Raw genomic sequence first — 57,671 nt, 5'->3', positions numbered from 1 at the left:
CCACAACCGGTGCATGCCCCCCGACATCGCGTCGTTCATCAGGTCGTAGCGCGAGGCGACGCTGGCGAAGACATCGCCGACGCGCTTGGTCTTTTCCGCGGGAGCCACATCTTCGTAACCGAAGGATACCGTGTCGTTCATGAGACTGCCCTAGCGGTGCCTTGTGGCCGGAGCAAACCGAACCTAGCTTTCTTTGTAACCAGCGACGTTCCTGGCTCCAGACGTCACCCCGGCGCAGGCTGTGGTCTCTCGCGGCAAGGGCATCGCTGATCGCTGTCAGACCCCAGCCTGCGCTGGGGTGACGCCGGAGGTGACCGAAAGGATCTGAATGCCCGAACTTCCCGAGGTTGAGACGACCGTGCGCGGTCTGGCGCCGGTGCTGACCGGGAAACGACTGGCGCGGGTCGTCGCGAATCGTGCCGATCTTCGCCGGGCGATGCCGGTCGATCTCGGGCAGCGGCTGACCGGGGCGACGGTGACCGGCCTGTCGCGTCGCGCCAAATACGGGCTGATCGCGACCGATCGCGACGACACCTTCATCTTTCACCTCGGCATGTCGGGGCGGTGGCGGGTCGATCCGGCCGAACCGCTGGCGCACGATCATCTGGTACTGGCGACCGATGCCGGGCGGCAGGTGGTGCTGAACGATCCGCGCCGCTTCGGGTCGGTCGATCTGATCCCGACCGCCGAGGTTGCGGCATGGCCGCCATTTGCCGCACTAGGACCCGAGCCGCTGGGACCGGACTTCACCGCCGAGCATCTGGAGCGGCGGTTCGCGGGGCGGATCGCGCCGATCAAGATCCTGTTGCTCGATCAGCGAATCGTCGCGGGACTCGGCAATATCTATGTGTGCGAGGCATTGAACGTCGCGGGCATTTCACCGACCCGGCCGGCGGGGCAGATCGCGCGCGAACGGCTGGCACTGCTGGTCGATGCAACCCGCGCGGTGCTGTTGTCGGCGATCGAGGCGGGGGGATCGACGTTGCGCGACTACGCCCGTCCCGATGGCGAACTGGGCTATTTCTCGAAACAATTCAGGGTCTATGGCCGCGAAGGCGAGCCGTGCCCGTGCGGCGGTGTCGTCGAACGGCGCGTCGATGGCGGGCGCTCCACCTTCTGGTGCCGATCCTGCCAGCGATAGTTGACCTGCCGCCCCCGACCAGTTAAGGGGCGCACCTTCTCCGGTCGGATTGTTCGATCGGCACCAATCATTTGCGAGAGTCGAGGACGGCATGGCGAATACGCCACAGGCGAAGAAGCGTATCCGGCGCAATGCGCGTCGTGCGGAAATCAATGGTGCGCGCGTTGGCCGCATCCGTACCTTCGTGAAGAAGGTCGAAGCAGCGATCGTCGCGGGTGACCGCGAAGCGGCGACCACCGCGCTGGCGAGCGTCCAGCCGGAGTTGGCCCGTGGCGTCGCCAAGGGCGTGCTGCACAAGAACACCGCGAGCCGCAAGTTCTCGCGCCTGACGAAGGCGGTCGGCGCGATCGCCTGATCGCTTCGTCCCTGTCGGACAGGATCAACCCCGTCGACCCTATGGTCGGCGGGGTTTCTTGCGTCGCCTGTCCGCGCTGTCACGGGTCGGTCCGAAGCGCCCGTCCCGCGCTGGAATGGTTCCTGCGAACCGCACCGAATCAACGTCCGGGAAAACGGCGGAAATCCGTGGATTCGAGGATTCGGGTCGGGCGGAAATGCGCTAAGATATTGACTAAAAACGCTAAAAAATAAATCCAACGGGTTTCCGCCGCTGGTGCGCTGTCAACCGCCTTTATTTCCGTTTCGTGACTTGATCGATCGGCGTCGCGGTTCCTAAACAGCACTTCCCGACGCCGATAGCGGTGGTCGGGGCCCGCACGAATCTCCGTGTACGATCGTCGCTCCGGCGCGGTCAGGGGGGCTTTTAACCGATGGATGAACCGTAGCGGAGAAGCCGATTCTCCGGGCGGGAGGGGTGTATCTGCGTGACGAAGCCGGTGGATCATGGTCAGGTTGAGGTTGCCGCGGCATGGGCCTGCGTGCGCCAGAACCTGCGTGCGTCCGCCGGACAGCGGCTGTTCGACCGGTGGCTGAAGCCAATGGAACTGGTTGCCCCCGATGGTGACGGCGTCGTCCGCCTGACGCTGCCGTCGGCGTTCATGACCGACTGGGTCCGCAATCATTATGCCGAACGGCTGACGCACGAATTCCGGGCGCAGTTGCCCGAAGTGCGCGACGTGGTGGTCGAAACGGCGAGCGCGCTGCAATCGCGAATCGTGCCGCCGGCCGTCCTGCCCGACTCGGCACCGGCCCCCGTCGCGCCGCCGGTCGCCTTCGCGGCCGCCGTGCCGCAGCGGGTGCCGGGCGAGCGGCCGGTGTTCGATCCGCGTTATCGTTTCGACCGGTTCGTGGTTTCGGCGTCGAATCGAGTCGCGTTCAATGCCGCGAAGGCGGTGGCCGAGCCGGGTGCGCCGCGCTTCAGCCCGCTGTTCCTGCACAGCGGTACCGGTCTCGGCAAAACCCATCTGATGCATGCGATCGGTCATGCGTTCCTCGACGCCGATCCGGCGGCGAGCGCGACCTATCTGCCGGCCGAGCGGTTCATGTTCGAATTCGTCGCGGCGATGCGCGCACGCGATACCCATGGGTTCAAGGCGCGGTTGCGCGGCGTCGACCTGCTGATGATCGACGACCTGCAATTCGTCGCGGGCAAGGATGCTACGCAGGAGGAATGCCTGCACACGATCAACGCGTTCATGGACGCGGGCAAGCGGGTGGTGATCGCGTGCGACCGTTCGCCGGGGCTGCTGGAGGGTATCGATCCCCGGCTGCTGTCGCGGCTGGGCGGGGGGCTGGTCGCCGATATCAAGCTGCCGGAAACCGAGCTGCGCCATGCGATCCTCGCGGCGAAGCTGGCCGAGGTGCCCGGCATCGTCGTGCCCGAGGATGTGCTCGAATTGCTGGCCGGACGCATTCGCGGCAGCGTGCGCGAGCTGGAAGGGGCGCTGAACCGGTTGATCGCCTATGCCTCGCTGACCGGCGATACGATCGACATGGCGTTCGCGCATGCGACGCTGGGCGAAATGCTCGCCGGCCCCGCCAGGCGGGTCACGATCGATGACATCCAGCGGGCGGTGTCGGCGCATTTCGAGGTGAAGCAACTCGACCTGATCTCCGCACGGCGGGCGCAGGCGATCGCGCGGCCGCGGCAGGTGGCGATGTATCTCGCCAAGCGGCTGACGACTCGCTCGCTCCCCGAAATCGGACGCAAGTTCGGCAATCGCGACCATTCGACGGTGATCCACGCCGTGCGCCGGATCGAGGAATTGCGCGGGCTCGACCGCGAGATCGACAGCGCGGTCAGAACGCTGCTGCGCTCGCTCGAGGGCTGAGCGCGGGTCTTACCCACCCCGTTCGGTTCGAGCAGCTTCGAGCCTGTCGAGAAGCGTCCGTCGAGAACGTGGTTCGATAGACGTACAGAAGTAATAGAAGAATTGGTTCGCGCAGAGGCGCGGAGGCGCAGAGGGGTTGCGTCCCGGCATGGCCGTCGTCCGCGCCAGCGGCCTTCACCCATGCGGTAGCCGCAAGCGCAAGCGTCTCCCGATTGCGGAGGGGGTGCTGCGAACACAACCCCTCCGCGCCTTCGCGCCTCCGCGCGAAATCCTTCTTCTTACGTGATGACGTCCGGCTCGTTGCGGCCGGTATGCTGCCTGATCGAGGCGACCGTCTCGGCTGCCGCGACCAGCGGGGCGAGCGCATCGCCGGTTTCCTGCGCCAGATCGCCCTCGGCCGGTTCGTAGCGTTCGATATAGACGCGCAGCGTCGCGCCCTGGGTACCGGTGCCCGACAGGCGGAACACGATGCGCGATCCGTCGGCGAACAGGATGCGGATGCCTTGGTTGCGGCTGACCGATCCGTCGGTGCTGTCGTGATAGGCGAAGTCGTCGGCCTCCGACACGGTCAGGTCTCCGATCGCGGTGCCCGGCAGCGTGGCGAGACGGTCGCGCAGCGACGCCATCAGCGCATCGGCCCCCGCCTGCTCCACGCCCTCATAGTCGTGCCGCGCATAGTAATTGCGGCCATAACGCGACCAATGGTCCGCCATGATCTCCGCAACCGGCTGACGGCGGGCGGCGAGGATGTTGAGCCAGAGCAGCACCGCCCATAGCCCGTCCTTCTCGCGGACATGGTCCGAGCCGGTGCCGGCGCTTTCCTCGCCGCAGATGGTGACGAGACCGGCGTCGAGCAGATTGCCGAAGAATTTCCAGCCGGTCGGGGTTTCGTACAGCGGCACGTTCAGCGCCTGCGCGACGCGGTCGGCGGCGGCGGAGGTCGGCATCGAGCGGGCGATGCCGGCGATGCCGTCCTTGTACCCCGGGGCAAGATGGGCGTTGGCGGCGAGCACCGCGAGCGAGTCGGACGGGGTCACGAAGATGCCGCGGCCGATGATGAGGTTCCGGTCGCCATCGCCGTCCGACGCCGCGCCGAATTCTGGTGCGTCGGCGGCCATCATCCGGTCGTACAGTTCATGGGCATGGACCAGATTGGGGTCGGGGTGATGCCCGCCGAAATCGGGCAGGGGGGTGCCGTTGACGACGGTCCCGGCAGCGGCACCCAGGCGGCGTTCGAGAATCTCGGTCGCATAGGGACCGGTCACGGCGCTCATCGCGTCGAACGACAGGCGGAAGCCGCCGGCGATCAGGTCGCGGATCGCGGCGAAATCGAACAGCGTCTCCATCAGGTCGGCATAGGCGGCGACCGAGTCGACCACCTCGACGGTCATGCCGTCGACATCCTGTTCGCCCAGCGAATCGAGGTCGATGCCGATCGCGTCGCTGATGGCATAGCGATCGATATCAAGCGTCCGGGCGTAGAGCGCGTCGGTGAAGCTTTCGGGGGCGGGGCCGCCGTTCGACACGTTGTATTTGATGCCGAAATCTTCGTCCGGGCCGCCGGGATTGTGGCTGGCCGACAGGACGAGCCCGCCGATCGCGCCGCGCTGGCGGATGACGTTCGAGGCGGCGGGGGTCGACAGAATGCCGCCCTGTCCGACGATCGCGCGGGCGAAGCCGTTGGCGGCGGCCATGCGGATCGCGGTCTGGATGACCTCGCGGTTCAGATAGCGGCCGTCGCCGCCGATCACCAGCGTCGCGCCGTCCTTGCCCTCGACCACGTCGAACACCGACTGGATGAAGTTTTCGGCGTAGTGCGGCTGCTGGAACACCCGCACCTTCTTGCGCAGGCCCGACGTGCCGGGCTTCTGGTCGGTAAAGGGCTTGGTTTCGACAGTAATGCTGGTCACGAACGGCTTCCCCTGTAGTGGGCCTTGCCGAACGCATAAGGTGACGAAGGTGCCACGGACAACATATATTTGGCCGCAGCACGCCGATTAAATAAAACAAATATTCAGATCTGAAGTCCCAATGCCTGTTGGGCTGCCAACAGGGTCGGGCGGGCCAGCGCATCGGCCTTTGCCGCGCCCTTGGCCAATGTCGCGCCGACGGCGGCGCGGTCGTCGAGCAGCGCCACCAGTCGGTCGCGGATCGGGCCGAGCTTGGCGACCGCCAGATCGGCGAGGGCGGGCTTGAATGCGCCGAAGCCCTGACCGCCGAAGTTGGCGAGCACGTCCTGCGACGTCTCCCCCGACAGCGCGGCATAGATGGTGACGAGGTTGCGCGCCTCTGGCCGTTCGGCAAGGCCGGCGATCTCGGACGGCAGGGGTTCGGGATCGGTCTTGGCCTTGCGGAACTTGGTCGCGATCTGATCGTCCGAATCGATCAGGTTGATGCGGCTCAGGTCCGACGGATCGGACTTCGACATTTTGGCCGTGCCGTCGCGCAACGACATGATCCGCGGCGTATCCTCCGGGATCATCGGTTCGGGCAGCGGGAACAGATCGACGCCGAAATCGAGGTTGAATTTGGTGGCGATGTCGCGCGCAAGCTCCAGATGCTGCTTCTGGTCCTCGCCCACGGGCACATGCGTCGCCTGGTACGCGAGGATATCGGCGGCCTGCAGCACCGGATAGGTGAACAGGCCGACACTGGCACCTTCGCGGTTCTTGCCGGCCTTGTCCTTCCACTGGGTCATGCGGTTGAGCCAGCCGACGCGGGCGGTGCCGCCCAATATCCATGCCAGCTCGCTATGCGCGGGGACGCGCGCCTGATTGAACAGGATCGAGCGGTCGGGATCGATGCCGGCGGCGAGCAGCGTCGCCGCCATCTCGATCGTGTTCGACGCCATTTCCTTCGGGTCCTGCGTCACGGTCAGCGCGTGCAGATCGGCAAGGAAGAACAGGCAGACATCGTCCGGACCCATCCGGTCCTGCAACCGCACCCAGTTGCGGATCGCGCCCAGATAATTGCCGAGATGGAGGTTGCCGGTGGTCTGGATGCCGGAGACGACACGCATGGTTTTATCCTATCAGGCGGCGCGCCGACGCAGCAGCGCGCGGAGATCGGCCAGCCGGAACGCTCCGGTGGCAAGGCAGGCAAGGCCGTAGACGATGGCCCCGGCCCCGACGAGCGCGACCATGCCGATGATGCGGGTCAGCACTTCGCCGGTGGTCCAGGGTGCGACGACGCGGTCGGCAAAGAACAGTGCCGCGCCCATCAGCAGCGCGGCGATGGCGAAGCGCGGCAGTCGGTGGGTAAGTTGCCGGTCGAAGGCGAAATGCCCGCGCCGCCGGAGCGTCACGTAGAGCATCGCGAAGTTGACCCATGCGGCGACGGCGGTGGCGAGCGGCGGGCCGATATGGGCGATGGTCGGGATGAAGGCGAGGTTGAGGACGATGTTGATGACGATCGATATCATCGCGAACCGCACCGGCGTCCGCGTATCCTCGCGCGCATAAAAGCCCGGCGTCATCACCTTGATCAGGACATAGGCGGGCAGGCCAAGCGAGAAGGCGGCGAGCGACTGGGCGCTGCGCAGCGTATCCTCGGGCCCGAAGGCGCCATGCTGGAACAGCGCCCGGATGATCGGTTCGGCGACGGTCAGGAAGGCGATGGTCGCGGGCAGCGTCAGCAACAGTGCCAGTTCGATACCGCGATTCTGGGTATCCATCGCCGCCGCGTCTTCCTTGCGCGCCAGTTGTCGCGAAATGGTGGGCAGCAGGATCGTGCCGAGACCGATGCCGATCAAGCCCAGCGGCAACTGGTTCAGGCGGTCGGCATAATAGATGTAGGAAATTGATCCCTGATCGAGCAGCCGCCCCGACAGCGCGGTCGAGATCAGCAGGTTGATCTGCATTGCGCCCGCGCCGATCGCGGCGGGGACGATCAGCCGCAGCATCTCGCGTACTTCGGGGGTCAGGCGCGGGCGCTGCGGGCGAAGCGACACGCCCGCCTGACGACAGGCGAACATCACCCAGCCAAGCTGCAACGCGCCGCCGACGGTGACCGCCCAAGCCTGTACCCGCGCCGTCGCGTACGGGTCGGGGCCGTGGAAGAACAGCAGCCCGGCGACCATCGCGACGTTCAGCAGGATGGGTGCTGCGGCATTGACCCAGAATTTATCGAGCGAATTGAGGATCGCGCCGAGCAGCGACACGATCGAGATCAGCAGCAGATAGGGAATGGTGATCCGCGACAGCGTAACCGCATAGGCGAATTGTTCGGTAGTCGGGTTCTTGAACCCGCCCGACAGCAGCCAGGTGAGCGGCCATGCGGCGATCAGCATCACGACCGTCGCGGCGATCAGCACCGGCAGCAGCACCGACAGCACCGCCTGCGCAAAGCCGAGCGCGGCGGGCAGCCCCTGACCCTCCGCCGCCGCGTCGCCTTCGGCCACCTTCTTGTTGAAGAGCGGCACGAAGGCGGCGTTGAACGCGCCCTCGGCGAACAGCGCGCGGAACATGTTGGGCAGGCGGAAGGCGACGAGGAACGCGTCCGACGCGAACCCTGCGCCGACGAACGTCGCCTGGAGCGAGTCGCGGCCGAGTGCCAGCACGCGGCTGGCCAGCGTCAGGCCGCCGACCGACCCCAGCGATTTCGCCAGTTTCATGCGGTTAGCGCCGATCGATGTGCGGGCGGTACCCCGGCGCAGGCGGGGGTACGGGGACGGATCGACACGTATCGAACGCTTTGGCCACTGATCTGAACCCCAGTATCCGCGTCATCCCGGACTTGATCCGGGGTCCCGCTTTCCGGGCGGGTAGAGAAGAAGCGGGACCCCGGATCAAGTCCGGGGTGACGCTCGACGAAGCGAATTGCCCCATGTCGATCAGCCCTGTGATCCCGCGCCCACCCCGAGAAATCAGGCGTGGCCGGCGACTTCGCCGAGCGCGCCCTGCTGTTCGGCCTGCGACAGATACAGTTGCGCGAAGTCGATCGGTTCGAGCAGCAGCGGCGGGAAGCCGCCGTCGCGCACCGCATCGGCCAGCACGCGGCGAGCGAAGGGGAACAGGATGCGCGGGGCTTCGCCGAGCAGGAAGGGTTGCAGATGTTCGGCCGGAATGTTGCGGAGGCCGAACAGGCCGGCGAACGACAGGTCGACCAGATACATGACCTGATCCTCGACCTCGGCCCGCGCTTCGATCTTCAGCACGACTTCGTGGACGTCGTCGCCGACCTGGTTGGCACCGATGTTGAACTGCACGTCCAGCTTGGGCTGACCGGCGATCTGATACACGCCCGGCGCGTTCGGGTTCTCGAACGACAGGTCCTTGACGTACTGGGTGATCACGTTGACCGCCGGCTGGCTGTCGTCCCCGTTGGCAAAGGCGTCGATGCCGCCTGCGGCGTTCTGTTCGTCCATGTCGATCCCTGTCGGCTCGGGCGGATAGCTTTGGCGCTTCCCGCGTTAAGATGGCGCGGACTAGCAGCGGCCAGACCACGATTCAACGGGTCGACCACCCGGGTGAACATATGGCCGTCACGCCGTTTGTATCCGCGCTCGTTCGGTCCTATGTCCGGACGATGGAAGGAAGTGAAGGCATGGTGGTTTTTGTCGTCCTGCTCGCAATGGTCGCGGCGTTTCTGGCGATGCGGCTCTATGCCGTGCTGGGGAAGCGTACCGGCCATGAACCGTTGCCGCGCACCGCGGACGAGCGGATCGCGACGCCGCCGGTCGCGCGCCCGATCGAGGTGACGCCCGAAGCGCGCGTGCTCGGCCAGCGTCATGTCGACAGCGGGGCCGAGGGCGGTCTGCGCGCGCTGATCGCCGCCGACCCGTCGTTCGACGTCGCACAATTCGTCGAAGGGGCGAAGTCGGCCTATCGCATGATCCTCGAAGCCTTCTGGAAGGGCGACGAGGCAACGCTGGAGTGGCTGACCGAGCGTGATGTGCGCGACGCGTTCGCGCAGGCGATCGCCGATCGCAACGCGGCGGGCCATGTCCTCGACAACCGGCTGGTATCGATCGAACGCGCGGTCGTGACGGAGGCGTCGGTCGAAGGTGGCGTGGCGCGCGTATCGGTGCTCTTCGATGCCGATATCGCCGCGATCACCCGCGATGCCGACGGCAATATCGTCGCGGGCTCGATGTCCGACGCGGTCGAGACGCATGACGTCTGGACGTTCCTGCGGGTGCTCAAGAGCAACGACCCGAACTGGAAGCTTGCCGATACCGACGAAGCCTGACGTCGATGCGCAAGGGGGGATTGGCGGCGCTTGCCGCGCTGCTGCTGGCTGGCTGTTCGAATGCGATCGTGCCGCGGGGCGTGGAGACGACGACGTCGGCGCGTCCTGCCACCCGCGCTCAGGCACCGGTGCAGCGCCCGGTTGCGGTTCGTCAGCCGACCGGTGCGGTCCCGCTGCCGCCGATTACCGGCGGCGCTGCGGTCGATGGCGCTGTCACCGCGCTTGCGGCGGGGGTCGTCGCCGGACCGCCGGTCGCGACGCTGCCACTGACCGAAGAGTCCGCCGCGCGCGCGCTGGCGGCGTTTCGCATCTCCTGTCCCTCGCTGGTGCGGCGGACCGATCCGACCGGGCTGACGCAGGGGGCCGACTGGCAGGGCGCGTGTGATGCGGCACGGTCGACCGGGACGGGGCAGGCGCGGGCATTCTTCGGGCAATGGTTCGAAACCGCGCAGGTCGGCGACGGCAAGGCGTTCGCCACCGGCTATTACGAACCGGAAATCCACGGATCGCGAACGCGGCAATCGGGGTATGAAACACCGGTCTATGGTGTGCCGGGCGATCTGATCGAGGCCGATCTCGGCCTGTTTTCGACCGATCTGAAGGGCAAGCGGGTTCGCGGTCGGGTCGATGGCGCGAAGCTGATACCCTATTATGATCGAACGGCGATCGAGGAAGGCGCGCTGGCCGGACGCGGCCTCGAAATCGCGTGGGCGGCCGATCCGGTCGAGATGTTCTTTTTGCAGGTACAGGGTTCGGGGCGGCTGCGGCTGCCCGATGGCGGAGTCATGCGCATCGGCTATGCCGGGCAGAATGGCCGCGACTATACCGGCATCGGCAAGTTGATGCGTGATCGCGGGCTGATCGGACCGGGGCAGGCGTCGATGCAGGGGCTGATGGCGTGGCTGCGCGCCAATCCCGAACAGGGGCGCGCGGTGATGCGCGAGAACAAGAGCTTCGTGTTCTTTCGCGAACTGACCGGGCCGGGGCCGCTGGGCGCGATGGGCCTACCGGTGACCGGCAATGCCAGCGTGGCGACCGATGTCCGCTTCGTGCCGCTGGGCGCGCCGGTGTTCCTGTCGATGGATCGCACCGATGCCTCCGGCCTGTGGGTGGCGCAGGATACCGGCGGCGCGATCAAGGGCACCAATCGTTTCGATACGTTCTGGGGTGCGGGCGACGAAGCGCGGGCGATCGCGGGCGGCATGAGCGCGCGCGGCACGGCGTTCCTGCTGCTGCCGATCGGAACCGTTGCACGGATCGCGAGTGGCCGGCCGACGCCTTGATCCGGGTGAGGCGGCGCTGTGGGCGCGGGTCGTCGCGGCGGTAAAGCCGCTGCACGGCGCGCGACCCGTCGCTCCTCTCGCGGTGCTGGAACAACATGGTGCGCCCAAGCCCAAGCCCGCGCGGCCGATCGCGTCACCCGCCGTCAAGCCCGCACGCCCGGCACGGACGCCCGGCGATACGCTCGACGCGAGCTGGGACCACAAGCTGGCGCGCGGACTGGTCAGTCCCGATGCGACGATCGATCTGCACGGCCATACGCTGGCATCGGCCCATGCGCGGCTCGATCAGGAACTGGGACGGGCGATCGTTCGCGGCGACCGGGTGCTGCTGGTCGTGACCGGTCGCCCGCCGCGTGCCGAATCGGAACGGCCGCATGCCCGCGGGGCGATTCGGGCGGCGATCGGCGACTGGATCGCGGCCGGCCGGCACGTCGACCGCATCGCATCAATTCGCGGCGCGCATCCAAGGCATGGCGGAGGGGGCGCGCTCTACCTTATTTTGCGGCGCAACCGAACGGGCTGAAAATCGCTGCGACGGGGGCGTTTCGGCCGGGTAGTCTACGGTCGATTCCCGCCTAAAAACCGCAGAAGTCAAGGGATCGTAACGCATGCGTATCGACGGCGATATCGTTTGCGGGAACTAGTTGTTTTTCAATAAGTTGATCCCGGTTTGATACATATTTGCCACGCTTGTGCTGTCCCGCAACAAGACATATGTAAAAGGCCGTCTCCGACCGGGAACGAAATGGTTACTCGACAGTAAATGCGGTGCTCGTCGAAGTGACGTTGCTGACCCGGGTGAAGACATTCGACAAACCTGTTTCCTGCCTTTGCGCGGAAAAGGGGGGACCGAATGGTGCAGGGAGTCGATCGTCGGCCACCGCGCACCTCCGGGGCAACAAGGAGGATTATTTTATGGCATTTGGTGATAACAGTGTTCTGATCACGACCGCGACCCAGCAGGATGTGGTCGCGAACGGCAACAGCGACACGTATCAGGCCGGCGACGGTGCAAACGCATTCGTCATCGCCAATGGCAATGTCGGCAACGACCTGTTCATCGGTTGGGGCGCAAACGACTCGATCATCAACAACCGTCAGATCTTTGACGGCAATGGCGATGGCTTCATCCAGTTCGGTTCGAACGGCGTCCTCGACATCGATCGCGTCAGCCGTCGCAATGCCGGTCAGGACCAGCTGCAGCTCGCCGGCGAAAACGCTCTCGTCACCGAACTGCGCTATCTCGGCAACAAGAACGGCGGATACGTTTATGCCGAATCGGCAACGCTGAAGAACTTGTGGGAGCCCTTCGGCCGCACCAACGTGATCGAAGGCACGGTCGGCGACAACTCGTTCAACATGGCAGGCGGCGCCAAGGTGCTGTTCCATGACAACGCGCTGGGCCTGAACCTCGGTGGCGACACGATCAGCAACTTCGGCAGCGACGATCTGCTCGTCAGCACGTCGATGATCTTCGACAGCGACATGAACGACACCGTGACGTTCGGCAAGAACGGCGTGCTCGACATTTCGGGTTCGAACGGTCCGGCGGCAACCGATCCGGCGGGTGGCCCGGGCGGCCAGCTGAACTTCACCGACCAGACGTCGGTCAAGTACCTGGGTTCGAACGAAATCGGCGGCGTGACGTACTATTACTACGGCACCACCGACTCGACCTTTGATCCGACCCCGGGCGCGTAAGCGTACCTTCGGTAACGGACGGAAAGCCCGGCACGAAAGTGTCGGGCTTTTCATCGTTCCAGACCGATGACGGTTGCTGCCGCGACGGCGGCACCGTCGCCCCGGTCGCGCTGATAGGCGCGGATATCGGGGGAAAGCACATAGGCGATGAGCGCGAACGCAACGGCCGCCGATGCGCCGTCGCGGACCCGCACCGGCGGGCACGGCGACCGCGATACCGCAGCGCGATCCGCCGTCCGGCGAATGGTCTGTCGCCGGTCGGTCCCCGACGGCATCGGCCGGATGGTCTGCCGTCGATCGACCATCCGACGCCGTTCCGGATCGGATAGCGTACGATAGGCGCTGATGATCGCCGCCGCGCGATCGGCGGCATCGGTATCGCGCGACCGGTCGGGATGCCACTGCGCGATCATCCGTCGAAACGCGCGCTTGATCTGGTCGGGATCCGCGCCACGATCGATATCGAGTACCGTATAGGGATCGGCAGTATCGGTCATCGGCCCGCCTCGATTGACTATTCGTCCGAGGCATTGCTACGAGCGCGGTTGCGGGGCGGTTGAGCAACAGGCTTAGCGCCGGGTTCACCATAGTGCGCACATACCAACCCGACGGAGCAGGAATGATCGAGGCGGAAACCAGCAGGATCGGCCCGGTCGATATCGCCGTCGTGACCTTTGACGAAGCGGTGGCGGCGGTCGACGACCGTATCGACGCAGCCGATGGTGGCAGCGTCACCTTCTGCAACGCGCACAGCGTCAACCTGGCCCGGACCGACCGGCGACTGGTCGACGCCTATTCCGACAGTCTGGTGCTGAACGACGGGATCGGCGTCGATATGGCGCGCAAGCTGCTATATGGCGCGCCGTTCCCGGCGAACGTCAATGGCAGCGACTTCATTCCGATCTTCTTCGAACGAAGCCGCCACGACCTGCGCTTGTTCCTGCTCGGCAGCCGGCCGGGCGTCGCCGCGCAGGCGGGCGCGATCATCGCGGAACGGTATCCGCGCCACCGTGTCATGGGTGTGCGCGACGGCTATTTCGAACCGGACGAAGAGGCTGCGCTGGTCGACGAGATTGCGCGATCGGGTGCGAATCTGCTGATCATCGGCATGGGCCAGCCGCGACAGGAGATTTTCGCGGCGGAACATGCGGCGAAGATCGGGATGGCATCGATGAGCGTCGGCGCGTTTCTCGATTTCACCTCCGGCGCGATCCCGCGCGCGCCGGGCTGGCTGCGTGCGGCGCGGCTGGAGTGGGTCTATCGCCTCGCGCTGGAGCCGCGGCGCATGTTCGACCGGTATGTCCTCGGCAATCCGCGATTCCTGCTTGGTATCCTAAAGGATCGCAGGCGTAACGACTAAAATGTGATGAACGGCGCGTTATCCGGATCACGCAACCGATTATCGACAGGCTTGGCAGCATAAAGCCCGGGAAGGTCGCACAACTGCGACGGCTGCGGGGTCTGAAATGCTTGGTATCAACCTGTCCGGTGCGGAGTTCGGCAAGGGCGACCGCTATGGCTATGACTATGTCTACCCATCGCTGAAGGATCTGACCTTTTACGCGCAAAAGGGTATCGAACTCGTTCGTCTTCCGGTGAAGTGGGAACGACTGCAAGACAAGCTGGGCGGGCCGCTCGACGAGCAGGAAATGGCGCGGCTGACCAAGTTCCTCGACAATGCCCAGAGCCTGGGCATGAAGGTGGTCATCGACGTCCATAATTACGGCCGCTTTGCCGGCAAGGCGATCGGCACCGCCGATGTTCCGGTCGAGAAGTTCGCCGATTTCTGGTCGAAGCTGGCCGATGCCATCGGCGACAAGCCGGCGGTGTACGGCTATGACCTGATGAACGAGCCGCACAACATGCCGAACAAGACGGTATGGCCGGCGGCGGCGCAGGCGGCGGTCGATGCGATCCGTGCGCTGGGCGACAAGACCACGATCTTCGTCGAGGGCGAAAGCTGGGCCAATGCGACCAACTGGGGGTCGAACAACCCCAATCTGGACATCAAGGACCCGGCCGACAACATCGTCTACGAGGCGCACCTCTACCTCGATAAGAACCAGTCGGGCACCTATGCCGGCAGCTACGATGCGGAAGGGGCCACCGCCGATGTCGGCGTGAAGCGGTTGCAGGCGTTCGTCGCGTGGCTGGAGGAAAAGGGCGCACGCGGCTTCATCGGCGAATTCGGCGTCCCTTCGGACGATCCGCGCTGGCAGGTCGCGCTCGACAACATGCTCGACGCGATGAACGATTACGGCTTGTCGGGCACCTATTGGGGCGCCGGCAAGTGGTTCAACGGTTATAATGTCGGCCTGCTCGACAAGAACGGCAACGGGAAGGCGTCGCTCGACACGTTGCTGTCGAACCTGGCCGATGGTCGCGATGTCGGGCTGGCGCAATTGTGGGCACCCGATCCCGTTTCGACCGGAACGGTCGTCAACACCACAACGTCTGCGGGGCGGATCGGCACCGCCGGCACCTATGACAAGGTCGATTTCTCGACCGCGACGGGGGGGGTCACCGTCAAGCTCGATGGCCTGAAATATGTGTCGATCGAGGAAGTGGTCGGCAGCAATTTCAAGGATGTTCTGGTCGGCGACAGCGCCGCCAACACGCTGATCGGGGGCAAGGGCAACGACGTGCTCGACGGCGGGGCGGGGGCCGATATCCTGACCGGCGGCCTTGGCGACGACGTCTATTATGTCGATAACGCCCGCGACGTGCTGACCGAGCGGGTCGGCGAGGGCCATGACGTGGTCCACGCCACCGTCGACTGGGTCCTGGGCAATTCGTTCGAGGATCTGAAGCTCGACGGTACCGCGATCAGCGGGACCGGCAACAAGCTGGACAACGTCATCATCGGCAACGCGGTGGCGAATGTCCTGAACGGCGGCTGGGGCGATGATGTGCTCGACGGTCTGGGTGGTGCGGACCGACTGATCGGCGGTACCGGCAACGACACCTATTATGTCGACAATGTCGGCGACGAGACGGTCGAGGCGTACAAGGCCGGCAACGACACCGTCATCGCGACGATCGACTGGACGCTGACCGCCAATGTCGAGAACCTGACGCTGTCGGGTGGCGCGCGGCGCGGAACGGGCAACAGCAGCGACAACAAGCTGATCGCCAACGACGCCGGCAATTCCCTGTACGGATTGAAGGGCGACGACATCCTGACGGGCGGTGCCGGCAAGGATTGGCTGGAAGGCGGCGAAGGCGAGGACAGGCTGTCCGGCGGGGCCGGCGACGACATTCTGATCGGCGGCACCAATCGCGACTGGCTGACCGGTGGGGCCGGGCGCGACACCTTCCGCTACCTTGCCGGCAACGAATCCAAGGGTAGCACGATGGACCGCATCCTCGACTTCACGCGCGGCGACGACGTCATCGACCTGTCGGCGCTCGACGCCAACACCAAGATGAGCGGCAATCAGGCGATGACCTTTATCGGCACCGCCGAATTCGGTCGCAAGGCCGGGCAACTCCGCTACGAAGTGATCGACGATTACACCCAGGTCGAAGTCGACCTGAACGGTGATGGCAAGGCTGATTTCGGCATCCGGCTCGAAGAATTCCACTACAAGCTGGCGGCCAGCGACTTCATCCTCTGATCGACGGTTTCCGTCGGAACCCGCGATACCGTTCGTCCCTTATGGGGCGGGCGGTATCGCCACGTTCGGTATCGGGGAGCACCGCCCACTTGCCGCCATCGGAACCACGCCGTAGATCGACCATCCCGTCCGTATCGTTCATCGGCTGGTAAAGACGAACTGCTACCGCGGGAATCACGGGCGCAGTGTCTTGTAATTGAGGGCAGACTTTGTGCCGGGCCTGTCCTACGCTACCGGCGAGGACGGTCGCGGCAGGACGATAGAAGGAAAGCGAATGACCGACCTGCCCCGCGTGTCGGTGGTGAGTGCCTTCTACAATCGTGGCAGCCGGGTGAGGGAATCGGTCGGCACCATCCTGGCGCAGACCTATCCGAACCTCGAAGCGGTGATCGTCGACGACGGATCGACCGACGATACGCTGGCGCAGCTGAAGACGTTCGACGATCCCCGACTCAAGATCATCACGCGCGACAATCGCGGGTTCGTTGCGTCGATCAACGAAGCCATTCGCGCCAGCAGCGGTGCGATCGTCGCGATCCATGGTTCGGGCGATCTGTCCTTTCCCGACCGCGTCGCGCGGCAGGCGCAGGTGCTGATCGACGATCCGACGATGGGCGTGGTCGGATGCTGGGTCGAGGATGACGAGACGGTAGGCGACGGTACGCTGGTCTTCCGCCCGCCCGCCGGGCTGCCGTTTCATGCGGCGTTGCTGGGCCGCAACCTGTTCACTCATGGCGAGACGATGTTCCGCCGGGCGCTGTACGATCGGGTCGGCGGCTACCGCGAGTTCTTCCGCTATGCGCAGGATCGCGACCTGTGGCTGCGCATGTCACGCCATACCGGCTATGCGATCGTTCCCGACATCCTGTACCGGCGGTTCAAGCCGGCGGGCGGGGTCAGCGCCGATCCACAGAAGCTGGTGCTGCAGGCCTATCTGTCCGACTTTGCCGTGCAGTGCGCGCTGGCGGTCGACCGGGGGGAGGACGACCCGATCGACCGGCATGGCTATCTTGCCCCGTTCCTGCGCCAACGACCCGAAGTACTGGCGCGCAAGCTCGCCTGGTATGGGGCACGCCTGATGGTGAAGGGCGATTTCGCGCGGGGCTGGCCGGTGATCGAACAGGCGCGCCGCGAAGCGGGCAGCTGGCAGGTGAGGATGATCCACGCATTGGCCGCGCTGCACACGTCGCCGGTGATCTGGGACCGAATCGGGCGGCCGATCCTCGCGCAGCGGCTGGCCTATTTTCGCCAGTCCGACGACTGACCGGGCAGGACGGCCGCAACGGGCCGTCCTGCCGCAGGTTCAGCGGATCAGGATGCTGCCGAGGACCGGCACGTCGGCCGCTTCGAGGCGCGGCAGCAGCGTGTCGAGCGCGGCGAACGGCGTCTGGGTACGCTCGACCACCAGCAGCAGCCCGTCGGCCCCGCGCGCGATCGCGGCGATCATTTCGGGTGGCTGATGACCGGCGTCGATGATCGCGAAGCGATGGCCGAGGCGGATGGCGCGAATTTGTTCGACCAGCGACACGCGCTCGACCGTTTCGGGCAGCGCGGCGATCGCCGGACCGGCGGCGATCAGCGACAGGTTGGGCACCGGCGTCTCGGTCACCGTCGCTTCGCGATCCTCGGCACCCGACAGGAGCGAGGTGACGCCCTCGACCGGATCGACCGCGAACAGGCTGTGGTGGGTGGGCGCGGCGAAGTTCGCATCGACCAGCAGCCCCGGCTGGCCAAGCTGTGCGACGAGCGTCGCCAGATTGGCGGCGACGCCCGGCGCATCGTCGGTGCCGACTGCCGCGACGACGATCACGCGCAGGTCGCCCCGTTCGAGATCCTCGATCGCGAACAGGCTGGACCGCAGCGCGCGCAGCTTCACCGTCAGGGGATTGTCAGGGTCATAGGCGGCGACGACCGCACGGCTGACGCCGGTGGCGTCGGGATCGATCAATGTGCCCGCTTCGGCGCGCGTCGCCAGCGTCCGCTGGACCTGTTCGGGCGCCACGACGCCGAGGTCGACGACCGCTTCGGTGAAGCTGGCCCCGGTCCGGGCGCGATACGCCTCGATCCGGTCCAGTTCCTCGCGACCCAGCCGGTTGGCGTCGATCAGCGCGGTTTCGATGTCGCTATAGCGATCCGCCGCGGGCCGCGACGTGCTGGAACGCAACCTCATGCCGATGCTTCCTTTCCGGCAAAACCAACATGGACCGAACCCCGGCTGAGATCGGCGAGCACCGGCACGCCGGTCGCCCGTTCGAACCCGTCGATGGTGCGCACGCGGGGCCGGCGCCATTCGAGGAACAGCGCGAGGAGGATCCCGGCGAACACGCCGCCGACGATGCCGAGCAGCAGACGCAGGGCGACGTCCGGACTGGACGGCAGCGTCGGCGCGGTCGCGCGGTCGAGCACGCTGACGTTGGTCTGCGGAATTTCGCTCTGCAGGCGGACTTCGTTCAACCGTGCGGTGACCGCGTCATAGGCGGCGCGCGACGAGTCGACGTCGCGTTGCAGCACCGCCATTTCGTCCTGCGCGCTGGCCAGCCGCAGCACCCGTTCGCGCTGTGCCGCGACCAGACCACGCAGATTGGCCTCGCGTGCCGCTGCGGCGGCGCTGTCGGTGCGGACCGCGTCGACGACCGTGCCGACCGCCTGACCACGCCGGGCGCGCAGTTCGGCGACCTGCGCCTGTGCGGCGACGACCAACGGATGGTTCGGGCCGAGCGACTGACGCAATTGCGACAATTCCGCTGACTTGGTCGCGATCTGGCCGTCCAGCCCCTGCACGACGGCGGACTGCTGGGCTGAGGACGACGACCCGACCGAGGTGTTGGCGCGGGCGCGCGACTGTGCGGTTTCGGCCTGCGCCGTGGTCATCTGTTGCGACAATTCGCTCAACTGCGCCTGTTCGATGTCGAACCGGCCAGCACCGACGAGGCCGCGTGCCTGCTGGAAGCTGCTGAGGCGACGCTGCGCCTGTTCGAGGCGGTCGCGCGCTTCGTTGATCTGCGAGCGGAACCACTGCGAATAGACACGGGCGGGATCGATGCGCAGCTGCAACTGCGTCTGGACATAGGCCTCGGCAAAGGCGGTGGCGAGCTGGGCGGCCTTTTCGGGGTCGGCGCTCTTGTAGTTGAGCGACAACACGTTGGTCGTGCGGGTAGTCACCACTTCGAGCGGGGCGACCAGCCGGCGGCCGATCCATTCGCGCAGGCCGATGCGCTGTTCGCCCGATTCGCGATAGCGCTGGATCAGGTCGGGGTCCTTGTCGTAGCCGAGCTTTTCGGCGACACGCTGCGCGACGACGCCCGACCGGATGATGTCGACCTGCGTCCCCAGCACCGATGCCGACGCCTTGGCAGCGCCGTTGCCGCCGGCGACCGGATCGGATTGCTGCAGATCGAACAGCAGCGTCGACGACGCGGTATAGGTACGCGGCGACTGCCACGTCCAGATCGCGACCGCGACGATGCATGCGATCGCGACGAGCGCGACCAGCCGCCAGCGGCTTTTCAGCGACTCGAGATAGTCCCAGACATTCATTGCATGGTTCCTTCGTCGGCGGACGACGCGGGGACGGACCCCGTCCGCGTCGTCACGCACATCGCCAGCAGCAATTGCGGCGCGAGCACGTCGTCGAACGCCAGCCGCTGCGATCCTTCCTGCATTCGCCCGAGTGCCGGGGCGAAACTTTCGATCAGATGGGGCACCTGCGCCGGATCATGGCCGTCGCGGATCAGCGCTTCGGTCAGGTCGGCGACGGTGAATTCGAGATGGGTGGCGCAGGCGCGCGCAAAGCTTTCGAGCAGCGCGATCGGATAGTGGTGTTCGCCCAGCAGCCGGGCGAACAGTTCGTCGTCGCGCGGATTGGTCGTCCGCCAGACCGCCTGCGCGCGGCGCAGCCCTTCGGTCATCGCCGCATCGTCGACCTCCTGCTGTCCGCGATCGATCGCGACCAGACAGGCCTGCAGGCTGAACAGCCGCATGTGATAGGGCGAACCGCACGCCGCCCAACGCAACGCTTCCAGCGCGCTGGGTGCCATGGTCAGACCGATGGCGTTGCTGGTCAGGCGGATGAAATTCTTAACCTCGGCATCGGCGATCGGTTTCAGCCCGACAGCGGTCAGATGGCGGCGGACCGAAGCATGGACGTCGATCAGTTCGCTGACGTCGCCCGAAATGCCGACGAACAGCAGCCGGACGCGCGAACGCATGTCGGACAGCAGTTTCAGCAGCAGCGCCAGTTGCGCCTTGGTCTCGCTATCGTCGAGCCGGTCGAATTCGTCGAGAATGAAGACGACATCGTCGCGGTCGGCCCGCGCGAGCAGCGCGGCGACTGCGCGCGGTGTCGGCGCTGCCGACAGCAGGTCGATCGCCTTCGCATATTCGTCCCCGCGCAACCCGAACGGGGCGGGGCCGAGTTCGTGGAGATAGGGCAGGATCACCTGACCGAAGTCCCCGGTGCCGGCGCACGACAGATAGATGATCGTGGCACCGCGGGCGTCGGCCATGTCGCCGAAGACGCGGACCAGCGACGTCTTGCCGCTGCCGCGCGGGCCGTGGATTACGGCGTGCATGCCCGATTCGAGTACCGTCTCGCGCAGCGTGGCCAGTTCGTGTTCCCGCCCGAACAGGTCGCGCGGATTGTCGACCGGCTGATTCGCGCCGAACAGGCGGACGGCGAGGGCGCGGGTACGCTCGATACGGCGTTCGGGCGACAATTCGGGGGTGGCGGTCCGGGCCGGTGCCGTCGGCGCGCGCGGAACCGGAGGGCGCGACGCCTGCGCCGCGACCTTCAGCGGACTGGGCAGCATCCGGCCGGTATCACCATTGAGCTTTCGCAACAGCAGACGGACGCGGCCCATCAATCGATCGAACATTCCGCCTCCTTCCCCGCGGGCCGGCGCTGGCCTGCCCGGACCTTGCATCGCATAAACGTCATCAATTGCCTATCGGTTCGAATGCGGTAGGGCGTGACCCGGCAACGCGGTGTCCGGATAGCGTTCGGGGTGCAGCAACCGTTCGCCGATCCCGTCCCATGTCGGGAAGGCGCGCGGTGCCACGCTGCCCGCTGCCGCCAGCGCATCGCGTATTGCCGCCCCGATCGATACGGCATCGTCGTTACGATATCCGAAACGCGACGTCACATCGCCGCAGGCGAAATCTGGGCAAACCGCGGGCAGGCCGAGATATTCATACTGGGCAAGCTTCAGACTGGACTCCGCCAGATATTCGACGCCGGCCGCCCGGTGATAGGGGGCGAGCCCGATCGTCGCATGGCGCAGATAGGGCAGGGTCGCGCGGAACGGCATCTCGTCGTGCAGGATGACGTTGGGCGGCACATCGAACTTCGCGCCGCTGCCGATCACGTGGAATTGCACGTCGGGAAAGGCCGGCGCGGCGATGCGGAAGAAATTCTGGTCGAACAGCATCGCCCCGACCGACACCGCGTTCACCGTGCCGGGCGCGTACGGATTGACCCCGTCGTCGACGAAATCGTCGGGATCGATGCCGAAGCCGATTCGCGTCAGCCGGTCGGTCGCCCAGCCGAAATCCTCCGCCATCACGCTGGAGCGCAGGCTGACATGATGGACCAGCGCGCCATCGACCTCCAGCCGTTGGCGGACATAGGGATGCGCCCCGACGGTATCGAGCCGGTCGGTGGCGTAATAGATGATCCGCGCGGTCGGGTTGAGCCGGCGCATCCGCCGCAGCATCACCGCCGCAACCGTCGCCTCGACCACCAGATAATCGGCCTGTGCGAACATCCGGTCGACGTCGCGATTGGGCAGTTCGGCATAGAGCGGGAACAGCGTGCCCATCACCTTGTCACCCAGCTTCGATCCCGTGGCAAAGGGGTGGAAGGCGGTGCGCCACAGATAGCAGCGGATGTTGTCGACGGTTTCGAACTGGTTGGCCCGGTCCCACAAAAACAGCCGCGAATCGCCCTTGCGCCGCGACAGGCGGCTGAACCGCGTCGACAGGAAGGTGACGTCGTACCCGGTATTGGCCAGCGCCTTGGCGATCGGATGGATGCTCGCCCGCTTCGCGGTGCGATAATCGTGAAACGCGGACACGAACACGACCCGTCCCTTGCTCATGTCGCGCTCCCTGTGGCGTGCTGCGCGCATTCTCGATCCGCGCGTTCGGCGACGCAATGGCTTGCCGCGCGCGCAGGGTCAATGGTGCGCGGGCAAAATGATGCCGCAGTGCAGCATCGGGATATACTTTTCGTGCCGCGATCGGTAGTTACGGCAACCCGATCGGGCGATCGGACCGGCTGCGTGCCGGAACTCGCCCGTATCGTAACGGTCGCGTGCGGATTTTGACCGGACGATCGGAAAGTCATAGAGCGGTGGGCCGGATGCGCCGCATCCGACAGGGAGTTCGGGGAATGAAGGGTCCAGTCGCCATCGCCGCGACCGCTGGCGCGGTCGGCCTTGTCATGGCCGCAGCACCCGCGCGGGCGCAGGAAAACAAGTTCGACCTGTCGCTGGCGCTGGTCGAAACCTACGACACCAATATCCTGCGCCTGGGAGAGCAGCGCACGAACCAGCCGACCGACAACCTGTCGACCGCACCCCGGCTGACGCTGGATTACAGCCGGCAACTGGCGCGGCAGCGGATCTTCGCCAATGGCTATGCCGGTTATGTGTGGAACAACCGGTTCGACTTCCTGAACCGGCAGGATATCGCGCTGACCGGCGGTGCCGACATCCGCGTCGGGCCGAAATGTCGGGCGACGGTGCTCGGTACCTTCGTGCAGGCACAGTCCGACCTGGAGGATCTGGGCGTCGTCATCAGCAACACGGCGACGACCACCGATTACTCGATCGCGGCCAGCTGCCCGCGCCCCTCCGGATTTTATCCGATCGCCTCGGCCGGATATTTCAAGGTCGACAACGAACGCCGCCAGTTGCGCAACCAGAACATCATCGATGGGCGCGTCGGCATCGGCTACAGCCTGCCCAGCCTAGGCACGGCGCAGTTGTTCGGTGCGTTCTCGACGATCCGTCGCGCGCGCTTCTACGATACGCCCGAGGGGCCGGTCCGCGACGTGACGCAGATCCGGTCGGCCGGTCTGCGCGTGGGACGCGACGTCGGCACCCGGATCAAGGCGAGCGGCGAGGTCGGCTATACTTCCGCCGATCCCGCATCGCCGCAGGCGACGCCGTTCAGCGGCATCACCTATTCGATCAACGCATCCTATACCCCGATCTCGCGATTCGTCCTGACGGCCGCGTTCGGCCGGTCGGTGTCGGCGCGCGGCAATTTGGGCGTCAGCTATATCCTGCGCGATCAGGTCGATTTCGGCGCACGGCTGACGATCAGCCGGCGCACGTCGTTCGGGGCCGGTGTCCAGCTGTCGCAGCGCGATTACAAGGGCGAGGACCCGTTGTTCGTCGCGGAGCCGCGTCTGTCCGATACGCAGCTTAACGCTCAGGCCGATGTCCGCTACCGATTGGCGCAGCCGATCACGCTGGAACTGGCCGCCCGGTACCGGCAGCGTACGGCCGAAAATGATTTTTACGATTATGACAGCTTTGCCACGACATTGCGGGCGATGCTGAGCATATGATGGGAAAGGATATGGGGATGAAGGCGTTCGTCAGTCTGGCCATCGCGATTGCGATGCCGTGCGCCCTCGCGCAACCCGCCGCCGCGCAGGCGACGTGGGATGGATATCGGCTGGGGGCCGAAGACCAGATCGAAGTGTCGATCTATGGTCAGGGCGGTTCGGTGACCAAGACACGCATCAAGTCCGACGGATCGATCACCCTGCCGCTGGTCGGCCGGGTCGAGGCGTCGAATCGTACGACGCAGGCGCTGGCCAGCGCGATCCAGGAACAGCTGCGTCGCGGCGGTTACGTCAACGATCCGATCGTCAATGTCGAGATCGCCGAATATGCCAGCCGCACGGTCACCGTGCTTGGCGAATTCGCCAAGCCGGGGGTGGTGCCGCTCGACCGGCCGACCCAGCTGAGCGAACTGGCGGCGCGGGCCGGCGGTCTGCGCGAAGGCGGTTCGGACATCGTCGAACTGCGCCGTGCCGGCAAGGTGACGACCTATAGCCTGACCCAGATCGCGCGCGGGCAGCAGCCCGACGTCGCGATGCAGCCGGGCGATGCGGTCTATGCGATCCCGGCACCGCAATATTATGTCTATGGCCAGATCGGCAACGCCGGCGCGTTCGCGATCGCGCCGGGCATGACCATCCGGCAGGCGCTGGCCCGTGCCGGCGGCCCGACCCTGTCGGGGTCGGAGCGCAAGGTGACGCTGTATCGCGGCGGGCGCGAGCTGGAGGCCGAATTGGCCGCACCGGTCCTGCCCGACGACGTGCTGTTCGTGCGCGAGCGCATTTTCTGATCCGGCCGGCGGGCGCTCGGTCCGGGCGTCCGCCGACCCGTTCGCATCGGTCGCGCGATCGATGAGCGACGACAGCCGTATCGACGATCGCGACCCGTTGGCGAATACCGGTCCGCCGGGGTCGATGAAGCGCACCCTGGCGGCCGGGGCGGGGTGGACCACCGCGCTGCAACTGACGTCGAAGGCGATCGAACTCGGCTTTACCGCCGTCCTCGCCCGCATCCTGTTCCCGCATGACTTTGGGGTGATTGCGGGCGCGACGATCTTCATCGAACTGGCGCTGTTGCTGGCCGAGGTCGGGATCGGCGCGACGATCGTGCAGATGCCGGGGCTGACCCGCGACGATGTCCGCGTCGCCGGCACGCTCGTGTTCCTGAGCGGCATCGGCTATTTCCTGCTGGCACAGTTGTTCGCGCCGCTGGCGGGGGCGTTTCTGAACATCGATGGTGTTACCGGTGTCCTGCGCGTGCTGGCGCTGGTGTTCGTGATCCAGTCGTTCGGGATCGTGCCCGAAAACCTGCTGGTCCGCCGTCTCGACGTGCGGCGGGTAATGATCGCGCAGGTGCTGGCGCGGATCGTCGGGACCGGTGGAGTCGGCATCGCGCTGGCATGGCTCGGCTGGGGCTATTGGGCCTTGGTGGCGGCGGCGCTGGTCGAGACGGTGGTCAAGGCGGCGTGGCTGGTCGCGATCGTTCGTCCGCCGATGCGCCCGCTCCTGACCCGCGCCGGTACGAAGCGGCTGATGGGGCGCAGCGCCGGGTTTTCGGTCGCGCGCATCCTGAACTTCTTTGCGCTGCGGTCGAACAATCTGGTGGTCGGGCGGACGATGGATGCCGCCGCGCTCGGCATCTATTCGCGCGCTTTCAACCTGATGAGCGTACCGTCCGAACTCTATACCCGCATCGCCGAACGACTGGTGTTTCCGGCGATGGCGCAGGTGCAGGACGATGCCGCGCGGTTGCGGGCGGCGTTCCTGCGCGGGACCGAACTGACGGCGGCGATCGGGATGCCGATGTCGGCGTTGCTGGCGGTCCTTGCCCCAGAAGTCATTGAAATCATTCTCGGATCGCGGTGGGCGGCGGTGATCGGGCCGTTCGCGATCCTGTGTTCGGCAAGCTATTTCCGCTTGGGTTCGAAGATCGGCGGATCGTTGCAGCGGGCCAAGGCCGCGACCGGCGCGATGATCACGAACCAGATCGTGTATCTGGCGATGGTCGTCGGCGGGGCGTTGATCGCCTATCCCTATGGCATCGAAGCCGTCGCGCTGGCAGGGAGCATCGCCGTGGTCGCATCCTATATCACCATCAACGTCAACGCGTGTCGCATCGCTGGCGTCGACCTGCGCGCGTTCGTTGCCAGCCATCTGCACGGGGTGCTGCTGGCGGTACTGAGCGTCGCGGTGGTCCTGCCGGTGGTGACGGCGTTGCGGCGGGCGGCGGCACCGGCGGTGGTGACGCTGGGCGTCGCCGGGGCGGTGCTGGCGGTGGTGGCATTGTTGCTGTTCTGGCGACGGCCGCGCTGGTTGTTGGGGGATTTTCTGGTGTCGCTGATGAACGATGCAGCCCGATCCGTTGCCCGGCGGCGGGGGGCGGTGTCGTGATGCGCGCCGCGTGGCTGCTGGCCGCCATGATGCTGGTCGCGGGATGCAATGGGCAAGGGGAGGCCCAGCCCAAGGACCCGCCGCGCCGTCCCGCGCCGCCGCCCCGCTTCGGCGTCAATCTGTCGGGAGCCGAGGGCAAGGAGAGCGATGCGCCGCGCCCGACGCTGGCCGATGTGCGCAACGCCGTCGACCGGCTGCGCTTCGGCCTGATCCGCTATCCGTTCCGCCCGAGCCGGATGACGCCCGACCGGGTCGAGGAACTGAAGGCGATCGCCGCGTTTACCGGCACGCGCCGGGTGCCGCTGATCCTCGACAATCACAATTCGCGCTGGAACCCGGTCGGCGAACAGATCGCGTTCTGGACCGATCTGGCGCGACAATTCCCCGACGACGGGTCGGTGATGATCGATCTGGTCAACGAACCCGGCAATGTCGAGTGGATGCAGTGGGCAACCGAGGCCAAGGTGGTGATCGCCGGATTGCGCCGGGCTGGCATCCGTCATCCGATCCTGCTGCAATGGCCGGGATATTCGGGCATCCAGCGGTTCGACAAGCATGAGCCGGCCGATGGCAAGTGTCAGAGCGCGGGCTGTGCGCTCGATCGGACGCCGGGGCCGCTCGATCCGATCGACCGCACCTTACTGAACGGTCATCGCTATTTCGATTCAGACGGTTCGGGCACGAAGCGCGATTGCACCAACGACAAGGGCGAGCCACGCACCGACAGCGGGTTCGACCGGTTTGCGAAGCAATTGCGGCGACGCGGCCTGCGCGCCTACATCACCGAATCGGCGTTCGGTAGCTATGCGGCGGTGCCGCCCGGCTGCGTGGCGGTCGGGGCCGATGCCGTCGCGCAACTGCGCGCGAACAGCGACGTGCTGCTGGGCATCACCTGGTGGGGCGGGGGCCGGATGTGGCCCGACCGCTATCTGTTCAAGATCGAATGTTCCAAGGACGATCGATTGACCTGTCCTCCATCGGAGTATCAACGGATGCTGAACCCGGCCCTTTCCGCCGGCCCCGGACCGCTTCCCGGACCCGGGCCGCGCACCGACCGAGCGGAGCCGCGTCGATGACCGCCGATCGCCCCCTGTCGATCGTCCATGTCGTCCGCCAGTTCCATCCCGGGATCGGCGGCATGGAGGAATGCGTCCTGCAATTGGCGCGCTATCAGCAGCGCGACGGGCACGGCGTTCGCGTGGTGACGCTCGACACGATCTTCGACGACGATGCGACGGCTACGCTGCCGCACCATGACGCGATCGACGGGATCGAAATCCGCCGGGTGCCGTGGAAGGGGTCGAAACGCTACCCGATCGCGCCGGGCGTGCTGCGCCATCTGAACGGTGCGGACATCGTCCATGTCCATGGCGTGGATTTCCTGTTCGACTATCTGGCGCTGACCAGGCCGATCCATGGCCGCACGCTGGTGCTGTCGACGCATGGCGGATTCTTTCACACCCAATTCGCCGGCAAGATGAAGCTGCGCTATTTCGCGACGGTCACCCGCACCGCGATGCGCGCCTATGCGGCGACCGGCGCGTCGAGCACGCAGGATTTCGACCGCTTCCAGCAGATCCATCCGCGCAATTTGCGGCTGATCGAAAATGGCGTCAGCCTCGACAAGTTTCGCGGGCTGGCGGATCCGTCGGCGCACACGATGCTGTATTTCGGCCGGCTGGCGCCGAACAAGGGGCTGTTCGAACTGCTGCCATGGTTCGCACAGGCGTGCGAGGTCGATCCGGCGTGGCGGCTGGTGATCGCGGGCAAGCCGATGGGCGTGGAAGCCGCCGACCTGCGCGAGCGTGCCGCCGCGGCCGGTGTCGCCGATGCGGTCGAGGTGGTGGTGACGCCGACCGATGCCGAGATCGCCGATATCGTGCGCCGGTCGTCGGTCTATGTGTCGGCGTCGAGCTATGAAGGCTTTGGCCTGGCAGCGATCGAGGGGGCGTCGGCGCATCTCTACCCCGTGCTGAACGCGATTCCCGCGTTCGAACGGACGATCGAGACGATGGGCTTCGGCCGCATCGTCGATTTCACCGATCCGGCATCGGGCGCGGCCTTTGCGCGGGACTGGCCGACGATCGACCGGCCCGATCCCGGCGCGCTGGATGCACTGCTCGACGCACGCTTCGGCTGGCGCGGGCATGTCGATGCGTTTTACGACTTGTATCGCGTTGCGGGGAAGTAAAGAGATGGTAACGCTTTCACCGTAACGCACTTTGTACGCCCGCGTCGCACCGGACTTGCGCTGCAAGCGCAACTCATCCATGGACGCGCGGCGCACGCACGGGCTTCAAGACCAAGACCAATTACAGCCGTTAACGGCGTACAGCGGACATCGGGGATCAGGGTGACAGGAATACCAGCCGATTCCGGAACGGATATTGCTGGCGCGACGAAAAGTTCGCGTTTCTGGCTGACGCCGCATGCGCTTCGCCTGCGGCTTTATGTGATATTGCTGGCGCTGGACATCACCGCGATCGCGTTCGGCTTCCTGTTGCCCAGTCATTTGCTGAAGTCCGATTTCAAGCTGTTCGAGCTGCTGACGGTGACGGCGATCGTCTATACCGGCATCGCCTTCAATTCGGGCGCGTTCTCGCTGCGATCGGCGCAGGACGTTTCGGTCGACACCGCACCTGCGGTCCGGGCGCTGCTGTTCACCTATGGCGTGCTGTTCCTGCTCTCCTATTTCCTGAAGCTGGAGCGCGACCTGTCGCGCCTGCTGATCGGCATCGCGATGGTCGTCGGCACGCTGACGCTGGTCGTGTTCCGGCAGATCGTGGCGATCTATGTCGAATCGCGGCTGCGCGACCGGTTGCTGGTGCAGATGCTGATCCTCGACGGGGCCGACATCGCACCGCCGCCGGGGTACCGCGTGGTCCGGGCAAGCGATATCGGTCTGGTCCCCGACTTGCGCGATCCGGCGATGCTCAACGCCTTCGGATCGCTGATCCGCGAATGCGAACGCGTGGTGGTCGCCTGTTCCGAAGCGCGCTGCCAGGATTGGGCGATGCTGCTGAAGGGCGCGAACGTCCGCGGCGACGTGGTGGTCGATACGATCTCGCATTTCGGCGCGCTGGGCGTATCGCATATCGGCGACCGGGCGACGCTGACCGTATCGGTCGGGCCGCTGTCGTTGCGCGATGCGTTTGCGAAGCGGGCGTTCGATCTGGCGGTATGCGTGCCGGCGCTGATCGCGCTGGCACCCGCGCTGCTGCTGACCGCGTTGCTCATCAAGCTCGACAGTCCGGGGCCGGTGCTGTTCCGCCAGCGGCGCGTCGGACGCGGCAACGAATTCTTCGACATTCTGAAGTTCCGCAGCATGCGTGTCGAAAATTGCGACGCCGATGGCAATGTCTCCACTCGCCGCGATGACGACCGTATCACCCGCGTCGGCTATTTCATCCGCCGCACCAGCATCGACGAATTGCCGCAGCTGCTGAACGTGTTCCTTGGACAGATGAGCATCGTCGGCCCGCGTCCGCACGCGCTGGGCTCGCTGGCCGGCAATCACCTGTTCTGGGACGTCGACACGCGCTACTGGCATCGCCACGCGCTGAAGCCCGGCATCACCGGTCTGGCACAGGTGCGCGGCTATCGCGGCGCGACCAACCATGTCGAGGATCTGACCCGCCGCTTGCAGGCCGATCTGGAATATGCCGCCAACTGGTCGTTCTGGCGCGACGTCACGATCCTCGCGATGACCGTGAAGGTCGTGGTCCATAAAAACACCTATTGAACCTAAATACTTATTGTTCGTTCGCCATGAAATGGCGGGGGAATTGATTTGAGTGTATTTACGCGCGCGGCACCGCTTCTCCGGCTGCTGCTGCGGTTGAGACCCTTCGCGACCATGTTCGCAAATCTGCGTACGCCGTTTCGCGTCCTGATCTATCGGCGCGCGCGGCTGTCGATCGCCGGGCCGGTGAGCGGCAAGGGGCGGTTGGCGATCGGCAAATGCTGGCCCGGTCAGGTGTCGCGCGGGACCGAGGTCGCGGTGCGGCCCGGCGGCGCGATGCAGGTCGACGGCATCTTCGCCCTGCATCGCGGCGTCGAGATCCGCGTCGGAAAGGGGGGGCGGCTGACGCTGGGCAGCGGCTATCTGGCCGACGATGTACGGATCGATTGCCATCATGCGGTGACGATCGGGCACCGTGTCGCGATCGCCGCGCGCACCGTCATCATGGACACCGACCATCACGATCTGACCGGTTCGCGCGGGCGGACCGCGCCGGTGGTGATCGGCGACGATGTCTGGATCGGGCTGGGAGTGATGGTGCTGAAGGGCGTGACGATCGGATCGGGCGCGGTGATCGCCGCCGGCTCGATCGTGGTCCGCGACGTCGCGCCCGGTATGCTGGTTGCCGGCAGTCCGGCACGCGATATCCGCCCGGTCACCTGGACGATCTGATCGCGAAATTCGCTAGTGAACAATAAAGGCGCAATGATTTACCCGCCGTTTACCAATCACCGATTAGTAACCATCAATTCGATGTGCGCAGAAAAGCTTTGGTAAGACCTGATCCGCTATCTGGTGTGTAGCCAGATGGAGGATGCCATGAGTCTTCAGGCACGCATAATTGAAGAACAGTTTGTCGGTCGTCGCGATGACGATCGTGTTTCGGTCGGTCGTGCGTGCGTATTGCGCGCTGCGGGGCGGCCGCCGGTGCATAGCGCGCTGCTCGACCTGACCCGCCACGGGTGCCGTATCCGCACCGGCCATCCGCTGGGCATCGGCGAATCGGTCCTGCTGGGCCTTGCCGGGGTCGGCACGGTCGAGGCGACCGTGATGTGGGGCGAGGGTACCCAATATGGCTGCGAGTTCATCGGGACGTTGCCGTCGGGTGCCGTGTCCGACGCGACTCGCGGCAACGTCGTCAGTTTCGACGTCGCACCGGCTGCCCAACCGTTCAAATGGTCGCCACGCCAGCGGTTGATGACGCTGGCGGTCTATGCCGCGACGCCGTGGCTGGCGATCATGGCGGCGATCCATCTGTTCCGGTCACACTGACCGGTCAACCGGCGGCGGCGTGTCGCCGGGCCATGCGCTCGCGCGGTGTCAGTCGGTGGGCTTCGGCCTGCCGACGCGCCCCTTCGTCCTGCGCCGCCAGATAGGTTGCCCGGCAATAGCCGAGCAGCAGCCAGAGCAGCGGGGCCGACTTCATCGAGAAGGTGCCGGTGCCGCCGACGAGCAGCCAGACATAGATGTACAGCGCGGACGCCCATGCCGCGCGTCGTGACATGTCCGAATTCTGGGGCACGACGACGATCAGATAGGCCCAGTAGACGAAGGCGCCCGCCAGTCCCATCGACGCGATCACGAAGCCATAGCCGGTATCGCCGGTCCGCGCGATGAGCGCGGGCACGCCGAACAAGTAATCGCCGGCATTATAGGATGTCAGATAGCGATAGGTCACGCCGAGCCGCCCGACCGGATCGTCGCCGGCGCGCCACGGGATGAACGCGAACAGTAGGAAGGTCGCGCCGATCGACACGACGGGCATCAGCCCCTGCCAATAGCGCGGCAGGCGCGGGAACAGGAAATACCCGATCAGGAACAGCGGCGCGAGCAGCGCCGACATGCGCGCATTGTTGGTGACCACGATCAGGAACACCGTCGCCAGCGCCAGTATCCGTTCGGCGAGGCTCAGCCGCTGCCACATGGTGCACAGATACACCATGATGACGATCGAGAAGCAGTTGATGCTGACCTGTTCCAGAAAGATCGACGAGGTGCGCGGCCCGTCATACAGGCCGAAGGTGAAGCGCCCGCTGTACGAGATCGTCCCGATCGCCAGCGAATTCTCGTCCATGAAATCCTTGACGACGAACCCGCGCGTCTTGGTCAGATAGCTCGCCGGCTGGAAGATCGAGGCATAGGTGTCGACGCTGCTGATTTCGAGCAGCAAGACGCCCAGCGCGATCCCGCAACCGACCGCAAAGGCGATGCGAACCATTCGTTCGTCGCAGCGGATGCCGAGGATCGTGAAGGCGGCGATGATCAGCGCGTTGCGCACCCCCTCGATCATCGGGCGTTCGAACACCAGCGACCCGATCATCGCGACCGCGACGATCCCGGCGACGAACAGCAGCGGTGCCATATCCTCGCGGCGGATGCCGTCGCGGACGAACGACAGGCCGATCGCGCTGAGGATGATGAGCAGTTCGGCGGCGATGACGATCGCGTTATTCATCGGTGCGCCCACCGCGGCGGCGGCGGCGAAAATACCGTTATAGGCGATGGCGAAGGGCGGGATCAGCGTCATCGTCCAGCGCAGCGCCGCCGAATCGCGACCGGTGCCGGCCTGGCGTGCGATGCGGTTCATCGCGCCGCCGCGTGTGTATGGCCAAACGTCACGGCGATCGATCCCTTCCCAGCGAAGTCCCGCCAATAGCAGAGCCTTGCCCGGTTTGCGAAGGGGGGAAGGGGGTGGCACGATCCCGTATCGGGGATCGTGCCACCCAGGTCGTCAGACGTCGACGCTGCCCAGGCCGACGCTCGAACCGACGGCGCTGTAGATATAGAAGCGCAGTCCGTTCTGTTCGATCATCCCGTCGAATTCCAGCGCGCGCGTGCCGGAGATGGCGACCGTGCCGCCAGCGCCCGACAGGTCGAGGATGCCGTCGTTGAAGCGGATGATGCCGTCGTCATTCCCGTCGAACAACGCCGTCGTGGTGACGATGATGTCGCGTGCGGTGAAGGTCAGCGAATCGTTGCCGAGCCCGGCGATCGGGTTGGCGGTATCGAAGAAGAAGATGTCGCTGATCTTCTTGTTGCTCGACGATTTGAGGACATCGTCGCCGAAGCCGCTTTCCGCGACCTGCTGGCTGCGACCCGCGACCGGGCGGACGCGGGCGTCGCCATAATAGAAGGTGCCGTCGATGCTGCCCATCAGGCGCAGCCCGGCAGCCCCGTTCGCCCCGGTCAGCGTGACCGCGTCGCCATCGGTGGTGTCGATGGCCACCGTACCACCGCGCCACGTGATGATGCCGTCATTGTTGTTGTCGCGGAGCGCCCGATCGACCGCCAGCACGTCGCCGCGCTGCCAATCGGTCACCGTGTCGACGCCCGAGACGCCCGAGTTGCGCAACTCGAAGATATCGCGCCCCGCACCGCCGGTCAGCTTGTTGGCGACCTGGTTACCGATCAGCCGGTCGTTGCCGCCGCCGCCAATCGCATTTTCGATCGTCACGCCATACGCGATCGAGATATTGTCCTTGTACAGGCCGTTGGTCAGGCCAAGCTCATCACGCAGCGCGGTATAGGCGTCGAACGTCGCCTGCGAACGGGCGGCCAGGCCCTGTGCGGCGCGATTGGCATTGACCTGTTCGAGCGTCAGGAACGCCTCGATCCCGCCACCCGACGAAAACGCGCCGGCGTTCAGATCGATGACCGACGGCGTGTTCCAGCCCGAGAAATCGAGCGTGTCGTTGCCACCGGCGTCATAGACCGCGACGATCGGTGCCGCGTTCTTCGTAAAGTCGTATTCGGCGCGATTGGCGGTCGAATTGAAGCCATAGACGGTGTCACCGGTCCGCGTCGTCCGGTCGGCACCATAGATTTTCTGGATGGCGACGATGTCGTGGACCATCGGCGTCGCCGCATAGCCGAAGCGGAGATTGGCCCAGTCGATATGCTGCGCGCCGGTTTCATAGGCGCTGAAATAGCTCATGATCGAATATTGCGCCGAATCCTGCGCATAGGCGGCATCGTTGGCATAGGTGATCGGATCGGGCTGACCGTCGCCGTCGTCATCGTCGAGCGCGTCATAATTGCCCGGATGGCTCAGCCCGAGCGAGTGGCCGAGTTCATGGACGATCGTCGTCTTGGCATAGAAGCTGTCGCGGACCGGGAAGAAGTTCGAGCTGACGAAGCCGTCGATCCAGACGTCGCCGCTCAGCCGGCCATAATCCTCGAACCCGTCCTGCAGCGCAGAGGCGTCGAAAATGTTGCCGAACGGCAGATAGGCATAGGCCTGCGCACCACCGGTAAAGGTGTTACCGAAGGTGATGTCGGCATTGTACGACTTGGTTTCCTGAAAGCTGATCGCGATCAGATCGTCCCACAGGGCGATGCCCGCGCGCGCCAGCATCCGCTGATCGGCGTTGAAAGCCGAAAAATCGGCGCCGTAAAACGCCTCATTCAGGGCCAGCGTGCCGGTCGCGTTGACGTAATAGCTGTTCTCCAGCTCATCGATGCTGTTCCAGAAACCGAAGTTCAGGACCCCATCGCTCAATTCGCCGTAATTGTTGTAGGTCCAGTTCCAGCCCGAACGGGTCAGGATGTTCCCCGCCTGGGTCGCCGTGGCGATCGGCTTGTTCGCATAGGTCTGACCCGCGAACGGATCGAGCGACAGCGATTCGACGAGGTCGTCGGCACCACCCAGCGGCCAGTCGCGTTCGACGGGCGTGCCGGGTACCAGAGCGCTATTCTGCATTACTTCATCTCCCCTGTAAGTCGGTGATCCGGTCGTGCGCCGCGCCATGGCAGCGCCCGGTCCAGCGCGCGTTCGGCGAGGGTCGCGAAATCCTCGCCCTCGCCGGCAACGACCGCCGGACCGTTCCATTCCCCCTGTGCATCATCCATCACGATCGATGGCCGTGCGGACATCGTGATCGCCGGCCGGCCATCGACCGGCGTCAGATCGGCGGTGAGTTGCACGCGTGCCCGATCGGTCGCATCGGTGCCGTCGATCGACACCGGCGCGCCCCGCTGCGCGGTCGCGACCAGCGTGGCACATTGTTCGGGCGTGGCGGCAACACAGGTCAATCCGACCGATCGGACCCCGCGCCACAGCGGCGCGGCGATCGAGCGTTGCGACTGGGTGGCGGCGAAGCTGGACAGGGCGGGCGGCATGGCATTCGGCAAATCGGGCAACGCTACGCTCCCTGTACAACTGCGCGAATGATGCGCGGATTGGGGCACTGCGCAAACTGATAATTAACGATTGTTCATGAAACACCCGCAACCGTGACGAAAATGGCACAAGACTGTCCCGACACGGGAAAGTCGGGACAGTCCGGCATAATGTGCCGCACCAATCGGCTTGCATCCCGCACCAATTCTCGTAGAGCGACGCCGGGGAAAATAAGGGGTCCACGTCCGAAACGACTGGGCAAGGTTGGAGGTCGTAACGCTGACGATGTCGGCAACGCGACGTCGCGAAAGCGCATCCTTCCGCACCGGCTGGAATGGCCCGACGGTTTTGATGGAAACCGCGATTTCGGCAGCGACCGGCTGTCGCCGATGTTCCAGCGTTCCGTCAAATAAAGCCGTAGTAAAAAAATCGCATCCGAGCCACAGCCGGTTCAGGTCGTCGCATGTTTGCGGCGGCCGAACGAACCGAAACGGATCGATACTTCATACGAGGTAGAAACGGACGGTCGCGAAGGGCGGCGTCGTCCTGCGTCAACAAAATTAGAACGTTAACGCCTGTCCTAAAGCTGGATAGGTTGGATTCCTGTTCATGTCGAACCCTTCATAATTCATTGACGGTTCACGACAATCTACGTAAATGCCCTCTTAAGCACGGTGCGCCTTCAAACGGCGGGCGTGCCGAACGATGTTTTTTTAGTATTTCAGGGAGAAACACCATGGCTGATACGGTTCCGACGTTCCGCGACAACAGCACGCTCATCACGAGCGCGACCAAGGTCGACATTCTGCTGAACAACAGTGCAGACGTTTACAACGGTAGCGCCGGCGCGACCGCATTCGTGTTCAAGGAAGGCAACGCCGGCGACGACACGCTCAACGGTTTCAGCAGCAACGATTCGATCCTGAACTACAAGCAGATCTTCGACGGCAACGGCGACGGCTTCATCCAGTTCGGCGCGAACGGCGAACTCGACATCGATCGCACCAGCCGCAAGAACGCCGGCAACGACCAGATCCAGGTCAGCGGCGATAACGGCCCCGTCACCGAACTGCGTTACCTCGGCAGCAAGGGCGGCACCGGCGACAATGGCCTGCACGTCTATGCCAATTCGGCGACGCTAAAGAACCTGTGGATTTCCGAGTTCGGTGGCCGCGCCAACGTCATGGAAAACAAGGTCGGCAACGAAACCTATGATTTCGCCGGTGCCAACAAGACCCTGCTGATCGACAACGCACTCGGCCTGAACATGGGTCAGGACGTGCTGACCAACTTCGGCGCAGGCGACAAGATTGTCACCACTGCCAAGCTGTTCGACAACACCACCAACAATGTCGTCGGTTTCGGCAAGAACTTCGTTCTCGACGTTTCGGGTTCGACGGGGCCGCAGTCGACCGATCCGAAGATGGGCCCGGGCGGCCAGATCGATATCTCGAGCCCGGACGTGACGAAGATCAAGTATGCCGGGACGGAAGTCCATGGCGGCGTGACCTACTACATCTACGAAGCACCCGACGCTTCGACCCCGCCGCTCTAAGCTGACGGCAAACCGTCGCTTCTACGGCGATCGGTAAGGGAGGCGCTGGCGAAAGCCGGCGCCTCTTTTGTTGCGCGGCGCATCGGTCGATCGAACGCCGACCGACTGCCATGATGGCGGTCGTACTGCCGTATCGCGTCGAGCACGGACAATCGTTGCGGTACGATCGCGTCTGTGGCGCGCGATTGGGCCTGCACCCGCGTACAATATGCCCGCTCTCCATTCTGAGATGGCGCGCAAGTGCGATGAAGCCGACGTCCATTTCCCGATCGTCACCCGGGCTTGACCCAGGAGCCCGCTTCTTGCCCGCCGTCATCGAAGAACAGCGGCATCGCGGGTCGAGTCCGGGATGACAATATCGATGGTGCGTACTGCAATTGCACGTGAATGGGTCGCGCGATCGGTTTCCCGCCGGGCACGGCGAACACGATCTGGCGAATAGCGACGGGCAGGGTGTTGACCCGGCAGGACCGGGAACGCTGGCCCAATCGCAATAGGGCAGTTGCCGATCACGTCGGAGCATCGTCGGTGCGCTGCGGACGACCGTTGCGCGGTGGGCCGCTGGCATGTCCGCGGTTTCGTCGCGTGTCGGTCCCGATGCTTCGGTATCGCTCGCGGCCCGCGCCGCGCGGGAATGCAAGGTCGCCCTTGGGCCGATGCTCCAACCGGACCGAAGATCGCTCCAGACGCAAAAAGGGGGGCGGAACCGCAAACCGGTTCCGCCCCCTTCGTCGCCGCCCGGCCGATCAGAGCAGCGCGAGCGCCTCGACCGGATCGGTGGTCGAACCGACCGTGCTGTAGATATAATAAGCGACGCCGTTCTTCATCAGCATGCCATCATATTCGATCGTACGGACACTCGATCCGTTGACCGCTTCGATCGCGATCGAACCGCCGCCCGAAAGGTCGAACACCTTGTTCGAGCCGGCCGCGATCAGGCCGTTCTTGTTGTTGTCCCGCAAGCGAACGGTGGTGACGAGGAAATCTTCGGACGAGAAGTCCTTGATCCGGTCCTTTCCGCCGGCTCCGGTGGCGTCGTAGAAGAACGCGTCGCTGCCGGCACCGCCCCACATCGTGTCGCTGCCGGCACCGCCGATCAGCAGGTCGTTGCCGTCACCGCCGAACAACTGGTCGTTGCCGGCCAGCCCCTCGATCCGGTCGTCGCCACCAAGCCCCTCGATCCGGTCGATCGCGGCAGTGCCACGCAGGCGTTCGCCGAAATTGCGGAAATCGAACTGGGCGAGCGCGGGGTCATGGTCCGACAAGGCCGGGTTGGTGCCACCGCGATTGTTATAGCCGGTGTTGATATGGACGACGTCATAGCTGGCGACCGCGCCCAATTGCTGATCGACGATGACATGGTCGATCGCCTGCGACCGGCCATCGAACATATAGGTATAGCGCTCGGCCTCGGTCAGCTCGGTCACGGTCAGATTGTCGAACCGTGCGCCGCCGTCGCGGGCAGTGCCGTTGGCGTCGACATAGCCGGTCGCCGCTTCCATCGCGCGGTTGAAGTAGAATTCGTTCCAGTCGCCGCCCGCGACGATCCGGTTGGCGGACGATGCCGACTGGATCGTATCGAGCATGTGCCAGACGTCTTCGCCGATGGCGTTGCGCTTGGCCCAGCCGGCATTGGTCGGCTGACCATTGTCGATATTCTGGTCGAGCTGCCAGAATTCGCCCGATCCGCCCTTCGACGGCAGGTGGTTGGCGGCGACATAGACGTCGTTGCCGGCAAAGCTGAACTGGCCGAGCAGCGATTTGCGGGTGTTGGTCCAATCGGCGGCGTTGATCTGGCCGGCGATCTGGCTGTCGTCATGGCCGATCCGGTCGCCGGCATCGCGCACGCCGTCGCCGATCCGGTCGGTAAAGGTGCGGCGCTGTTCGATCGTCGCGTCGGCGGCGAGGTCGCCGAGCTGCACCCGGTTGGTATTGTAGAGAAAGCCGACGCGGATGTTGCCGTTGGGTTGGCCGCCCTCGGCATTGTAGACCGGCAGTTCGTCGACCCACTGGTACCGCTGTCCCGTCGCCGCGTTGACTGCGTCGACTAGCTTCTGCCACGTCAGCGAGGCGTCGGTACCGGTCGAGGAGGTGCCATCGCCCGCGGTCGCGCCGTTATTGTCCTGGATTTCCTCGATCGTCAGGATGTCGGGCGTCTTCAGATTGACGGCGATGGCATCGGCGATCGCGGTGAAGCGCGCGTCAGCATCGGTCGCGGCAAGATTTTCGACGTTGAACGTGCCGATGGTCAGCGCGCGGGCATCGGCGACGATCGTCGTCACTTCGCGCACCGGCGTCACGTCTTCCTTGATCGTCACCGGATCGGTCACGAACAGCTTCAGGTCGGTAAAGTCGAATTCGACGATGCCGGTCACGTCGCCCAGCTTGTCGCCCGCCGATGCGGCGGTGACGAGCGCCGCCGGCGCGGCGGTGGCGAAGTCGGTGAAATCGAGTTCGAGAATGTCGAGATTGGTGTCGCCGTCATGGATGTAGCGCCCGCCCGAACGAACGTCGTCGCGGGTATCGGCGGTATCGGGCGGCGACAGCTTCGGGTCGCCGCCGATCGTGTAGCCGCCACGGCTGTTGATCTGGTCGGCATCGGCATGGACGGTCGAATAGGCTTTCAGGAACGGCTTGCCGCCCGACACGCCGACGAAGCCGTCGGCGACGACCATGTCGGGTACGGTGACCCGCATCCCCTCGATCGTTTCGAAGAAGTCGAGCGCGTCGTTGGCCGGATCGAAACCCGCACCGCCGACCGAATCGAAGTAATTGGGCACTTCGTCGGTCAGAATCGCGCTGGGGATGGCGCGGCCGGGCGATCCGTCGAGGATCAGGGTCGGCAGATCCTGGTTGCTGGCATCCACGGTGATGCCGCTGACACCGGTCAGCACGGTGCGCGGCATGTTGGTGAACGCCTGATACTCCATCACCTGCGCGGTGACGGTCACGAGGTCGCCGACCCGCAGGTTGGGCGCAAGCGCGGCCAACGTCGTGCCGGCGTTGCGATCGTCGCGGGCCATCACGAAAATGCCTTCGGACGTCAGCGCGCTCGTATCCCAGTCGGCGGTCTCTTCGGTCAGGTAGAAACCCTGCCGTGCGCCGGTGCCGTCGAGCGCGGTCACCACCGCCTGTACCGTGACGGTGGTCGTCGATCGGATGTTGAAGCCGCCGACCCCGTCGGCCGTGAGGACGGGGCTGAAGAATGCCGCGCCCTGCACGTCATGGATGCGGAACAGGTCGTCGTTGACGATCGTCGCTTCGCCCAGCGAATCGGTCAGCGTCGCGCCATCGGTGGCATCGGACAGCGCAACGTAGAATTTTTCGTTGCCTTCGCGGACGGTGTCGCCGTTCACCGCGATCGAGATGGTCGCCGTCTGCTGACCGGCGGCAAAGTCGATGCGGCCGTCGGCACCGACGAAATCGCTGCCGGCGGTCGCGGTGTTGCTCATCGTTTCATACGCGACCGAAAACGCGCCGTCGCCGCCCGTGCGGGTGACGGTGAAGGTCGCCAGCGTCTGGCCCGCATCGCCCTCGACCACCGAAACATCGCCGATCGACACCGCGGGCGCGGTGCCGTCGTCGTTCACGATCGTGCCGGTCGCGGTCGCATCGGCGATCGTCGCGCCGCCGGTGGCACCGGTCAGCGTCAGGGCGATCGTCTCGTCCGACTCGCGGATGGTGTCGCCAGCGATGGTGATGGTCACGGTCTTCGCGGTCTCGCCAGCGGCGAAGGTCAGCGTGCCGGCGGGCAACGTCCCGACGATATCGCCGGCATCGGCCGATCCGAAGGTCGCGGCATAGTCGACGGTGGCTTCGCCGTCGCTGCCGCCGTCGCGGGTGACGGTGAAGGTCAAGTCGGTCGTCCCGGCATCGCCTTCGTCCACCGATATGTCGGCGACGCCGAACGCCCCGGCATTGCTGCCGCCGCCGACGGTGAAGCCGCTGGCATAGGCCACGCCGGCGGTGTCGTTGGTGGTCCAGTTCTTCGTATCGGCGATCGCGGCGAGGATTTCGGCGCGGGTGCCGGTCGTCGAGCCGGTATAGGCACCGTTGTCGTCGCCGAAGGCCAGCGCATCTGCGCCGGCGGTCAGGCCGGTCGGGACCGCGCTGGTGTTCGAGCTCGTCGCGTCGCCGGCGAACGCCGTCTTGCCGTCGGCAAAGTTCAGCGCGAACAGGAAGGTCGGATTGGCGGCGCTGCCGGTATAGGCCAGGATCTGATCGCCGCTCGCCGAAGGATTGAGCATCCCGGTCAGGCCGGAAATGGTCACGACCGTCCCGATCTTCGCATCGGCGGGCACGGTATAGGAGACCGTACCTTCATTGGCACGGAAGCCTCCGGCCGCCAGCCAGCCGTTATCGGTGAAATAGAGGGTCTGCCCGGCCAGATCGGCCAGCAGGACGAATGCGAACGACTTTACCCCGGCATCGGCACCATAGCCGACCAACGCGAGATCTCCAGCAACTGCCACGCCACGTCCCCTTGTGATTTGTCCGCTGGGTAGGGTGGTTACATGACAGTCATATTAATTTCCCGTAATCATAATGCTGGCCGTCCTGCTCGGTCGGTTCCGTACCACGATGCCCGAACGTCAGGGGGTCGCGCCCGCGCCAGCCCCGAAACGACGGCGACCGGGAACGCCATCGCGTGCCCGGTCGCCGTCGGTCATCATCACGGGCCGGGGAAGGCCCGGCCCGGCTGCGTTACGCGCTGAAACAATCGTGCATGAACGGCGGGATCGTCTGCATCCACACGCTGGCGAACGGGGTAGCGGCTTCGCCATGCGCCGCCGGCGCGGCCGCGCTGATCGCCAGTACCGCTTCGGCGATGGCGCGCACTTCGCTGGGCGCGAGGATCTCACTGACCGGGTCGCCGCCCATCAGTTCGACTTCGGCAATGATGGCGCAAAGATTATCGAGATGCATGGCTTCCTCCCACCGATTCCCCATCGATAGCCTGTAAAGGTGAAGAAACGATGTGCCAAATGCGCGCGGCGCTTTTCGTTAACTTTTTCGCGTGTGCGGCACGCCGCTGAACGGCAGAACGCCGGCCCTTGCGGGACCGGCGTTCGCTTGTGTCCCGATGGGACGGTTCAGAAGCTCAGATCGCTCGCGTCGGTGCCGACCGATCCGACCAGCGAGTAGACATAGTAGGTCAGCCCGTCGCGGACGACCGATCCGTCGAATTCGAGCGAGTCGATCGCGGCACCCTTGGTATCGCTGACCAGCAGCGAGCCGGTGTCGCCGGGCAGCGCGAACTTGCCGCCGGTGGCGCTGACGATGCCGTCGCTGTTGTCGTCGGCCAGCTTCGTGGTCGTGACGACCAGGTCGTGCTTGCCGAAGTTGCCGATCGTGTCGTTGCCGAGGTCGAGGCCGTGGTTGGTGTCGAAGAAGAACACGTTCTTCGACTTGTTGCGGGCGTCGCCCATGAAGGCGTCGTCGGCGGTGGTGCCTTCCTTGGCGCTCTTCGGACGGGCGCTGGCATCGGCATAGACCGCATGTCCCGCATCGTCGGTGCCGAGGAAGCGCAGCTTCGACACACCTTCGATCACGACGGTGTCGCCATTCTTGCCGCCGTCGATCGACACCTTGTTCCGCGACAGGGCGATGATGCCGTCATTGTTGCCGTCGTACAGCTTGGCATCGGTGACGAAGAGGTCGCTCTTGCCGAAGCCGATGATGCGGTCCTGACCGGTGGTGGCAGCGTTCGAGAAGTGGAAGACGTCGGCGCCGGCGGTACCCGTCAGGATTTCGTTGGCGCTGGCATTGCCATGGATCACCGACGCGGCCTGGAGCAGGTCGAGGAACGGATCGGTCGACACCGGCGGCAGAACGACCGGAGCGACGACCGGGGGCAGTTCGATCACCGGTTCCTCGATGACCGGGGCGGCCTCGATCGACAGGTCGACGGTGGCGTTCGAGTTATGCACACCATCCGATGCGGCATAGGTGAAGCTGTCGCCGCCGCTCCAGCCGGCGTCCGGCGTGTAGATGAACGAACCGTCGGCCGAGAAGGTGATCGTGCCATGGTCCGGACCGTCGAGCAGGCTGGCGGTCAGCTTCTTGCCCTCTGGGTCCTTGTCGTTCGACAGGACGTTGCCGGTCACCGCATTGTCCTGATCGCCGTCAAAGGCGTCGGCCACCGCTTCGGGGGCGAGGTTGACGACGACCGGTGCCTTGCCGGCGTCGATCTGGGCAATGGTCGACTTCAGATTGTCGGTGACGCCCATGTACAGCGTGATCTTGGTCGATTCACCGGGCTTCAGCGTGCCGAGGCCGAAGGTCAGGTTCAGCGTCTGGTCGACCGTCTTGGTATAGCCCTGCGCCTGCGACGTGTTGGTCGCTGCATAGGGATCGAGATTGACGAAGCCGTAGAAGGAAGCGGTCGCCCGGGCGTCCTGCGAATACAGGAAGAAGGGGGTGTCCTTTTGCAGCATCGCGGTGACCAGCGCGCCGTTGCCCTGCTTTTCGATCTTGTTCGCGGTGTCGTACTTGCCGGCCTGATCGGGATCGGCGGTCCGCATGTAGCGGACGTCGTTCATGGTCGTCGCCGAATTGTTGGTCAGCGTGACGTCGATCTTGATGTACTTGGCGTCATTGGCCAGCGTGATGGTCTGTGCGACGCCCAGATTGTCCTTGGTCGCGCCGTTCCAGATCGCCTTGCCTTCGGTTTCGGTGCTGGCATCGCTCAGCTTGCCGTTGATCTGGTGATAGCCGGTGAGCATCTGGTTGCTCTGCACGACCTTGTTCGAACCGATCGTGTAGCCGATGTTGAACCCTTCGATCGAACGGCCCTGCAGCAGCGCGTCGTCGAGCGTGGTCGCGTTGCCCTGGCCGAACCCGTCGAGGTCGGCGAACATGCCGACGCGCAGGAAGCCGCTGTCGGCGTCGGTCGCGAAACCGGTCGGTGCGTTCTTGGTGGTGCCAAGGTTGCCGTCGGCATTGATGCCGATGCTCAGATAAGTGCCCTGAAGATGAAGTTCGCCGTTTGCGACTGCGCTGTTCATGGTCATCGATTTTCCCCGCCGAAAATGATTGTGAAATCTCGGTGGAACTCGCGGTGAGCAGTGTCTGGACTGCTTCGCAAACCCAAGGACCATAGACACCGAATCCCTTTTCCGATGTTCTAAAGTACGAGGTTATAAGGGTGTTTACCGAAGATTGTTGGACGCCCGACGATATGGTGTCCTCGCGAGCTCTCGCGTTCCATTGCAGAACCTTGGCTGATCAAGGACTATTCGGCGTGCCGTCATGATACGGCAAATGGTGGACTGGCCGTTTACCCAAACGGCCGAATGCAGGATTGAAGGTCGTTGATCGACGTCGGCACACCATTGGCCGCTACCGTAACGAATTCTGTCCGATCGGGGGACGCGCGTCCCCCGACGGGACGGATCGGCGCGGGCAACCGGTGGCCCGCGCCGATCCGTTCGTCAGGGCAGATAGGTCAACAGACGATTTCGCGGGGGATTGCCCGAATTCGTTGCGCCGTCATTGCCGATCCACAGCGAATTGCCCTGGATATGAACGCCTTCGACCGAATCGGCCCCGGTCAGGACGTCGATCGCGATCTGATTCGGCCCGCCATAGTCGCCGGTCCGCAGGCGAAGCAGCGATCCGGCCGCGCCGTTCGCACCAAAGGTGACGAGGATATCGCCGACCGCATAGTCACCCTGCGCGGTTTCGACGACGACCACATGGTCGCTGTTCGCGGGCAGCTCGATCGCGCCGGTGCGTGGCCGACCCTGTCGATCGTACAATACTAACTCGTTCTGATCGCGCACGATCCAGAAACCGTCGCGCCGCGAATCAAAGGCGATGCCGTTGTCGCCCGGCAGGACCAGCGTCGGCGCACCCGCCAGCGCGCCCGTCGCCGGATCGAAGCTCGCCAGATAGGTCTTGTCGCCGCTGCTGCCCGCCTGTTTCAACAGGAACCAGATCCGTCCCGTCGTCCGGTCGCAGGTCATGCCCTGACACGATCCGGCAAAGTCGCTCGACAGCCCCAGTCGCGTCAGGTCGAATTCCTCGTCGATCGCCGACAGGTCGGGCTTCATCCGGGTGAACAGCAACGCGGTCCGGGTCGGTCGGCCATTGCCGAGATACCAGCGACCGGCCAGATCGCGGGTGATGCCGGTGACCGCCATGCCGCTGCCGGCGCTAATCGGTGCCGATCCATCGGGCAGGGCGATGCTTTGCGACGACGGCAAGGTCCGGGTGGTCGGGGCGGGCAGGGGGGCGACGCCGACTTCGCGCATATAGCCGGCCAGCGTCGTCGCCAGCGTCTGGTGCTGCGCGTCGGACAGCGTGCCGCCGGCGACGAATGCGCAGAACTGCCCCTCCGAATAGATGTCGTTGGTCAGTCCCAGTCCGATCGTCGCCGATGCCGGCGTGGTCGACGTCGCCGAACTGGTGCTGCCGGTCACCCGGCCGTTGATGATCTGGCGCAGGCGCGACGAACTGCTGCGGTCGATGGCGGTAAAGCCATAGCCGGTGTCGACGGTACCGCCTGCGACCAGCGTCGTCCCGTTCAGCCGCCCGGTGCTGGCATTGCCGACGTTGCGCGGGTTGATCAGCAGCGAGCTGCCGGTGATCGTCCCGATCGGCGCGGCCGGGTTGCGTGCGTCCTTGCGCGTCCACGCGCCCACCATCGCGGCGTTCCGCTGGAACTGCGTCCCCGCAACCGGTGCCAGCGCGGTGTCGATCCAGTCGTCCAGCCCGTCGCACCAATAGCCGCGATCGGGCACGAACACCGGCGTGCCACCGCCGATCGCCGCATCGCGCCGTCCGGTCCAGTTCAGCAGCGCCACTTTCGGACCATGCGCGGCGAGGATCAGCACGGTATCCAGCCGGCTCCAGATATCGGCATCGATCAGCGCGCCGATCAGCCGGTCGATCTGCGCCGTCCGGTCGACGGAGGGCGGCGGGTCCATCCGCGCGATCAGGTCGCGGGTCGCACCACGCCATGACGGCGTGGCCCTGCGTCGCCCGCGCGATGCGCCGACATTGAAGGCGAACCCCAGCATCAGCCGAGCGCCACGATCGCGGTGGCGGTCGTTCCGGTCGCACGCACGAACTGCGCCCGCACCGGCAGCACGCTGCCCCCCGGCACCGCGCTCAACACGATGTCGGCACTGCTGTCGACGCAGCGCAGCGTCACGTCGCCGCCGCCCCCGATATAAAGCGCCTTGGGCAGACGGGGCAGCGGTGCGCTGTCGCTCGGCGTCACCGCGACCGCGGTGCGGGCCGGACCGACCGGCGAATCGGTGAAGGACTGGAACGGATCGGACATGAACATTCTCCCGCTGACGATCCAGGTGGATCGTTCACGGTTCGTTCCATAGGCGACAGCTTGTAGGAAAGTGTTTTCGCAAGTGTGCGGTCGGACGGAGCGTGCGCCTCGGGTCCCGTGCCCCGGCAATTCACGAAGAGATCCTTTGCCGATCAGCCCGTCCAGAAAAAACGCGGCCGGACCAACAGCCCGACCGCGCCAGATCCTCAGTCGTCCTTGCGGGCGGCCGCCGGGTTGCGTCGTGCCGACGGCGGGGCGGTATCGTCGGCCGGGAGCGCGATCGCACCGGGGTCTTTGAACACCGGCAGCGCGGTGCCGAGCGGACGGCCGGGCAGCGGGGCGGTCGGCGGCAGCAGGTTCGGCGGGCCGGCGACCGGCACTGCCGGCGCTTCCTTGGGATCGTCCGGCGCGCGCGCCAGCTTGTCGAGGACACTGACGAAAGGCTGGAAGGGATCGATCTGCATCGCCTTCTGTTTCTTCAGGTTGCGCTCCATGTCATAGGTCGCGGCCCCCGGATTGAGCAACGCGGTTTCCAGCCGGCCGATATAGGTCAGCAGCGTCGCCTGCGAGCTGTAACGCTGATATTCGGCGTTCGCGACCAGCTGTTGCGAGTTGAGCAGCCGCTGCTCCGAATCGAGCACTTCGAAGTTCGAACGGAAGCCTTCCTGGAATCCGCGCCGCACGCCTTCCAGCGCGCGGGCCGCCGCCTCGACGCTGCGCAGGCCGATCGTCTGCTGTTCACCCGACGAGATCGTCTGGTTCCACGCCTGCTGCACCTGCGACGACACGCCCCGGCGGGTCGCCTCGACGGTGAACGCCTGCGCCTGCTGGTTCGCCAGCGCTTGCCGCACGCGCGAATCGACCACGCCGCCGGTCAGCAGCGGCACGGTCAGCGTCGCCGACGCGCTCGCGCCGCGACGCAGATTGTCGAAACCGATGCCGGTGGGGTCGTTCAGGCCGATCGACGCATCCGCGCTCAGCACCGGATTGCGCTCGGCACGCTCGGCGGCGATCCGCGCCCGCGCGCCGCGTTCGTTCAGGATCGCCTGCCACAATGCCGGGCTTTCCTGCTCGGCGCTGCGGAACGCGAGGTCGATTGATGTCGGGATGCCCGGGAGAACAGGCGGCGGGGCCAGATTACCCGGATTGCGCCCGACCGCGACGGCGAAACGGCCGCGGCTGCGCTCCAGATTGGCCTCGCCCTGCGCCAGCTGCGCCTGCACCAGCCCGAGCTGGGCCTGCGCCTGATTGATGTCGGTCTGGGTCAGGTCGCCCGCGCGTTCGCGCGCCTGCGCCTGATCGACCTGCCGCTGGTACGAATCGACCGAGCGCCGCTGGATCGCGATCAGCGTCTGGTCGCGCAGCACCGATGCATAGGCATCGACGACTTCGAACAGGATGAAGCTCTCGACCTCGCGCAGCCGTTCGCGCGCCGACAGCACATCGGCCTCGGCTGCCGACACCTGCGCGGCGGTACGACCGCCGTTGAACAGGATCTGCGACGCGGTCAGCGACGCGCCGGTCGCGCGGTTCCGGTTGGTGACCAGATCGTTGAAGAAGATCTGCCGCTGCACCTGCTCCTGGTACCGGACCGTGCCGACGACGCTGGAGCGCAGACGATAGGGCGAGCTGGCCTGGATGACGCTTTCGTCGATCGAACGCAGCTGGGCGCGCTGCGCCTCGAGCTGCGGATTGTGGCGATAGGCATCGGCCACCGCCTCGGCCAGCGTTTCGGTCCGCGCATTGGGATCGGCGGGCAGGGTCGGGATTTCCGACGACACCGGGTCCGACCGCATCGGGGTGAGGGCAGGCTGCGCCGGTCGCGTGGCCGGTCGCGTCGTCGGACGGGCGACCTGCGCCATCGCCGGGGCGACCCCGGTCAGCGCCACCGACAGCAGCAACAGTGCGCGCGAACGATATCCCGCCGACATAAAATCCCCCTTGTCAGAACCTGCCTCCGGCTTCCCTGTCCGGACGGGCGGTCGTGTCGATGCCGCGATCCTTATCGCAGCGCCCGACAGAAGTAACCCTGATAAGTGCCGGACGAAGCGCGTTTCCGCCCGTCCGGCACAGGGTCGATCAACGCTCGTGCAGCGACCGGCGGAACGCCTCGGTCAGCGGATCGAGCATATATTGCAGCGCGGTACGTGGACGCAGCTTCACCAATACGCTGACCGGCACGCCGGCGCGGATGCCGGTGTCGGCCCCGCGGACTTCCTTCAGCATCGCGATCTGCGACTGCGGCACCACGATCTCGGCGGTGAAGTAGCTGCGGCCCGACTTCTCGTCGGTCAGGCTGTCGGCGGACACGTTGCGGATGTTGCCGAGCAGAATCGGCAGATCGCGTTCGTGCAGCGACAGGAACTTCACTTCCGCTTGACGTCCTTCATAGACGCCGTCGATGTCGCTCGGGTCGAAATTGGCGCGGACGACCAGCGGTGCGGCATCGGGCACGATGTCGAGGATCGGCTGTCCGGCCTGCACCACGCCGCCTTGCGAGAAGACGCGCAGTTCGACCACCCGCCCGGCGACCGGCGCGCGGATGACGGTGCGTTCCAGCTGTTCCTTCGCGGCGATCCATTTCGGCATCACCTCGTTCAGCTGGAACTGGGTATCGCGCAACAGCGTCGCCGCGTCCTCGATATACCGACGCGAGGTCGCGACCGACGATTCGCGGGCCTGACCCACCTGTTCGCGGGCGGCACGAGCGCGCGACGCATAATCGGCATCGGCCCCTTCAAGCTGCTGGATCGACCGTTCGATCTGGCGGACGGAGTTGCGCGAGACATAGCCTTCATCGGCCAGCCGCTTGGTGCTGGCCAGCTGTTCCTCCAGCGAGCGGCGCTGTTCGGAACTGGCGCGCGACTGCGCCGAATAGCCGCCGATGCTCTGCGACGCTTCGGCCTGTTGCTGGCGGATCACCGCGCGGTTGGCGGTCAGCGCGTTGTTGCGCGCGCTCTGCTGCGCGATCTGCAACGTCTTGGCGCGTTCGACCAGCGTCCGGTCGTCGCCGGTCGCCTGTGCGAAGCTTGCCGGCCACTGGATCGGCGTGCCGCGGATTTCGGCTTCGAGGCGGGCGCGCTGCGCCTGTAGATCGATTACGCTGCCGGCGAGCGCGCGTTCGGTCGCCTGAACCTCCGCCCCGCGCAGGCGGATGATGACCTGCCCCTGGTTGACGTGCTGCCCCTCGCGGACGTCGAGATGCTCGACATAGCCGCCGTCGCGGTGCTGCACCGTCTGGCGATTGCCCGACACCACGACCCGGCCGTCCCCCGCCGCCGCCGCATCGAGCCGGGCGAACGACGCCCAGCCGAGCAGCACGACGAAGAACAGCACGGCGATGATGACGCCGGCGCGCAGCGCCTTGTTGGGCGAATCGTCGATTTCCAGCCGTTCGCGGATCGCCTGCGCGACCGGTACGATGTTCTGCCCCGTCTGGGGGGCGTTCACCAGTTCGCCGCTCACGCTTCACCTCCGTTGGCGCGGTTGCCCGTCGCATCGTTCTGCGCACCGTCATTGCCCGGTAGCGGCGGGCCGGACGGCGGGGTCGCCGGTCCATGATCCGACTGGGGCGGGGTTCCGCCACCCGGCGCACCCGCGCCCTGCTGCTCCATCTGCGGTGCGGCGGGACGGATCACCTTGCTGCGATCGTCATAGATCTGGATGACGCCGTCGCGCAGCAGCATGACCTTGTCCACCGCCTGCAACAGACCCGTCCGGTGCGTCGACACGACCACGGTCGCGCCGCGCTCGCGCAGATGCTGCAGCGTCTCCATCAACCGCCCCTCGGCACTGATGTCGAGGTGCGCGTTCGGTTCGTCGAGGAACAGGATGCGCGGTGCCCCGAACAGGGCGCGCGCCAGTGCCACCACCTGCCGCTGCCCGGCCGACAGACCGCCGCCCTCGCGCATCGCCAGCTGCGTGTCATAGCCGCGCTCGAACCGCAGGATCAGGTCGTGCGCACCGGCCAGTTGCGCGGCGGTCACCACCTGCGCATCGAGCTCCGGTCCGCTCAGCCCTTCGAACTGGCGGAAGCGCGAGATGTTCGAATGAACCGTCGCCGGGAACAGCGTCGGCGTCTGCGGCATATAGCCCATATGCCGGCCCAGCTCTTCGCGGTTCCAGTCGTTCAGGCTGGCCCCGTCGACGCGAATCTCGCCCTCGTCGGGATCGATTGCCCCGGCCAGCGCGCGCAGCAGCGTCGACTTGCCGGCACCCGACGGGCCGACCAGCGCGACGATGGTGCCGGGTTCGATGGTGAAGCTGAGCTTGTTGAGCAGCACCCGGTCCGAACCGGGCACGCGGATCGTCAGGCCGTCGACCTCGATCCGGCCGCGCGGATCGGGCAGCGAGGTGCGCTGCACGGTCACGTCGGGCAGCAGGCAGAAGGCGTTGAGACCCTTATACGCGTTCTGCGCGCTGATGACGTTCTTCAGCGCATTCAGGATCTGTTCGACCGGCTGCAACGCACGGCCGAGGATCAGCGACGCGGCAAAGATCGCGCCGCCCGAAATCTGCTGGTTGATCGCCAGATAGGCACCCAGCGCCAGCGCCATCGACTGCAGGAACAGGCGGAAGAACTTGGTGATCGCGAGGAAGATGCCCGACGTGCCGGCGATATCGCCCTGCGCGCGAACCAGATCGGCGCGCTCGACCAGATGGCGGGTGACCAGCGCGCTGCGCATGCCCAGCGCCCGGGCGACTTCGGATGCCTGGATCGAATAATCCTGCGACCGATACGCCATGGTCGTGCGCTGCCCGACCTCGTTCAGCTTGTTCTTGGTCGTCTTGTCGCTCAGCACCGCCAGCGTGATCAGCAGCGCCGAGCTGATGAGCGCCAGCAGGCCGATCAGCGGGTGCAGCAGGTACGAGATGATGATGTAGATCGGTGCCCAGGGGGCGTCGAACATCGCGATGATCGCCGGCCCGGTCAGCGTACCGCGCAGCGTATCGAAATCGCGCATCGCCTGCGCGCGCTGTGCCGGCGATGCGCCGTTGCTGCCGAGGATGCGATGCAGGATGTTGCCGGCCGCCATCTTTTCCAGCCGCATGCTGGCCTGCAACAGCAGCTTCATGCGCACCGTGTCCAGCGCGGCGAAGACGATCAGCGAGATCGCGAGGATCAGCGACAGGACCAGCAGCGTGGCGACGCCGCGCGTCGGCACGACGCGGTCGTACACCTGCAACATGAAGATCGAGGGCACGAGGTACAGGATGTTGATCAGCCCTGAGAAAATGCCGGTGGCGATGAAATGCCGCCGGCATTTGCGCAGGGCTGCCTGCAACGGGTTCGATTCGTAGGACATGGGAAGAAGCCGAATCCCTTTAAAACGGGCCAGTTAGATGCGCGCGTTATGAGCCATGATAGGCAAGCGTGGCGTTAAGACCGCGCGCCTTTTCGAGAAATTTATCATAGCCGCGCTCGATCTGCCACGCATCGCTGATGCGTGTCTGTCCCGCGGCCTTCATGCCGAGCAATGCCAGCGCCGCACCCGCGCGCAGATCGGCGGCGCGAACGTCCGCGCCGACCAGGGTCGGGGTGCCGATGATATGCGCGGTGCCGTCGCGCACGAAGCTGCGCACGCCCATCCGCTCGAAATCGGGCAGATAGGCATAGCGGCCGGCAAAGCGCAGGTCGACGATCCGCGACTCGCCCCGCGCGCACGCGCCGAGCGCGGCGAACAGCGGCTGCATGTCCGAATTGATCCCCGGATAGGGGCCGGTGCTGATCTCGACCGGATAGGGGCGGCCCGACCGGACGATCGCGACATTGCCGTCGCGAAAGATCTTGGCGCCGCTTTCCCGCAGGAAGATCAGCGGGACTTCGAGATCGTCGAACGGAAAATCGCGGATTTCGACGTCGCCGCCGGTGATGACCGACCCGACGAGCCACGTCATCGCTTCCATATTGTCGGGCATCACCCGCCGGCTGGTGCCCGACAATTCGGCCACGCCGGTAATCTCGATGCTTTCCTGCCCATAGACGGTGATCGTCGCGCCCATCGACCGCAGGAAATCGCACAGGTCGAGGATTTCGGGCCGGATATGCGGGTTCCACAGCCGCGTCGTACCGCGTGCGAGCGAGGCGACGAGCAGCGCATTCTCGGTCGCGCCGGTCGAGCGCAACGGCAGCACGATCTCCGCCCCGGTCAGCCCGTTCGGCGCTTCGGCATGGAGCCGGCCCTGCTCGCCCCATACCCGCGCGCCCAGCCCGGTCAGCACCAGTTCGTGCAGGTCATAGCCGCGCCCGCCCAGATCGCATCCGCCGGGCAGCGGCACGCTGCCCGCGCCGTTCCGCGCGACCAGTGCGCCGAGGATCAGCAGCGTGTTGCGGATCGAACGTCCGTCCCACACCAGTTCGGCCGGCGGCGGCGATGCCTCCTCGATCGTCAGCGCGTCGCCGGCGACCGTGCAGCGTTTGCCCAGCGCCTCCAGCATCCCGACATGGACCTGCGCATCGAGCAGCCCTTGCGGATAATTGTCGAGCACGATCCGTCCGGCCGTCAGCAGCGACGCCGCCATCAGCCGCAGCACGCTGTTCTTCGCCCCGCTGACGGTGACGATCCCTTCGAGCCGCGACGGTTCGACGCTCAGGATGCGGGTCGACGGCTGCGCGACGCTTGGTTTGTCGATGATGACGGTCATGCGCGATCGGCCAGCAGGTCGGCGACTTCATGCGCCGGACGCAGGACGCCATCGGGGGCGAGGTGGCGGACTTCGGCGTCCATTGCGATCCCCGACATGGCGGCGACCGAGCGTCGCGCCAGCCGGATCAGGTGCAACACGTCCTGCGCCCGCGCGCCGCCATTGTTGACGATGAAATTGGCGTGGTCCGGCGAAATCTGCGCGCCGCCCGCCGACACACCCTTCAGTCCGGCCCGCTCGATGGCGAGGCCGGGGGGGCCGATCAGCGAATAGAGCGCCGGATCGCTGACGAACACCGATCCGCAATTGGCGCGCACCATCGGGAATTTGGCGCGCCGCGCGGCAAGGATCGACAGCGCCTCGCGCCGCATCGCCAGCCGGTCGCCGGTCGCGAAGCGCAACTGTGCCGCAACGACGATCAGGTCGCCGCGCTGCAATCGCGACGCGCGGTACCGATAGTCGAGATCGTCCTGCGTCAGCCGATGCATCCGCCCGGCAGGATCGATCGCCTCGACCCGCACGACATTCTCGCCGATGCCCTTGCGCTGGCTGCCGCCGTTCATGGTGATCAGGCCGCCCAGCGTCCCCGGAATGCCGATCGCATGGACCGCCCCCGCCAGACCCCAGTCGATGACCTGCCGGACGAACGCCGGCACCCACAGCCCCGCACCGGCCTCGACCAGCCCGTCGCCGAGGTTGCGGATACCGCCGAGCCCACGCCCGATGCGCAGCACGACGCCGCGAAATCCGGCATCGTCGAACAACAGGTTCGATCCGTCACCGATGACGATATGGCGCGCATCCTGTTCGGCAATTACCGCCAGCGCGGTGGCCAGCGTCTCGACCGATTGCGGGGTGACGACGATATCGGCGGGGCCGCCGATCCGCCAGCGGCCGAGCGTCGCCAGCGGCACATCGGTCGCGACCTCCCCCAACGGAAGCGCACGGCGCAGCGCGGCGGCGACGCCGGCGTCCGGCGCATGGCCCTGCGGGGCGAGATCGGCAGCGAAAGTCATCCGTCCCTGTTCCCCGTTGGCCAGACGATCCCGGCACCTGCCAAGCCCGCCGCGGTTCGGCCCAGATCCGTCGGCGGTTTCGCGTCCGGCAAGGTCGTTGATCGGCGGTGCCTTAGATCGTCCTTGGCGACGGGTCCAGTCCCGCTGCATTGCCGCCCAAGTCATTGGGAAATCGATACACGCCGGGTCATGCGAATTTGTTAACGGCGACCGGCATATCCCGAACATCGTCGGCCGCATGTCTTGCATGGCGGCGGATGGCCGATATGCTACGGCCTTTGATGAGTGTTCCTGCGTATGCCGATGTTGCACCGCGGCACGATACCAACTTGTTGCGGTAAGGGAAACGGATGATACGCGACCGACAAACCGGTTCGGACCGGGCGATGCCGAACGATCCGACCATGGGCATCGCGGCGGGTCTGCGCTGATGTCGGGTCCGATCCTGGTGACCGGCGCGGCCGGGTTCGTCGGTCATGCCACCGCGCATCGCCTGCTCGCGCGCGGCGAGCGGGTGATCGGCATCGACATCCTCAACGATTATTACGACGTGACGCTGAAGGATGCCCGGCTCGCGACGTTCGACGGGATCGATGCCTTCACCTTTCACCGGGTCGACGTGTCCGATGCCGCTGCGGTCGCCGCGCTGGTCCGCGACCATGATATCCGCCGCGTCGTCCATCTCGCGGCGCAGGCGGGGGTCCGGCACAGCATCGACAACCCGTTCGCCTATGAACGCTCGAACGTCGGCGGCCAACTTGCGATACTGGAAGCGTGCCGCCATTCGCCGGGCTTCGAACACCTCGTCTATGCCTCGTCCAGCTCGGTCTATGGCGACAAGCCGATGGGCGGGGAGGGGTTTCGCGAGGATGAACCGGCAAACCGTCCGGTCTCGCTCTATGCCGCGACCAAGCGCGCCTGCGAATTGATGAGCCAGTCCTACGCCCATCTCTATCGCATGCCGCAGACCGGCCTGCGCTTCTTCACCGTCTATGGCCCATGGGGCCGGCCCGACATGGCCTATTTCAGCTTCACCGAAAAAATCGTCGCCGGCACCCCGATCGAAGTCTTCGGCGAAGGCCGGATGGCGCGCGATTTCACCTATATCGACGATATCGTCGACGGTATCATCGGCGCGCTCGACCATCCGCCGACGCCCGGCGCCCACCGCATCCTCAATATCGGCGGCAGCCGGCCGGTCGGGCTGATGGACATGATCGAGACACTCGAACGCGCGATCGGACGCGACGCGGTGAAGATCATGAAGCCGATGCAGCCCGGCGACGTCACCGCGACCTATGCCGACATCTCGCAACTCCGCGCGCTGACCGGCTACGAACCGAAGGTCCGGCTGGCCGAAGGGCTCGGTCGCTTCGCCGAATGGTATAAGGGTTATTACGGGGTGAATTGATGGCGGCGACTTGCTCGCCTCGTACGTCATTCCCGCGAAGGCAGAAATCCATCGACGCAATGGCGCGAGGTTATCGCCAGGGCCTTATTCACCTCACCGGAATCGTCGCCCCAGCGAAGGCTGGGGCCTCGTGCGGTTCCTGCCGCGTGCTATCACCAGAAGATCCCAGCCTGCGCTGGGATGACGTTCGGTTCGATATGGGTGGATCAGGCTCTAACGTCGGCGTGAATGGATTCCCGCCTGCGCGGGAATGACGTACGTCGCCTTATTCCCCCGCCAGCGCCGCCTCCACGATATCGACATAGATCGCCTCCAATAGCCGCAGGTCGTCGACCGCCACCGCCTCGTCGACCTTGTGCATCGTCACATTCAGCAGCCCGAACTCCACCGTCGGGCACAGCGCCGACAGGAACCGGGCATCGGACGTGCCGCCGGTGGTCGACAATTCCGGCTCCAGCCCGGTATGCTTGCCGATCGCATCGGCGATCAGCGTCGAAAACGCCCCCGGTGCGGTCAGGAATGCCTCACCCGACACCCGCCCGACGACCTGTGCTTCCGGCGCATGTGATCGCACGACGCCCGCGATCCGCTCGACCAGTGCGTCGCCGCGCTGCTCGTCGTTGAACCGGATCGACAGCCGCGCCGCCGCATGACCGGGGATGACGTTGGTCGCGGGATTGCCGACGGTCAGGTCGGTGGTCTCGATATTCGACGGCTGGAACCACGCATTGCCCCTATCGAGCACGATCCCCTCGATCTCGTGCAGCGCGGCGATCAGCGGGGTGATCGGATTGTCGGCCAGATGCGGATAGGCGACATGCCCCTGCCGCCCCGGCACATCGATCCAGATATTGACCGATCCGCGCCGCCCGATCTTGATCATGTCGCCCAGCCGCTGCTGCGACGTCGGCTCGCCGACCAGACACAGGTCGGGCGCGATGCCCCGCGCTGCCATGCGATCGATCAGCGCGCGGGTGCCGTACACCGCCGGTCCTTCCTCATCGCCGGTGATGATCAGACTGATCGTTCCCGCCTCGACCGGCACCCGCGCCGCCGCGGCGACGAACGCCGCGACCGCGCCCTTCATGTCGACCGCGCCGCGCCCAAAGATCATGCCGTCGCGGATCGTCCCGCCGAACGGATCGCCCTGCCATCCATTCCCGGCGGGTACGACGTCGACATGGCCGGCAAAGGCGAAATGCCGTCCGCCGTGCCCCCGCACCGCCAGCAGGTTTTCGACCGGTCCGTCCGGTGCTTCGCCCACGGTGAAGCGGTCGACGTCGAAGCCGATCGCGGTCAGCGCGGTCTCGAGCACATCGAACACGCTGCCGGTCGCCGGGGTCACGCTGTCGCAGGCGATCAGGCGGCAGGTCAGGTCGACGACATCGGCAGACATAGGCTTCTCCACGCGGATTTCGTCGCGGCTGTACCCTATGCCGGGGCAAACGCCACTGGCGCTGGGGCGTTCGGACGCTACAGCCGGGGCGATGCGAATCCTGTTCGTGATATTGGCGGTGCTGCTGCTCGTGCCCAGCTGGAGTGGGGCCGAACGGCTACCGCTCTATGCGAAGGTGCCGACGATCACCGCCGATCGGGTCGCGCTCTATCCCAAGAACCCCCGGCGGCGTGATCGCGGACCGTTCACCTATTTGGGCGGGGTCGTCCTGCGCGGTAACGATCCTGCGTTCGGGGGCTTTTCGTCGATGCACGTCGATGGCGACCGGTTCAGCCTGTTGTCCGATGGCGGATCGCTGGTCCAGTTCACCATGGGTGCCGACTGGACCCCGCGCGACGTCGCGATCCGCGAGATCGCCGGTCCCGGCACCGGCTGGGAAAAGCGCGATCGCGATACCGAATCGCTGGCGGTCCGGCCCGACGGGTCGGTGCTGGTCGGATACGAACGCCATAACCAGATCTGGCGCTTCACCGCCGACCTGTCGCGCACCCTGTCGCACGCCGCGCCGCAGCGCATGGCCGACTGGTCGGCGAACAGCGGTGCGGAGGCGATGGCGCAGTTGCACGACGGCAGCGTCGTCGTGTTCAGCGAAAGCCATGGCGAGAAGGGGCGGCGGGGCTATAGCGCGATCCGCTTCCTCGGCGATCCGACCGATCCGAAGACGCCCCGCTACGGCTTTCGCTATGCGCCGCCCGCCAGTTTCGTGAATACCGATGCCGCGCAACTGCCCGATGGCCGGCTGCTGGTGCTGACCCGTCGCACCCGGCTGAAGGACTTTTTCACCACCGGCATCGAACTGGTCGACCTGCGCGGCGTCCGCCCCGGCCAGTCGCTGCGCGGCCGCACGCTCGCCCGGCTGGTGCCGCCGACCCTGCACGACAACTTCGAAGCGATGGCGATCACCCACGAAAGCGGACGGCGGATCCTGTGGCTGGCGAGCGACGACAACCAGTCGATGCTGCAACGCTCGCTGCTGCTGAAATTCGCGATCGGCCCGCTGCCAGAGTCGTGGCAGCCGAAACCCGGGAAGCCGAAGGCCCGAAAGCCCCGCTGAACATTATATCGTCATTCCGGCGAAGGCCGGAATCCACGGACCCGGCCGGCATCGGCTCCACCGAAAAGCCCCGTGTCCATGGATTCCGGCCCACCGGTGACCGATGCGAAATTCGCCAGCGTCGCAAAAAAACGCGCCGTACCCCCGCGCAGGCGGGAGTGTTCACTTCGGACTCTGTAGACGTTTTCTGGCGAGGAAGATGTCGAGGGTGATCTCGAGCATCTGTTGGGTCTTGGAGGCGCGTTTGGTTCGGCGGTTGAAGCG

Annotated in this window: 45 protein-coding genes (1 of these 45 running past the window's edge); 21 read left to right on the top strand and 24 right to left on the bottom strand. The window is 65.6% G+C overall.

Going from position 1 to position 57,671, the window contains the following annotated elements; translation table 11 throughout:
• A protein-coding gene (locus ASE70_RS05480; protein ID WP_056502205.1) for a class I SAM-dependent methyltransferase crosses the window boundary here: on the bottom strand, nucleotides 1–141 show its start. Its footprint begins 591 nt before the window's first position; 141 of the gene's 732 nt are visible here — the first part of the coding sequence; the start codon lies at nucleotides 139–141; the stop codon falls past the left edge of the window.
• A 187-nt stretch (nucleotides 142–328) separates the two neighbouring features.
• On the opposite strand from ASE70_RS05480, the gene mutM reads away from it, so the two are divergent.
• From mutM to dnaA, 3 genes are all read left to right on the top strand, one after another.
• Complete coding sequence (mutM, locus tag ASE70_RS05475) at nucleotides 329–1,141, top strand: bifunctional DNA-formamidopyrimidine glycosylase/DNA-(apurinic or apyrimidinic site) lyase (RefSeq protein WP_056502204.1); 813 nt, start codon at nucleotides 329–331, stop codon at nucleotides 1,139–1,141.
• A 91-nt stretch (nucleotides 1,142–1,232) separates the two neighbouring features.
• Entirely contained in the window at nucleotides 1,233–1,496 is a 264-nt protein-coding gene (gene rpsT / locus ASE70_RS05470) for a 30S ribosomal protein S20 (RefSeq protein WP_056001951.1), read from the top strand.
• Between the two features lie 460 nt (nucleotides 1,497–1,956).
• Nucleotides 1,957–3,369 carry a chromosomal replication initiator protein DnaA gene (gene dnaA, locus ASE70_RS05465; protein ID WP_056397913.1) on the top strand — a complete coding sequence of 471 codons (1,413 nt, stop codon included), beginning with the start codon at nucleotides 1,957–1,959 and terminating at the stop codon, nucleotides 3,367–3,369.
• Nucleotides 3,370–3,647: 278 nt separating this feature from the next.
• Here the strand turns inward: dnaA and ASE70_RS05460 are convergent, their stop codons facing one another.
• The 4 genes from ASE70_RS05460 to secB all read right to left on the bottom strand — a co-directional run bounded on the left by ASE70_RS05460 (nucleotide 3,648) and on the right by secB (nucleotide 8,734).
• Nucleotides 3,648–5,279 carry an alpha-D-glucose phosphate-specific phosphoglucomutase gene (locus tag ASE70_RS05460; protein ID WP_056502203.1) on the bottom strand — a complete coding sequence of 544 codons (1,632 nt, stop codon included), beginning with the start codon at nucleotides 5,277–5,279 and terminating at the stop codon, nucleotides 3,648–3,650.
• A gap of 104 nt (nucleotides 5,280–5,383) precedes the next feature.
• Nucleotides 5,384–6,388, bottom strand: a complete 1,005-nt coding sequence (trpS, locus tag ASE70_RS05455) for a tryptophan--tRNA ligase (RefSeq protein ID WP_056397906.1) — start codon at nucleotides 6,386–6,388, stop codon at nucleotides 5,384–5,386.
• Between the two features lie 12 nt (nucleotides 6,389–6,400).
• Entirely contained in the window at nucleotides 6,401–7,981 is a 1,581-nt protein-coding gene (gene murJ, locus ASE70_RS05450) for a murein biosynthesis integral membrane protein MurJ (RefSeq protein ID WP_056502202.1), read from the bottom strand.
• 252 nt (nucleotides 7,982–8,233) lie between these two features.
• Nucleotides 8,234–8,734 carry a protein-export chaperone SecB gene (gene secB, locus ASE70_RS05445; protein WP_056397900.1) on the bottom strand — a complete coding sequence of 167 codons (501 nt, stop codon included), beginning with the start codon at nucleotides 8,732–8,734 and terminating at the stop codon, nucleotides 8,234–8,236.
• A 182-nt stretch (nucleotides 8,735–8,916) separates the two neighbouring features.
• Here secB and ASE70_RS05440 point away from each other — a divergent pair, with 182 nt between their 5' ends.
• From ASE70_RS05440 to ASE70_RS05425, 4 genes are all read left to right on the top strand, one after another.
• Nucleotides 8,917–9,558, top strand: a complete 642-nt coding sequence (locus tag ASE70_RS05440; RefSeq protein ID WP_156356013.1) for a Tim44/TimA family putative adaptor protein — start codon at nucleotides 8,917–8,919, stop codon at nucleotides 9,556–9,558.
• 5 nt (nucleotides 9,559–9,563) lie between these two features.
• Complete coding sequence (gene mltA / locus ASE70_RS05435; protein WP_056502201.1) at nucleotides 9,564–10,841, top strand: murein transglycosylase A; 1,278 nt, start codon at nucleotides 9,564–9,566, stop codon at nucleotides 10,839–10,841.
• Nucleotides 10,822–11,364: a Smr/MutS family protein gene (locus tag ASE70_RS05430; RefSeq protein ID WP_056397896.1), complete on the top strand. Its 543-nt coding sequence runs from the start codon at nucleotides 10,822–10,824 to the stop codon at nucleotides 11,362–11,364. Before mltA ends, ASE70_RS05430 begins: the two co-directional genes overlap by 20 nt.
• 245 nt (nucleotides 11,365–11,609) lie before the next feature.
• Nucleotides 11,610–12,542, top strand: a complete 933-nt coding sequence (locus ASE70_RS05425) for a hypothetical protein (protein WP_156356003.1) — start codon at nucleotides 11,610–11,612, stop codon at nucleotides 12,540–12,542.
• A 50-nt stretch (nucleotides 12,543–12,592) separates the two neighbouring features.
• Here ASE70_RS05425 and ASE70_RS05420 read toward each other — a convergent pair whose 3' ends face one another.
• The gene (locus ASE70_RS05420; protein ID WP_056502195.1) at nucleotides 12,593–13,039 is read right to left on the bottom strand and encodes a J domain-containing protein; all 447 of its coding nucleotides are present in this window, start codon (nucleotides 13,037–13,039) and stop codon (nucleotides 12,593–12,595) included.
• Nucleotides 13,040–13,161: 122 nt separating this feature from the next.
• Between ASE70_RS05420 and ASE70_RS05415 the strand changes: the two genes are divergently transcribed.
• The 3 genes from ASE70_RS05415 to ASE70_RS05405 all read left to right on the top strand — a co-directional run bounded on the left by ASE70_RS05415 (nucleotide 13,162) and on the right by ASE70_RS05405 (nucleotide 17,423).
• On the top strand, nucleotides 13,162–13,902 hold the full coding sequence (locus ASE70_RS05415) for a WecB/TagA/CpsF family glycosyltransferase (protein ID WP_056502190.1): 741 nt from the start codon (nucleotides 13,162–13,164) through the stop codon (nucleotides 13,900–13,902).
• A gap of 106 nt (nucleotides 13,903–14,008) precedes the next feature.
• Nucleotides 14,009–16,159 carry a cellulase family glycosylhydrolase gene (locus tag ASE70_RS20965; protein ID WP_056502188.1) on the top strand — a complete coding sequence of 717 codons (2,151 nt, stop codon included), beginning with the start codon at nucleotides 14,009–14,011 and terminating at the stop codon, nucleotides 16,157–16,159.
• Between the two features lie 274 nt (nucleotides 16,160–16,433).
• Nucleotides 16,434–17,423, top strand: coding sequence for a glycosyltransferase (locus ASE70_RS05405; RefSeq protein WP_056502185.1), 990 nt, complete (start codon nucleotides 16,434–16,436; stop codon nucleotides 17,421–17,423).
• Nucleotides 17,424–17,462: 39 nt separating this feature from the next.
• Here the strand turns inward: ASE70_RS05405 and ASE70_RS05400 are convergent, their stop codons facing one another.
• The 4 genes from ASE70_RS05400 to ASE70_RS05385 form a co-directional block, all read right to left on the bottom strand.
• Nucleotides 17,463–18,329 carry a hypothetical protein gene (locus tag ASE70_RS05400; RefSeq protein WP_156356001.1) on the bottom strand — a complete coding sequence of 289 codons (867 nt, stop codon included), beginning with the start codon at nucleotides 18,327–18,329 and terminating at the stop codon, nucleotides 17,463–17,465.
• Entirely contained in the window at nucleotides 18,326–19,696 is a 1,371-nt protein-coding gene (locus tag ASE70_RS05395; protein ID WP_056502180.1) for a GNVR domain-containing protein, read from the bottom strand. Before ASE70_RS05395 ends, ASE70_RS05400 begins: the two co-directional genes overlap by 4 nt.
• Nucleotides 19,693–21,033, bottom strand: a complete 1,341-nt coding sequence (locus ASE70_RS05390) for an AAA family ATPase (RefSeq protein WP_056502178.1) — start codon at nucleotides 21,031–21,033, stop codon at nucleotides 19,693–19,695. Before ASE70_RS05390 ends, ASE70_RS05395 begins: the two co-directional genes overlap by 4 nt.
• A 69-nt stretch (nucleotides 21,034–21,102) precedes the next feature.
• Nucleotides 21,103–22,254 (bottom strand): GumK N-terminal domain-containing glycosyltransferase, encoded by a 1,152-nt coding sequence (locus ASE70_RS05385; protein ID WP_056397868.1) that lies wholly within the window; start codon nucleotides 22,252–22,254, stop codon nucleotides 21,103–21,105.
• Nucleotides 22,255–22,547: 293 nt separating this feature from the next.
• On the opposite strand from ASE70_RS05385, the gene ASE70_RS05380 reads away from it, so the two are divergent.
• From ASE70_RS05380 to ASE70_RS05345, 8 genes are all read left to right on the top strand, one after another.
• Complete coding sequence (locus ASE70_RS05380; RefSeq protein WP_056502173.1) at nucleotides 22,548–23,732, top strand: outer membrane beta-barrel protein; 1,185 nt, start codon at nucleotides 22,548–22,550, stop codon at nucleotides 23,730–23,732.
• Nucleotides 23,733–23,749: 17 nt separating this feature from the next.
• Complete coding sequence (locus ASE70_RS05375; protein WP_235519618.1) at nucleotides 23,750–24,520, top strand: polysaccharide biosynthesis/export family protein; 771 nt, start codon at nucleotides 23,750–23,752, stop codon at nucleotides 24,518–24,520.
• 61 nt (nucleotides 24,521–24,581) lie between these two features.
• Nucleotides 24,582–26,120, top strand: a complete 1,539-nt coding sequence (locus ASE70_RS05370) for a lipopolysaccharide biosynthesis protein (RefSeq protein ID WP_056397859.1) — start codon at nucleotides 24,582–24,584, stop codon at nucleotides 26,118–26,120.
• Nucleotides 26,120–27,196 (top strand): cellulase family glycosylhydrolase, encoded by a 1,077-nt coding sequence (locus tag ASE70_RS05365; protein ID WP_056502170.1) that lies wholly within the window; start codon nucleotides 26,120–26,122, stop codon nucleotides 27,194–27,196. The genes ASE70_RS05370 and ASE70_RS05365 overlap by 1 nt, the downstream gene beginning before the upstream one ends.
• A complete protein-coding gene (locus ASE70_RS05360; RefSeq protein ID WP_056502168.1) occupies nucleotides 27,193–28,311 on the top strand; it encodes a glycosyltransferase family 4 protein in 1,119 nt (372 codons plus the stop codon). The genes ASE70_RS05365 and ASE70_RS05360 overlap by 4 nt, the downstream gene beginning before the upstream one ends.
• Before the next feature lie 267 nt (nucleotides 28,312–28,578).
• Entirely contained in the window at nucleotides 28,579–29,862 is a 1,284-nt protein-coding gene (locus tag ASE70_RS20315) for an exopolysaccharide biosynthesis polyprenyl glycosylphosphotransferase (RefSeq protein WP_056502166.1), read from the top strand.
• A 114-nt stretch (nucleotides 29,863–29,976) separates the two neighbouring features.
• Nucleotides 29,977–30,534, top strand: a complete 558-nt coding sequence (locus ASE70_RS20960; RefSeq protein ID WP_056502163.1) for an acyltransferase — start codon at nucleotides 29,977–29,979, stop codon at nucleotides 30,532–30,534.
• A gap of 147 nt (nucleotides 30,535–30,681) precedes the next feature.
• Nucleotides 30,682–31,134, top strand: a complete 453-nt coding sequence (locus ASE70_RS05345; RefSeq protein WP_162235926.1) for a PilZ domain-containing protein — start codon at nucleotides 30,682–30,684, stop codon at nucleotides 31,132–31,134.
• Between the two features lie 4 nt (nucleotides 31,135–31,138).
• On the opposite strand, the gene ASE70_RS05340 is transcribed toward ASE70_RS05345, so the two are convergent.
• The 3 genes from ASE70_RS05340 to ASE70_RS20125 form a co-directional block, all read right to left on the bottom strand.
• Nucleotides 31,139–32,449, bottom strand: coding sequence for a hypothetical protein (locus tag ASE70_RS05340; protein WP_056397846.1), 1,311 nt, complete (start codon nucleotides 32,447–32,449; stop codon nucleotides 31,139–31,141).
• A 144-nt stretch (nucleotides 32,450–32,593) separates the two neighbouring features.
• On the bottom strand, nucleotides 32,594–34,561 hold the full coding sequence (locus ASE70_RS05335) for a M10 family metallopeptidase (RefSeq protein ID WP_056502159.1): 1,968 nt from the start codon (nucleotides 34,559–34,561) through the stop codon (nucleotides 32,594–32,596).
• Nucleotides 34,561–35,001 carry a hypothetical protein gene (locus ASE70_RS20125; protein ID WP_162235925.1) on the bottom strand — a complete coding sequence of 147 codons (441 nt, stop codon included), beginning with the start codon at nucleotides 34,999–35,001 and terminating at the stop codon, nucleotides 34,561–34,563. The genes ASE70_RS05335 and ASE70_RS20125 overlap by 1 nt, the downstream gene beginning before the upstream one ends.
• A 716-nt stretch (nucleotides 35,002–35,717) precedes the next feature.
• Between ASE70_RS20125 and ASE70_RS05325 the strand changes: the two genes are divergently transcribed.
• The gene (locus ASE70_RS05325; RefSeq protein ID WP_056397838.1) at nucleotides 35,718–36,536 is read left to right on the top strand and encodes a hypothetical protein; all 819 of its coding nucleotides are present in this window, start codon (nucleotides 35,718–35,720) and stop codon (nucleotides 36,534–36,536) included.
• Between the two features lie 746 nt (nucleotides 36,537–37,282).
• Here ASE70_RS05325 and ASE70_RS05320 read toward each other — a convergent pair.
• From ASE70_RS05320 to murB, 10 genes are all read right to left on the bottom strand, one after another.
• Nucleotides 37,283–41,008, bottom strand: coding sequence for a Calx-beta domain-containing protein (locus tag ASE70_RS05320; RefSeq protein ID WP_156355995.1), 3,726 nt, complete (start codon nucleotides 41,006–41,008; stop codon nucleotides 37,283–37,285).
• A gap of 232 nt (nucleotides 41,009–41,240) precedes the next feature.
• Nucleotides 41,241–41,462, bottom strand: a complete 222-nt coding sequence (locus ASE70_RS05315; protein WP_056397830.1) for a hypothetical protein — start codon at nucleotides 41,460–41,462, stop codon at nucleotides 41,241–41,243.
• A gap of 167 nt (nucleotides 41,463–41,629) precedes the next feature.
• Entirely contained in the window at nucleotides 41,630–43,549 is a 1,920-nt protein-coding gene (locus ASE70_RS05310; RefSeq protein WP_056502147.1) for an Ig-like domain-containing protein, read from the bottom strand.
• 420 nt (nucleotides 43,550–43,969) lie between these two features.
• A complete protein-coding gene (locus ASE70_RS05305) occupies nucleotides 43,970–45,559 on the bottom strand; it encodes a hypothetical protein (RefSeq protein WP_056502144.1) in 1,590 nt (529 codons plus the stop codon).
• A complete protein-coding gene (locus ASE70_RS05300; protein ID WP_056398032.1) occupies nucleotides 45,559–45,825 on the bottom strand; it encodes a spike base protein, RCAP_Rcc01079 family in 267 nt (88 codons plus the stop codon). The genes ASE70_RS05305 and ASE70_RS05300 overlap by 1 nt, the downstream gene beginning before the upstream one ends.
• A 206-nt stretch (nucleotides 45,826–46,031) precedes the next feature.
• Nucleotides 46,032–47,756, bottom strand: a complete 1,725-nt coding sequence (locus tag ASE70_RS05295) for a TolC family outer membrane protein (RefSeq protein WP_056397823.1) — start codon at nucleotides 47,754–47,756, stop codon at nucleotides 46,032–46,034.
• A 148-nt stretch (nucleotides 47,757–47,904) separates the two neighbouring features.
• Nucleotides 47,905–49,290 (bottom strand): HlyD family type I secretion periplasmic adaptor subunit, encoded by a 1,386-nt coding sequence (locus ASE70_RS05290; protein ID WP_056397820.1) that lies wholly within the window; start codon nucleotides 49,288–49,290, stop codon nucleotides 47,905–47,907.
• On the bottom strand, nucleotides 49,287–51,131 hold the full coding sequence (locus ASE70_RS05285; protein WP_056397815.1) for a type I secretion system permease/ATPase: 1,845 nt from the start codon (nucleotides 51,129–51,131) through the stop codon (nucleotides 49,287–49,289). The genes ASE70_RS05290 and ASE70_RS05285 overlap by 4 nt, the downstream gene beginning before the upstream one ends.
• A 46-nt stretch (nucleotides 51,132–51,177) precedes the next feature.
• Nucleotides 51,178–52,470: a UDP-N-acetylglucosamine 1-carboxyvinyltransferase gene (locus ASE70_RS05280; protein ID WP_056502142.1), complete on the bottom strand. Its 1,293-nt coding sequence runs from the start codon at nucleotides 52,468–52,470 to the stop codon at nucleotides 51,178–51,180.
• Nucleotides 52,467–53,486 carry a UDP-N-acetylmuramate dehydrogenase gene (murB, locus tag ASE70_RS05275; protein ID WP_082450686.1) on the bottom strand — a complete coding sequence of 340 codons (1,020 nt, stop codon included), beginning with the start codon at nucleotides 53,484–53,486 and terminating at the stop codon, nucleotides 52,467–52,469. The genes ASE70_RS05280 and murB overlap by 4 nt, the downstream gene beginning before the upstream one ends.
• A 430-nt stretch (nucleotides 53,487–53,916) precedes the next feature.
• Between murB and ASE70_RS05270 the strand changes: the two genes are divergently transcribed.
• Nucleotides 53,917–54,897 carry an NAD-dependent epimerase/dehydratase family protein gene (locus ASE70_RS05270; protein ID WP_056502139.1) on the top strand — a complete coding sequence of 327 codons (981 nt, stop codon included), beginning with the start codon at nucleotides 53,917–53,919 and terminating at the stop codon, nucleotides 54,895–54,897.
• A 265-nt stretch (nucleotides 54,898–55,162) separates the two neighbouring features.
• Here the strand turns inward: ASE70_RS05270 and dapE are convergent, their stop codons facing one another.
• Nucleotides 55,163–56,293: a succinyl-diaminopimelate desuccinylase gene (gene dapE / locus ASE70_RS05265; protein ID WP_056502138.1), complete on the bottom strand. Its 1,131-nt coding sequence runs from the start codon at nucleotides 56,291–56,293 to the stop codon at nucleotides 55,163–55,165.
• A gap of 91 nt (nucleotides 56,294–56,384) precedes the next feature.
• On the opposite strand from dapE, the gene ASE70_RS05260 reads away from it, so the two are divergent.
• Nucleotides 56,385–57,407: an esterase-like activity of phytase family protein gene (locus tag ASE70_RS05260; protein WP_082438874.1), complete on the top strand. Its 1,023-nt coding sequence runs from the start codon at nucleotides 56,385–56,387 to the stop codon at nucleotides 57,405–57,407.
• Nucleotides 57,408–57,671 lie beyond the last annotated feature (264 nt).

This window comes from Sphingomonas sp. Leaf22 (assembly GCF_001421715.1).
Classification (GTDB): Bacteria; Pseudomonadota; Alphaproteobacteria; order Sphingomonadales; family Sphingomonadaceae; genus Sphingomonas.
Note: the sequence above shows the minus strand (reverse complement) of the source record. Positions and strands in the feature narration are given on the sequence as shown.

What these genes read in the sequence shown, in the direction of transcription:
- mutM (WP_056502204.1), top strand. Translation starts at nt 329, where the DNA reads ATGCCCGAACTTCCCGAGGTTGAGACGACCGTGCGCGGTCTGGCGCCG.
- rpsT (WP_056001951.1), top strand. Translation starts at nt 1,233, where the DNA reads ATGGCGAATACGCCACAGGCGAAGAAGCGTATCCGGCGCAATGCGCGT.
- trpS (WP_056397906.1), bottom strand. Translation starts at nt 6,388, where the DNA reads ATGCGTGTCGTCTCCGGCATCCAGACCACCGGCAACCTCCATCTCGGC.
- murJ (WP_056502202.1), bottom strand. Translation starts at nt 7,981, where the DNA reads ATGAAACTGGCGAAATCGCTGGGGTCGGTCGGCGGCCTGACGCTGGCC.
- secB (WP_056397900.1), bottom strand. Translation starts at nt 8,734, where the DNA reads ATGGACGAACAGAACGCCGCAGGCGGCATCGACGCCTTTGCCAACGGG.
- mltA (WP_056502201.1), top strand. Translation starts at nt 9,564, where the DNA reads ATGCGCAAGGGGGGATTGGCGGCGCTTGCCGCGCTGCTGCTGGCTGGC.
- ASE70_RS05420 (WP_056502195.1), bottom strand. Translation starts at nt 13,039, where the DNA reads ATGACCGATACTGCCGATCCCTATACGGTACTCGATATCGATCGTGGC.
- ASE70_RS05415 (WP_056502190.1), top strand. Translation starts at nt 13,162, where the DNA reads ATGATCGAGGCGGAAACCAGCAGGATCGGCCCGGTCGATATCGCCGTC.
- ASE70_RS20965 (WP_056502188.1), top strand. Translation starts at nt 14,009, where the DNA reads ATGCTTGGTATCAACCTGTCCGGTGCGGAGTTCGGCAAGGGCGACCGC.
- ASE70_RS05405 (WP_056502185.1), top strand. Translation starts at nt 16,434, where the DNA reads ATGACCGACCTGCCCCGCGTGTCGGTGGTGAGTGCCTTCTACAATCGT.
- ASE70_RS05400 (WP_156356001.1), bottom strand. Translation starts at nt 18,329, where the DNA reads ATGAGGTTGCGTTCCAGCACGTCGCGGCCCGCGGCGGATCGCTATAGC.
- ASE70_RS05395 (WP_056502180.1), bottom strand. Translation starts at nt 19,696, where the DNA reads ATGAATGTCTGGGACTATCTCGAGTCGCTGAAAAGCCGCTGGCGGCTG.
- ASE70_RS05390 (WP_056502178.1), bottom strand. Translation starts at nt 21,033, where the DNA reads ATGTTCGATCGATTGATGGGCCGCGTCCGTCTGCTGTTGCGAAAGCTC.
- ASE70_RS05385 (WP_056397868.1), bottom strand. Translation starts at nt 22,254, where the DNA reads ATGAGCAAGGGACGGGTCGTGTTCGTGTCCGCGTTTCACGATTATCGC.
- ASE70_RS05380 (WP_056502173.1), top strand. Translation starts at nt 22,548, where the DNA reads ATGAAGGGTCCAGTCGCCATCGCCGCGACCGCTGGCGCGGTCGGCCTT.
- ASE70_RS05375 (WP_235519618.1), top strand. Translation starts at nt 23,750, where the DNA reads ATGAAGGCGTTCGTCAGTCTGGCCATCGCGATTGCGATGCCGTGCGCC.
- ASE70_RS05370 (WP_056397859.1), top strand. Translation starts at nt 24,582, where the DNA reads ATGAGCGACGACAGCCGTATCGACGATCGCGACCCGTTGGCGAATACC.
- ASE70_RS05365 (WP_056502170.1), top strand. Translation starts at nt 26,120, where the DNA reads ATGCGCGCCGCGTGGCTGCTGGCCGCCATGATGCTGGTCGCGGGATGC.
- ASE70_RS05360 (WP_056502168.1), top strand. Translation starts at nt 27,193, where the DNA reads ATGACCGCCGATCGCCCCCTGTCGATCGTCCATGTCGTCCGCCAGTTC.
- ASE70_RS20960 (WP_056502163.1), top strand. Translation starts at nt 29,977, where the DNA reads ATGTTCGCAAATCTGCGTACGCCGTTTCGCGTCCTGATCTATCGGCGC.
- ASE70_RS05345 (WP_162235926.1), top strand. Translation starts at nt 30,682, where the DNA reads ATGAGTCTTCAGGCACGCATAATTGAAGAACAGTTTGTCGGTCGTCGC.
- ASE70_RS05340 (WP_056397846.1), bottom strand. Translation starts at nt 32,449, where the DNA reads ATGAACCGCATCGCACGCCAGGCCGGCACCGGTCGCGATTCGGCGGCG.
- ASE70_RS05335 (WP_056502159.1), bottom strand. Translation starts at nt 34,561, where the DNA reads ATGCAGAATAGCGCTCTGGTACCCGGCACGCCCGTCGAACGCGACTGG.
- ASE70_RS05325 (WP_056397838.1), top strand. Translation starts at nt 35,718, where the DNA reads ATGGCTGATACGGTTCCGACGTTCCGCGACAACAGCACGCTCATCACG.
- ASE70_RS05315 (WP_056397830.1), bottom strand. Translation starts at nt 41,462, where the DNA reads ATGCATCTCGATAATCTTTGCGCCATCATTGCCGAAGTCGAACTGATG.
- ASE70_RS05310 (WP_056502147.1), bottom strand. Translation starts at nt 43,549, where the DNA reads ATGACCATGAACAGCGCAGTCGCAAACGGCGAACTTCATCTTCAGGGC.
- ASE70_RS05305 (WP_056502144.1), bottom strand. Translation starts at nt 45,559, where the DNA reads ATGCTGGGGTTCGCCTTCAATGTCGGCGCATCGCGCGGGCGACGCAGG.
- ASE70_RS05300 (WP_056398032.1), bottom strand. Translation starts at nt 45,825, where the DNA reads ATGTCCGATCCGTTCCAGTCCTTCACCGATTCGCCGGTCGGTCCGGCC.
- ASE70_RS05295 (WP_056397823.1), bottom strand. Translation starts at nt 47,756, where the DNA reads ATGTCGGCGGGATATCGTTCGCGCGCACTGTTGCTGCTGTCGGTGGCG.
- ASE70_RS05285 (WP_056397815.1), bottom strand. Translation starts at nt 51,131, where the DNA reads ATGTCCTACGAATCGAACCCGTTGCAGGCAGCCCTGCGCAAATGCCGG.
- ASE70_RS05280 (WP_056502142.1), bottom strand. Translation starts at nt 52,470, where the DNA reads ATGACCGTCATCATCGACAAACCAAGCGTCGCGCAGCCGTCGACCCGC.
- murB (WP_082450686.1), bottom strand. Translation starts at nt 53,486, where the DNA reads ATGACTTTCGCTGCCGATCTCGCCCCGCAGGGCCATGCGCCGGACGCC.
- ASE70_RS05270 (WP_056502139.1), top strand. Translation starts at nt 53,917, where the DNA reads ATGTCGGGTCCGATCCTGGTGACCGGCGCGGCCGGGTTCGTCGGTCAT.
- dapE (WP_056502138.1), bottom strand. Translation starts at nt 56,293, where the DNA reads ATGTCTGCCGATGTCGTCGACCTGACCTGCCGCCTGATCGCCTGCGAC.
- ASE70_RS05260 (WP_082438874.1), top strand. Translation starts at nt 56,385, where the DNA reads ATGCGAATCCTGTTCGTGATATTGGCGGTGCTGCTGCTCGTGCCCAGC.